Source organism: Micromonospora sp. CA-248212 (assembly GCF_050948405.1).
In the GTDB taxonomy this organism is placed as follows: Bacteria; Actinomycetota; Actinomycetes; order Mycobacteriales; family Micromonosporaceae; genus Micromonospora.
Window position 1 is genome coordinate 5,049,924 of sequence record NZ_CP192023.1, and the last position, 57,671, is coordinate 5,107,594.

Here is a 57,671-nt window from a genome sequence, read left to right on the forward strand (position 1 = left end):
CCTGTTCGTTCCGGTCCCGATCGGAGATGACCGGTACGTGATCAAGGCGTACGGCACCGCCGACGGTCATCCCGCCAACGACGACCCGTCGTGTTGGCAGGTGAACGGCCTGGACATCGAGCCGGAGCTGACCATCCAGGCCTCCACCTGCGACGCTGACGACCCCATCCAGCGGTTCACCATCATTGCCCAGGGCGACGGGACGTACGTGATCGGCAGCGAGTCCCGGACGCTGCAACACGCGCCCGGCAACGGTCTGGTCCTCAAGGAGCGCGGCGACGCCCCGCCACCCACCACGTTCCGGTTCGTCGACAAGGGCCCGTTCAAGCGCGAGCCCCTCAACTGAGACGGCGCGGCGGGCGATCAGGGCCATCTCAGCAGGCCTTCCGCGATCATCGCTTCCCGCTCCTCCTGCGCCTCGGGGCGCAGGCGACCCCCACGGGTGAGCATGACGACGCCGTGCAGCAGGCTCCAGCCCAGCTCGGCGAGGGTGTCCGGGTCACGGCCCTGGGCCAGCGGGAGCAGGGCCGCCCGCAGCGCGGCAAAGACGGCCCGTGGCGCCGCCGGCACCCCGGCCGCGCCGAGGGCGAGGTCCGGCGTCAGGGCGAGCATGGCGTCGTAGACAGCAGGATTGGCGTACGCGAAGTCGAGGTACGCGCCCGCCATCACCGCCCACGCCCGTTCGGGGTACGGGTTGTCCGCGTGCGCCGCGGTCAGCGCGGCGGCCAGGTCAGCGAAGCCGTGCACCGCGACGGCGGCCAGCACCGCCTCCTGGTCCGCGAAGTGCCGGTAGAGGTCGCCGACGTCCGTGTTGGCCCGTTCGGCTACCCGACGGGCGCTCAGGCCCAGCCAGCCCTCGGCCTCGGCCAACTCGCGGGCAGCGGTGACGATGAGGAGTCGCCGGTCCTGCTCGGTGGCCTCCTCGGCGGGTACGGACACCGGCCGAGCGTAACGACCAGCACTGTTCGCATCTGTCTCGTGACGGATTGGTGACTGATCGCCTGCTCCGGGGCCGTTCGCTGCCCCACCCGGTGGTGCGTCGTTAGGTGATCAGGTCACCGCGACGGGAGGGCACGTGGTCGTTCGACGGCGTCCGCCCGCCGAGGCGGTCGGCGGATGAGCAAGATGCCCGGCGGGGGGTTGGTGCGGGGCGCGGGCGCCCGCGAGCGGGCCACCTTCCTGGAGCTGTTCCTCGACCTCGTCTTCGTCTTCGCCCTCACCCGGATCTCCCTGCGGCTGATCGACGACTTCACCGGGGGTGGGCGCGGCACTCTCGCGGGCCTCGGTCAGGCACTGCTGCTGTTCCTGGCGCTGTGGAGCGTCTGGACACTGACGGTCTGGTCGACCAGTTGGCTCGACCCGGAGGCGATGATCGTCCAGACCGTCATCGTCATCACGATGGCGGGCGCGATGACGATGGCCGTCGCCGTACCCGACGGATTCGGCGCGCGGGCCTCGCTCTTCGCCATCACGCTCGTGGCACTCCAGGTCGCACGGGTGGGGTACTTCCACATCGCCGGCCACGGTGGCCCCGACCCACACCAGTCCGTCCGGATCGTGTTCTGGCTCAGCCTGCACGCGCCGTTCTGGATCGTCGGTGGGCTCGTGAACGACGGCGACGTTCGCGGTTGGCTCTGGGCTGTCGCCGTCCTGGTGGACTACACCGGGTCGTACCTCGGGTGGCCGACCCCGGGACTCGGCGCGCAGCGACTCGGCATGCAGGGACTCGCCGCCGAGCACCTGGCCGAGCGCTACCAGCAGTTCCTGCTCATCGCGCTCGGCGAGGCCATCTTCGTCATCGGACTGGCGTTCAGCGGCAGCAGCTTCCATGCCGCGCAGACCGCCGCCTTCGTGCTGGCGCTGGCGACGACGGTCCTGCTGTGGCGGATCTACTTCCACCTGGCCGGCGGGACGCTGGACGCCGCCATCGGCAGCTCCCGTGACGCCGCCCGGCTCGCCACGCAGATGGCGTTCGCGCACCTGGCGATGATCGCCGGGATCGTGCTGACCGGCGTGGGGATGGAGCTGTACATCACCAAGCCGCTCGGCCACCTCCCGCCGACCTGGCTGATCGCCATCCTCGGCGGCCCGGCGCTCTTCCTCGCCGGACGGGCGGCCCTGGAATACCAGGTGTTCGACCGGATCTCCCGGTCCCGGACAGCCGGCCTGCTGGCCCTCGCCCTGCTGGTTCCGGTGGCACTCCCCCTGCGTCCGCTCGCCGTCGGCGCGGCCGCCGCACTGGCGCTGCTCGGCGTCGCCGCCGTGGACACCCGACGATCCCGTGACCGGCCCCGCGAAGCCGCCAGGCCACCGTTCTGACCCGCGTGGTCGTTCACCGGCGCAGCGCCGTGGCCTGGCGCATGTGCGACAGCTTCTCGGGATTGCGGACGGCGTACAGCCCGGTGACGATTCCGTCGTCGAGACGCACCGTCAGGACGGTGTCGAGTTCGCCGTCGAACCGGACGATCAGCGCCGGACAGCCGTTGACCTCGGCCGGGTGCAGCGACAGCCCGGCGACCTCCACCTGCCGGGAGGCCAGCAGACGGGCCACCTTGTCCGCGCCGACGACAGGCCGCAGTACCGCCTGCTTGATGCCGCCGCCGTCGCCCAGCAGGACGACGTCGGGCGCCAGGATGTCGAGCAGACCCTGCACGTCGCCCAGATCGACGGCCCGCTGGAACGCCTCCAACGCGCGCCGCGCCTCGGTCGCGGAGACCACACCGCGCGGTCGACGCGCGGCGACGTGCGCCCGTGCCCGGTGGGCGATCTGGCGAACGGCGGCGGGGCTCTTCCGCACGGTCGCGGCGATCTCGTCGTAGTCCACCTCGAACACCTCCCGCAGGACGAACACCGCCCGTTCGGTCGGGCCGAGCGTCTCCAGCACGAGCAGCATCGCCGTCGAGACGTGCTCCGCCAGCTCGACGTCGTCGGCGACGTCGGGTGTGGTCAGCAGCGGCTCGGGCAGCCAGGAGCCGACATAGGACTCCCTGCGCCGACCGATCGTCCGCAGCCGGTTGAGGGACTGGCGGGTGGTGATCCGGACCAGGTAGGCGCGCTCGTCCCGGACCGCCGCGTGGTCGGCGTCCGCCCACCGCAGCCAGGTCTCCTGGAGTACGTCCTCAGCGTCGGCCGCCGAGCCGAGCATCTCATAGGCCACCGTGAAGAGCAGGTTCCGGTGCGTGACGAACGCGTCCACGGCGGAATCCACCCGCGCCTCCTGTCCTCGACGTCGCTTCACCACCATCCGACACCGGTCGACGGTCTCCTGTGACACCACGGGCCTGTGCGGCACATCACCCACCGGGATGAGTCACAGCCACCGGGCCGGCGGTGTCTCCTGGTCGACCCCGACCGAAGGGAACGTCCATGAACATCGTGCTGTGGATCGCGGCCGGACTGCTGGCCACGGTGGCGCTGGCCGGCGGCATCACCAAGATCTTCGTACCCCGCAAGAAGCTGGCCTCGCACCGCGGCGGCGGGTGGACCGGGAACGCCAGCGACGGCTTCGTCAAGACCCTGGGGGTGCTCGAACTCCTGGCCGCCGTCGGCCTGATCCTGCCGGCCGTGCTCGACATCGCACCGGTCCTGGTGCCGGTCACCGCCATCTGCTGGATCGTGCTGATGATCGGCGCGATGATCACCCACCTGCGCTACGACGAGGCGAGGTTCGTCGCGGTGAACGCGGTGTACCTCGCCCTGGCCGCCTTCGTGGCCTGGGGTCGGCTCGGCCTCGAACCCTTCACCGGCTGACGTTCACTGGATCTCCACACCGCCTCGCTAGCCTGGCGCGATGACATCACCTCGACGCCTTCTCCTGGCCGGGCTCGGCGTCGTGGGCCTGCTGGCCTGCGGTTGGGGCCTGTGGTTCGCGTCGCTGTGGGCGTTCGGCGACGAGGGCTCGCTGCCGCCGAAGTGGCGGATCCCGGACGTGCCCGCCGGGGCGACGGTCGTCGACGAGAGCGAGACGTGCGCCTCCGGCGGGTGCTCGTGGCAGGTCACGGTCGCGCCCCCGGCCGGCCAGTCAGCGGAGGAGCTGGCCGAGCGGATGGGCCTGTCCGAGCAGCAGGACCTGCCGCCGAAGCTGCTCGACCCCGGGTCCGTCTACGTGGTGGCGGAACCCCGGAACGGGCAGTTGATCATTCACGTCGGCTACGAGTAGTCCGACGGGTCGACGCCTGCTCGGCACAGTGCCCCGCACCCGCATGATCGTGCTTGATCCAGGATGTAGTGGCCTCCCGCGCCGAGGACACCACTACAACAAGGATCGGGCACGATCATGCCGCGCCCGTCCCGAGACCCGCACAGATTCGGCGATGTTGCTGGCTCAGGCCGTCGTGATACAGCACCATCACCGTGGTTGCACGGATCTTGCGGCGCAGCGGCGCTCACGGCGCAGCGGCGCTCACGGCGCAGCGGCGCTCACGGCGCGGCGCGGCAAGGGTCGGTGTCAGCGGCGACGGCCTACCAGGGCTGACAATCAGCCCAGGCCGCGCTGCCGGGCGAGCAACTCGACGGCGTCCTTGGCCTCTCGCAAACCGACACCGGTCGCCTCCCGGTATGCCTTGATGGCCTGGATCTTGCGGCCGGCGAGCAGCTCTTGCAGGACCGCCCCGGGGGCCTCAAGCTCCGGCTCGTGGATGTCGAGGTGCGCCATGATCAGATCCAGCTTGCGCTCGACCACGGCGAGCCGGCGAGCCAGCTGATCCGCGTCGGAACGACGGCCACCCCCGGCGACCAGGAACACGAGCACGAGCGACAACACGACGGCGATGGGCACTGTCCACTCCATAACGCGCCATTGAACACCGGCGCGGGTACTGACCGCACACCCGCACGCGTGATCCGCACACTTTCGGTGAAGTTGCTGCTTCCGGCCGCCGTGATGCAGCAGCATCACCGAAGTTGCGCGGATCTTGCGGGCACGGGCATGGGCACGGGCGTGGGCGTGGGCACGGGCGTGGGCGTGGGCACGGGCGCGGGCGCGGGCACGGGCGCGGGCACGGGCGTCGGCGTGAGCACGGGCGTGGGCGTGGGCACGGGCATGGCGGGCACGGGCTGGATCAACGGCGCAGGGTGAGGATCAGGTCGGCGACCAGAGCCGTCCAGCCGGTCTGGTGCCAAGCGCCCAGTCCGGCGCCGTTGTCGCCGTGGAAATACTCGGGGAAGGCGACCAGGTCCCGCCAGTCGGGGTGGGTCTGGAACAGCCGCGCCGCGCCGTAGATCGGTCGGCGACCCCAGTCGTCCTGGGTGAAGAGCGAGATCAGTCTCCTCGACAGGTCGTCGGCGATCTCGTCCAGCGAGAGCTTCACCCCCGAGCGCGTCGGATACTCCACCTGGAGGTAGTCCCCGAAGAACGCGGCGTAGTCGCGCAGCGCGCTGATCAGCAGGAAATTCGTCGGCATCCAGATCGGCCCGCGCCAGTTCGAGTTGCCGCCGAACAGGCCGCTCGTCGACTCGGCCGGCTCGTAGCCCACGGAGAACTCCTGCCCGCCGAGATTGACTGAGAACGGCTTGTCCAGGTGTGCGCGGGACAACGTACGGAGGCCGAAGTCGGAGAGGAACTCGTCGGTGTCGAGCATCCGGGCGAGCAGCCGGACCACCTGCTCCTGACCGACCATGGACAGCAGCCGCTGCTGGCGGCCGTCCGGGCCGATCCGTCGGGTGCCGATGACCTCGGCGTACTCCGGGCGGTTGGTGAGGAACCAGCGCAGCCGCGCGCCCAGCTCCGGCAGGTGGTGCAGGGTCTTGGCGGTGAGGCGGGTGGTGGCGGCCAGCGGCAGCAGCCCGACCACCGAGCGGACCTTCAGCGGCACCTTCGTGCCGTCGGCGAGCCGCAGCACGTCGTAGAAGAACGCGTCCTCGTCGTCCCACAGCCCCTGCTCGTACGCGGCGGCGGCGATGTAGAGGAAGTGCTCGAAGAACTTGGTGGCCGTGTCCACCCAGGTCCGGTCGTGTTCGGCCAGCACGATGGCCATGTCGAGCAGGTTGAGCGCGTACATGGCCATCCAGCCGGTGCCGTCGGACTGCTCCAGCACGCCGGCCACCGGCAGCGCCGCCGAGCGGTCGAACGGTCCGACGTTGTCCAGCCCGAGGAAGCCGCCCTCGAAGACGTTGTTGCCGCCGGTGTCCTTGCGGTTGACCCACCAGGTGAAGTTGAGCAGCAGCTTGTGCATCACCCGGCCCAGGAACTCGAAGTCCTTACCGCCGTCGATCTCGAACACCTTGAGCGCCGCCCAGGCGTGCACCGGCGGGTTCACGTCGCCGAACGCCCACTCGTACGCCGGGATCTGCCCGTTGGGGTGCAGGTACCACTCGCGTAGCAGGAGCAGGATCTGCTCCTTGGCGAAGCCGGGGTCGACCCGGGCGATGCTCACGCAGTGGAAGGCCAGGTCCCAGGCCGCGTACCAGGGGTACTCCCAGGGGTCGGGCATGGAGATCACGTCGAAGCTGGTCATGTGCCACCAGGCGCTGTTGCGCCCGTGCCGACGCCCGGCCGGCGGTGTCGACCCGGGGTCGCCGTCCAGCCAGCGTTTGACGTCGAAGTGGTAGAACTGCTTGCCCCACATCAGTCCCGCGATGGCCTGCCGGGCGACGAGCGCCTCGTCGGCGGTGGCGGCCTCCGGGATCACGTTGGCGAAGAAGCGGTTCGCCTCGGCCCGTCGGGCCCACACCACCGACTCGAAGCCGTCGCGCAGGTCGGCCGGGGGCGGCGGGGCGGCGGCCGGAGGCGACGCGGTACGGGTCAGCCGCAGCCGGATCTGGCGCTGACCGCCGGCCGGCACGTCGAGCACGTAGTGCAGCGCGCCCTTGGTGCCCTCGCGGGCCGGGTTGACGGTGGGCGCGCCGTTGACGACGTGGTCGTTGATGCCGTCCTTCGGGTACGGCGAGCGACCCGCCAGGCCCCAGAGCCGCTCGGCGTTGGTGTCGTTGTCGCAGAGCAGCGGCACCGGGCCGCCGTCGCCTTCGAGCAGCAGTTGCCCGAGCACCCGGTGCTCGCCGACCAGCCGGGTGCCCTCCCCGGTCAGCCGGGGAATCCGGTCGCCGCCGGGCAGCCCCCAGGCCCAGGTGTTGCGGAACCACAGGGTGGGCAGCACGTGCAGGGTCGCCGCCGCGTCGCCCCGGTTGGCGACGGTGATCACCATGCACAGGTCGGTCGGGGACGCCTTGGCGTAGTCGACGGTCACCGCCCAGTACCGGTCGTCGTCGAAGATCCCGGTGTCCACCAGCTCGTACTCGGTGTCGTCCCGGCCGCGCAGCGCGTTCACCGCGACGAGTTCGTCGTACGGGAAGGCGGCCTGCGGGTAGTGGTAGCGCCAGCGCATCCAGGAGTGCGTCGGGGTGCTGTCGAGGTACCACCAGTACTCCTTGGCGTCCTCCCCATGGTTGCCGCTGTCACCACCGAGGCCGAACATCCGCTCCTTGAGGATCGGGTCCTTGCCGTTCCAGAGCGCCAGGGCGAACGCGAACGTCTGTCGGTCGTCGCAGACGCCGGCCATGCCGTCTTCATTCCACCGGTAGGCTCTGGACCGCGCATGGTCGTGTGGGAAGTAGTCCCACGCCGTACCGTGCTCGCTGTAGTCCTCCCGTACCGTCCCCCACGCCCGTTCGGACAGATAGGGACCCCATGCACGCCAGTCCTGCTCCCCCGAGTCGGCCTGGGCGAGCCGAAGCCGCTCAGCGTCGGGTGGCGAGGCGTCGGAGGACGATCCGTCAGTGATCACGTGCACATCTTTGACGTCGCCGCGGTACTTCACCACAGCGGCCATTCTCGCCGTGGCGTGTTACACCTCGACGGCGGTGGAGGAAAGTTGATCGACATTATTTTCGGACCGCAGGTCTGCGGCGACCTGACCAGCGCGTCCAGCCGGGAGTGGCTGGTGCCCGACGGCCTCGGCGGGTACGCGATGGGCACCGTCGGCGGGTTGCGGACCCGTCGCTACCACGGCCTTCTGGTGGTGCCGGGCGATACGCCGGCGTCCCGCCAGGTGGGACTGGTCAGCCTCGACCCGGCCGTCACCCTGCCGTCCGGGGCGCGGGTACGCCTCGGCGCGCACGAGTGGTCCTCCGGCGACGTCGACCCGCGCGGATTCGAGCTGCTGGAGCGCTTCGAGCTGGTCGACGGGCTGCCCCGCTGGCGGTGGCGGATCGGCGCGGTCGTCATCGAACGCGAGCTGGCCATGCTGCCCGGCCGCTCCTGCGTGGCCGTGGTGCACCGGCTGGTCGCCGGCGGTCCGGTACGGCTGGAGCTGTCCGCCGCCTGCACCTGGCGCGACGCGCACGGCGAGCGGCGGGCTGACGGGCCGACGCCGCAGGTCGAGGCGGTGGCCGACGGCGCGGTGGTCGAGGGCGCATATCGGCTGGCCGGCCCCGGCTGGACGCCGGAGGGGCAGTGGTGGCTGGGCGTGCACCACCGCGAGGAGGCCAACCGGGGCCTGCACCCGGACGAGGACGTCTGGTACGCGGGCCGCTTCGCCGGCGATCTGGAACGCCCCGGTGACACGGTGTCGGTGCGGGCCTGGGCCGCTCCGCTGGACGAGGAGCCGCCGCCGGCCGTCGAGATCGTGGCGACGGCCCGGCGACGCAACCGGCAGGTGGTGGCGACGGCGAAGCCGGCCGACGACGTGGACGCGACGCTGGCGCTGGCCGCCGACGCGTTCGTGGTCCGTACCCGGCAGGCGGCGGTCGACGTGGTGGCCGGCTATCCCTGGTTCGGGGCCTGGTCGCGGGACACGATGATCTCGTACGAGGGGCTGTTCCTCTGCACGGGTCGGGCCGCCGAGGGGCGGGAGCTGCTGCGGGCGTACGCGGCGACCCTCTCCGAGGGGATGCTCGCCAACACGGCCGACACCGGCCGGGTGGAGTACAACACCGTCGACGGCACCCTCTGGTTCCTGCACGCGGTGAGCCGGCACGTGACGGTCACCGGCGACACCGATCTCGGCGACGAGCTGCTGCCCGCGCTGCGCGGGGTCATCGACGCGCACGTCGCCGGCACCCGGTACGGGATCGCCGTCGACCCGGCCGACGGGCTGCTCACCCAGGGCGCCCCGGGCACCGCCCTGACCTGGATGGACGCCCGGGTCTACGGCGTGCCGGTCACCCCGCGCACGGGCAAGCCCGTCGAGGTCAACGCGTTGTGGATCAACGGGCTGGCCGGGCTCGCCGAGTTGACCGAGCTGGCCGGGCAGGACGCGGGCGAGCTGTGGCGACTACACGGGCGGGCCACCACCTCGTTCCGGGAGCGGTTCCCCGCCCCGACCGGGTGGCTGCACGACGTGCTGGACGCGCCCGCGCCGGCGTACCCGCTGGGTGGGGCCGCCCTGCACGACGACGACGCGCTGCGGCCCAACCAGTTGCTGGCCTGGTCGTTGCCGTTCGCGCCGCTGGAGCCGGACGAGGCGACGCTGCGCCGGGTCGCGAACGGGCTGCTCACCCCGCTCGGGCCGCGCAGCCTCGCGGAGGATGCGGCCGAGTTCGTGGGTCGCCACCGGGGCGGCCCGGCCGAGCGGGACGGCGGCTACCACCAGGGCACGGTGTGGCCGTGGCTGCTCGGCCCGTACGTGGACGCCACTCGTCGGGGCAAGATGCCAGTCGATGACGCATTGATTGGCATTGAGTCCCATCTGACCGAATATGGGCTAGGATCGGTAAGTGAGACGGCCGACGGTGTCGCGCCGCACTCCGCGACCGGCTGCCCGTTCCAGGCGTGGTCGGTGGCCGAGTTGCTGCGGGTGCGCCGAAAAGGCCAGTAGCGCTTTACATGACCGCAACGGCGGTGTCTCCGCTGGTTATCTCGGCGCCGGCAGGATTGGCCCCGATCCAGACGCGACGGCGACATCGACTCCGGTGTCGGTCGGCGCGCGCCCGGGGACAACTCAAAGGGGGCCGCATGTCACCCGATGCCCACGTGATCGACATCAACCCCGCCCGCCAGCTACGGGTGCTGATGCTGTCGTGGGAGTACCCGCCGGTGCTCGTCGGCGGCCTCGGCCGCCACGTCCACGCCCTGTCCGTGGCCCTGGCCGCCGCCGGGCACGAGGTCACCGTCGTCACCCGCCACGCCGAGGGCGCACCCCTTGAGGAGTACGCCGACGGCGTCCGCATCCTGCGCGCCCCCGAAGACCCCGTCGCCTTCCCCCTGGCCACCGGCTCGCTGCTGGCGTGGACCATGGCCTTCAACCACACCCTCACCCGCACCGCCCTGCGCGCCACCCAGGCCGGCGCCTACGACGTCATCCACGCCCACGACTGGCTCGTCGCCCACACCGCCGTGACGCTGTCCGAACATCTCGACCTGCCGCTGGTCACGACCATGCACGCCACCGAGGCCGGGCGACACCAGGGCTGGCTGCCCGAGGAGATGAACCGCACCATCCACGGCGTCGAACACTGGCTCAGCGGGGCCTCCACCCGCGTGATCACCTGTTCGGGTTACATGCGCGACCAGGTCAGCTCGCTGTTCGACGTACCGGGCGGGCTGGTCGACGTGGTCCCCAACGGGGTCGACGACCGGGCGTGGCGGGCCCGACCACGCGCGGTCGCGTCGGCCCGCGCCCGGTTCGCCGCGGACGGTCCGCTGGTCGGGTACGCCGGCCGGCTGGTCTACGAGAAGGGCGTCCAGCACCTCGTGCACGCGGTACCCCGACTGCGCGAGCGGCACCCCGGGCTGCGCGTGGTGATCGCCGGCGACGGCCCGTACCGCCCCGAGTTGGAGGCCGAAGCCCGTCGCCTGGCGCTCGGCTCGACCGTCCGCTTCACCGGCTTCCTCGACGCCACCCAACTGCCGGCGGTGCTCGGCGCCACCGACGCGACGGTGGTCCCCAGCCTCTACGAGCCGTTCGGCATGGTGGCCCTGGAGGCCGCGGCGGCCGGAGCACCCCTCGCGGTGGCCCGTACCGGCGGCCTCGCCGAGATCGTCGAGCCCGGCGTCACCGGCGTGACGTTCCCGCACAGCGACCCGGTCGCCCTCGCGGGCGCGGTCGACCGACTGCTCGGCGACGAGGTCTTCGCCCGGCGGGTCGCCCGACGGGCCCGGACCATGGTCGGCGAACGCTACGGATGGGCCACCATCGCGGCCCGCACCGCCGCCAGCTACGCCACCGCCCGCCGCGAACACGGCCCGCTACAGGCTCGCCGGGCCGCCGCCCGACTGGCCGGCGGACGGAACCGGATCGCCATTCCGGAGGGCAATCTGCTCGCCGCCGCCGACCACGCCGCCTGCTGAGATTCGTCGGACGACCTATAGGTACCTTCCGATCCGCTGGTTAGGGTGTACACCGGACAGCGGCCGAGGAGGAGCGTGCGCAGGTGCTGATCGCCGGTCGGTACCGGCTGCTCGACCTGGTGGGCCGCGGCGGCATGGGTCGGGTCTGGCGAGCCCGCGACGAGATGCTGCACCGCGAGGTCGCGGTCAAGGAGGTCGTACCGCCGAACTGGCTGGCCGACCACGAGCGGGCCGAGCTGCGCTCGCGCACCCTGCGCGAGGCGCGCACCGCGGCCCGGCTCAACCACCCCGCCGTGGTCCGGCTCTACGACGTCGTCCAGGTCGAGGGCAGTCCGTGGATCGTGATGGAGTACGTCCCGTCGCGCACCCTGCAGGACGTCCTCGACGCCGAAGGACCCCTGGAGCCGGCCCGCGCCGCCCGGATCGGCCTGGCCCTGCTCGACGCCCTGGAGGCCGCGCACACGGCCGGGGTGCTGCACCGCGACATCAAGCCGCAGAACGTGCTGGTCGCCCACGACGGCCGGGTGATGCTCACCGACTTCGGACTGGCCACCTTCGACGGCGGGGACGGCGCGATGACCCGCCCCGGGATGGTGCTCGGCTCCCCGCAGTACGTCGCGCCGGAGCGGGCCGCGGAGGGAGTGTCCACGGTGGCCGCCGACCTGTGGTCGCTGGGCGCCACCCTGCACGCCGCCGTGGAGGGCCGCTCCCCGTACGCCCGCAGCAACGCGATGGCCACCCTCAGCGCGCTGGCGGCCGGTCCACCGGACCCGGCCCCGCACGCCGGTCCGCTCGCGCCGGTACTCGACGGGCTGCTACGCCGCGACCCCCACGACCGTCTCGACCACGACGAGGCCCGCCGGCTGCTCAGCGCCGCCGCGGGCCCGACCGGCATCTCGTCCACTTCCGGGGAGGTCGCCCACTCCACCGCCCCGCAGCCCGTGCCCGACCCGATCGGCTCCGGCGTCGACCCACCCGGAGACGCTCCTCTCGATGATCGCCCGAGCGACGAGCCGGACGTCCGGTACCCGCCGGACGCCGCCACCGGCACGACGGGGCGAGCGGCCCGCCGGCCAGCGGCCCGGCGGGCCGCGCTGGTCGTCACGGCACTGCTCGTGGCGGCCGCCGCCGGGGTGGGCACCGCGCTGGCCGTGGCCGGCGACGCCCCGACCGGCACCGCCGGGCCGACCACCACCCCGACCACGGGACAGGTGGACGACGGTCGAGGGCCGGACGGGGAGTACGGCGACGACCGGGGCGGCCCGCACCGCGGCGGTCCGGGTCGGCCGCCGCCCGGTGGCCGCGACGTGCCCCCGCCGCCGTTCCCGTGCGTCCGCCCGGACGTCGTCGGCGCGCCGGTCACGGTCGGATCACCCGCCGCGGGCGAGCGGTTCCGGCCGCCACCGGGATGGGTGTGGCATGCCGACACCACCGGCTTCCGGGTCTCCGTCCCGGCGACCTGGTACTACTCCCAGGAGGGCACGGTGGCCTGCTTCCAGGACCCGGCAACCGGCCGGGCGTTGAGCGTCGCCGAGGGCGGCGCGGCCGACCCGATGACCCGATTACGGGCGGCCCGCGACGAGGCCGCTCGGGCCGGCGCGCTGCCCGGCTACGACGAGATCCGGCTCGCCCCCGGCGACACCGGCGCGGAGTGGGAGTGTCGGTGGGACGCCCCGGACGGTCCGCGGATCCACGCCCGGCAACAGATTGTGGGTGAGTCGCGCTGGACGTTGGGTTGGATCACCGACGACCGCGACTGGAACACCGCGGACGGGGACTGGGCCATTCTGCGAAACAGTTTCCGACCACCCCGCTGACCTGCGCCGTATGGCCGTGCCCGGCCCCCCGTCCGGCGTGGATCGAGGCCGCTCAGCGGATGAGAAAATCGGCGACGGTGGCTATCGTGTAACGCAGGGTGACCGAGGGGGAGCGACCGTGCAGCAGTTGCTGATCGCGGGTCGGTACCGGCTGCTCGACCTGGTCGGCACCGGCGGGATGGGCCGGGTGTGGCTGGCCCGCGACGAGATGCTGCACCGGGACGTGGCGGTGAAGGAGGTCGTGCCGCCGGCCTGGCTGGCCGAGGCCGAGCGGGCGGAGCTACGGCTGCGCACGCTCCGCGAGGCGCGCACCGCCGCACGGCTCAACCACCCCAACGTCGTCCGGCTGTACGACGTGGTGCACGACGGCGAGAACCCGTGGATCGTGATGGAGTACGTGGCATCCCGGTCGGTGCAGCAGATCATCAACGCCGAGGGTCCGCTCAACCCCACCCGCACCGCCCAGATCGGGCTTGCGGTGCTCGCCGCGCTGCGGGCCGCGCACACCGCAGGTGTCCTGCACCGCGACGTGAAGCCGCACAACGTGCTGGTCGCCGACGACGGGCGGGTGGTGCTCACCGACTTCGGCCTCGCCACCTTCGACGGTGGTGACGGGGCGATGACCGGACCGGGCCTGGTCCTCGGCTCCCCGCAGTTCGTCGCACCCGAGCGGGCGCGCGACGGTGTGTCGGACCCGCGTACCGACCTGTGGTCGCTGGGCGCGACGCTCTACGCGACGGTCGAGGGGCAGTCCCCGTACGCCCGGTCCAGCGCGATGGCGACGCTCAGCGCGCTGGCCACCGAGCCGCCGGATCCGATGCGCCGGGCCGGCCCCCTGCGCCCGGTGATCAGCGGCCTGTTGCAGCGCGATCCCTGGCGGCGCTTGACCGCCGCCGAGGCCGAGCCGCTGCTGCGCGCGGCGGCAGCGGCGGCCGACCACGACCAGCCCCCGCCGGCACGGTCCACCGCGGTGGCGGCGGTCCGCGGCGCGGCCCGGGCCGCCGCGTCCGCCCCGGTCCGCGCTCCGGATCCCGCGCCGGACCCGGCGACGTCGATCCGTCGCCCGAGGGACCGCGCCGCGGGCCGACGCGGACGGGTCATCGCCTGGGGCGGGGCGGCGACCGCGGTGGCCCTGCTCGTCACCGGTGGCGTCACGGCGGCGCTGCTGCACCGTTCGGACGACCGCACGCCACCGTCCGGCTCCGGCGGCGGCGCGACCGCCACCCGACCGGCCGCGTTCGCCTGCGCCACGCCCCCGCCACCGACGGCCACGCCGGTGCCCTCGACCCCACCACCGAAGGACGCGCGGTACGGGCTACGGGACGGCTGGACCTGGCACACCGACCCGACCGGCTTCCGCATCGCCGCCCCGGTGGGCTGGGCACGCTGGACCGAAGGGGCGGTGACCTGCTTCCGGGAGCCCAGCGGTGCGCGCGTGCTCAGCGTCGAGGCGGGACCGGCACGGACCGATCCGCTGGCGCACCTGAGGGCCCAGGAGGAGCGGCTCGTCGCCGCCGACGCGCTCCCCGGCTACCGCAAGCTGGACATCTCCGCGCTGGACGTGTTCGACGGCGGGGCCCTCTGGGAGTGCAGTTGGGAGAACGCCGCCGGCGAACGGGTGCACAGCATCCGGCTGCTCGCCAACACCTCGGCCGGACACGCCTACACCGTCTCGTGGTTGACAAAGGAGTTCGACTGGCAGGTCAACGCGGCATACTTCGTGATGATCCGGCAGAGCTTCACGCCCACCCTCTGACACTGTCCGCTGTGGACGGGTCAACTGACGCCCCTGCGACACCGGTGCTGGCTACAGTGGCGTAGTTTTGGCGCTCAAGATCCCTGGGGAGGGTGAGCCGAAGATGATGGGACCGTCGCACGCGCTGTCCGGCGCGGCGGTATGGCTGGCCGGGTCCTGGGCGCTGGACCAGTTCGCCGACTACCACCAGTCGCCGCTGGCGCTGGCGGTGGGTACGGCGGTGTGCGCGGGTGGGGCGCTCTTTCCCGACCTCGACCTGTCCGGCAAGGTGACCCGCAACCAGGGTGGCGCTACCGTCGCCCGCACGTTCGGGGTCTTCTCGCTCTTCGTGGCCGAGGTGATGGAGAAGATCTCACTCGGCGTCTACTACGCGACGAAGCTCAGCAAGGACCCGCGTCGCAACAACGGGCACCGCACGCTCACCCACACGCTCCCGTTCACGCTGCTGGTCGGCTGGGGCACCACCGCGCTCTGCGCCGCGTACGGCAAGTGGGCGGTGATCACGATCCTGTTCTTCATGTTCGGCCTGGCCCTGCGCGGGCTCTTCGACGAGTGGGCCGAACGGGCCGGCTGGGTGATCGTGACGCTCGCGTCGGCCGGGGCCGCCTGGTTCACCTTCGCCAACCTGCCGGGCGGACGCGGTTATCCGCTGATCGGCACGGCCGTCGGGGTGGGCTGCCTCGTGCACATCCTCGGCGACATGATCACCAGGGCCGGGGTGCCGATCCTCTGGCCGATTCCGATCCGCCGCCGCATGTGGACGATGATCGGCCTCCCGAACAGCATCGCGCTGCGCACCGGCAGCAAGACCGAGGTCGTCGTCCTGCGCGCCGTGTTGACCGTGATCGTGGTGCTCTCCACCGCCGGCCTGATCGCGCCCTCAGTCCTACAACGCCTCAACATAGACGTATAAAAACCCACCCCGCACCCCACCGCGCTCACCGCGCTCACCGCGCTCACCGCGCTCACCGCGCTCACCGCGCTCACCGCGCTCACCGCGCTCACCGCGCTCACCGCGCTCACCGCGCTCACCGCGCTCACCGCGCTCACCGCGCTCACCGCGCCGATCTTGCACTTGCGGATGCCGATCCGTCCTGCTTCGCGCCCTATGTCGCCGCAGAAAGTGCAAGATCGACGCGATGCGGGGTGCCGCCGACGTCAAGATCGCACTCGATCCAGGATGTAGTGGCCTAACGTCGCGCTGACACCACCAGATCCTGGATCGAGTGCGATCTTGCCGCGCTGTCCGGGCGAGGGCCAGGCAGGACTTAACCGCTCGCGCCGATCTTGCAGTTACGGTCGACGGAGTGTTGAGGTTTGCGCGTTTTGTCGGCGCAGAAAACGCAAGATCGACGCGCCTCGCGCCTCGCGCCCCGCGCCCCGCGCCCCGCGCCCAAGATCCTCACAACATCACCGAAGTTGCTGCCTCAGCCTCGCCGGAGACAGCAACATCAGTGAAGTTGCTGCCCCGGCACGCCGAGGCACGCCCAGACACGTGCTCCACACAGCGCAGCCGTGCCCTGGCGGGCATCTGCGGATCGCCGGTGCCAGCTCGCCGACTCCTTTTCGACATCGGCTATTGACGGTGCCGTAACACGTGACCTAGCGTCTGTCGAAACGTTTCGTCGAAACGCTTCGACGATCATCCCGAAGCGGTTCCACTCCGGGCCGGAGGAGGTGGGCGGTGGCCACGATGCACGACGTCGCCCGCCTTGCGCAGGTCTCGGTCAGCACCGTGTCGTACGTGCTCACCGGCGCTCGGCCGATCTCCCAGGCCACTCGCGCCAAGGTGCTCGCGGCGATGGCTGAGCTGGACTACCAGCCCAACGCCATGGCTCGGGGGTTGGCCAGCCGGCGCAGCCGCATCCTGGGTCTGCTGATGCCGATGGACGAGCGTGGTCTGGGCGCCACCGAGACCGCGTTCGTCACCGGTGCCGCCGCCGCGGCCAGCGCGGTCGGCTACCACCTCGTGCTCTCGCCGGTCGGCGGTGGCGACCTCGACGACCTGCGACGGCTGGCCAGTCAGCGGATGCTCGACGGCGTTGTGCTGATGGAGGTGCAGCTCGCCGACGAGCGGGTCACGGTGCTCCAGGAGGCGGGCGTGCCGCTGGTGCTGATCGGGCGTACCGGCGACGCCACCGGGTTGTCCTTCGTCGACATCGACTTCGACCAGACCGTGCGGGAGGCCGTCGCGCACCTGGTCGGCCTGGGGCACCGCCGAATCGTCTACGTCAACCACTCGGCGGCGACACTGGCCAGCGGTTACGGCCCGGCGTTGCGTACCCGGGACGCGTTTGTCACGGCCATGACCGGCCACGGCCTGGAACCGATCATGATCCCGGCCGAGGACAACGCCGCCGGCGGGCGGGCCGCCCTGGCCGCCGCGCTCACCCGGGCCCCGGAGCTGACCGCCCTGCTGGCGATGAACGAGACGGCGCTCTTCGGCATCCTCGGTGAGCTGACCGGGCGCGGACTGTCGGTGCCGGACGACGTGTCGGTGGTCTCCATGGTCACCTCGCCGCAGGTCGCCGAGTTGGCCACCCCGGCGTTGACCGCGATGACCTCGCCCGGATCGACCCTGGGCCGGATCGCGATCGAGGCGCTGGTACGCCACCTGGACGGGCCCGGTGACGAGCGCCACCAGCAACTGCTGCCGTGCTCGCTGGAGGTGCGGGGATCGACCGCGGCACCACGACCGGAGCGACCCCATGGGGGCTGACCAGTAAAAACGGCCCGCCGCCGCGCGGCAACGCGACGACGGGCCCAGTGAGATACCGGGCTCGATACTCAACGAGGAGGATAGCAATGCAGCGATTTCGCCGGATCGTCGCGGCGATCGCCCTGGCGGCGACCGCGACGACCACCGTGGCCGCCTGCGGCGGCGGCGAGAGCGAGGACGACAGCGGGGCCAAGACCCTCAAGCTCTGGCACTACGAGAGCGAGAACAGCGCGATGGGGGTCGGCTGGAACAAGGCGATCGAGATCTTCAAGGCCGAGCACCCGGGCGTCGAGGTGCGTTTCGAGCGCAAGGCGTTCGAGCAGATCCAGCAGAACGCCGGCATGATCATCAACTCGTCCGAGGGCCCGGACATCATGGAATACAACAAGGGCAACGCGACGGCCGGCCTGCTGTCGTCGCAGGGTCTGCTCACCGATCTGAGCGCCGAGGCCGACAAGCGTGGCTGGGCCGGCAAGCTCAGCCCCAGTCTGCAGACCACCGCGCGGTACAGCGACAAGGGCGTGATGGGGTCGGGCAACTGGTTCGGCGTGCCGAACTACGGCGAGTACGTCACGGTCTACTACAACAAGGACCTGTTCGACCGCAACGGCGTCAAGGTGCCGACCACGCTGGCCGAGATGACCGCCGCGATGGACACCTTCGTCAGCAAGAAGATCACCCCGCTGGGCATGGCCGGCGCGGAGTACCCGGCCGGGCAGCTCTTCTACCAGTTGGCGCTCTCCAAGGCCGACCGGCAGTTCGTCGACAACTACCAGCTCTACAAGAATCCGGTCGACTTCAAGGCCGACCCGCTCAAGTACGGCGCGGACACGTTCGCCGAGTGGGTGCGCAAGGGCTACGTCGCCAAGAACTCGGCGAGCCTCAAGGCCGAGGACATGGGCACCGCGTTCATCGCCGGCAAGACCCCCATGATCGTCTCCGGTAGCTGGTGGTACGGCCGGTTCAAGACCGAGATGAAGGCCAACTGGGACACGTTCCTCTTCCCCGGCAACACCCTCAACGCCGGGTCGTCGGGCAACATCTGGGTGGTTCCGTCGAACAGCAAGGCCAAGAGCTTGGCGTACGACTTCATCGACATCACCCTGCGCCCGGAGATCCAGGATCTGATCGGCAACAACGGTGGCGTTCCGATCGCCGCCGACGCCTCGAAGATCAGCGACCCGAAGGACCGCAAGCTGATCGAGGACTTCAACACGGTCAGCAAGCAGGACGGTCTGGCCTTCTACCCGGACTGGCCGGTGCCCGGCTACTACGACGTGCTGGTCGGCGGCTTTCAGGGCCTGATCAACGGGTCGAAGTCCCCGGACCAGGTGCTCGACACGATCGCCAAGCCGTACGCCGATGGCGTCAAGGAGATCACCGGCAAGTGACACGGCGAGCGGCGGGCGTGACCGGCACAACCGGAGCGCCCGCCCGCCCCGCCGGGAAGGATCTTCCATGGCAGTCTCCGAGACCGTCGCCGCCACCACACCGACGGCGACACCCACCCCGCCGACGCCCCGCCGCCGACCTCGCGGCCGTGACGCCGCGTACTGGCTCTATCTGATCCCCGGGGCGGCGCTGTTCCTCCTGGTGATCGGCGCGCCGCTGGTCGGCACCGGTTACCTGTCGCTCACCAAGTGGTCGGGCATCGGCGACCCCACCTTCGTGGGGTTCGACAACTACCAGCGGCTGCTGGACGACGAGGTGTTCTGGGCCTCGTTCCGCAACACCGTGGCGATGATCGTCGCGATGGTGGTGGTGCCGACCCTACTCGGGCTGCTGCTCGCCTCGGTGCTCTTCGACGTCATCGGCCGCCGGTTCCAGCCGCGTACGGCCGCCGGCCTGCGGGCCGCCTTCTACCTCCCGCAGGTGCTGCCGGTGGTGGTCGCCGGCATCGTGTGGGGCTGGATCCTGCGCCCCGACGGCGCGTTCAACAGCCTGCTCGACGCGGTCGGCCTCGGCGCGCTGCGCCACGACTGGCTCGGCGACCCGGACACGGCGCTGCCGGCCGTGATGGCGGTGATGATCTGGGTGCAGATCGGCTACCCGGTGGTCGTGTTCATGGCCGCGTTGCAGCGGGTGGACCCGGAGCTGTACGAGGCGGCCGAGGTCGACGGCGCGAACTGGCTGCACCGGTTCCGGGCGATCACCCTGCCGCAGATCCGGCCGGAGACCTTCGTGGTGGCCCTGACCTGCACCATCGCGGCGTTGAAGGTGTTCGGGCCGATCTTCGCGCTCACCCGGAGTGGCCCGGAGAACGCCACGAACGTGCCGTCCTACTTCGCCTACTACACCTTCTTCAAGAAGCTCCAGGTCGGCTACGGCTCGGCGATCTCCACGGTGCTCACACTGATCATCGTCGTGGTGGCCGGGGTTTTCATCTGGTGGCAGGCGCGCACCGAGCGCCGGGACCGGGGGTTCTGACATGGCCGTGACGCTCACCCCGGCCCCGGCCCCGACGCCGGTCCACCGGCACGCCCGCGACCGGCACCACCGTGGCGTCGGCCGCTGGGTCGTGCTCGCCCTGGTCACCGTCGGCGCGCTCGTCATGCTGGTGCCGTTCGCGTTCATGCTGCTCAACGCGTTCAAGTCGCCCGGTGACTATTCGTCGGCCGGGCCGCTGAGCTGGCCCAGCGAGTTCTACACGAAGGGCCTGCGGACGTACTGGAACGAGGTCGACTTCCCGCTCAAGCTGTGGAACTCGGCGCTCATCGCCGGTTCCGTGGCGGTGCTCGGCGTCCTCGTGTCCCTGCTGAACGCGTACGCCCTCGGCATCGGTCGGGTCCGTGGCCGACTGTGGATCGTCGGGCTGTTCCTGTTGGCCAACATGCTGCCGCAGGAGGCGCTGATCTACCCGCTGTACTACGTGGCGAAGGAGGTCGGCCTCTACAACACCCGGCTCGCGGTGATCATCATCTTCACCGTGATCCAGAGCGCCTTCGGCACGTACCTGCTGGCCTCGGTCCTGGGCACCTTCCCGCGCTCGCTGCTGGAGGCCGCCGCGCTGGACGGCGCGGGCAAGTGGACGGTGCTGTGGCGGGTGGTCTTCCCCAACCTGCGACCCACCCTGGCCGTACTCCTCATCTTCTTCTTCATCTGGACCTGGAACGAGTTCCTCATCCCGCTGGTCATGCTGATCGACAACCAGACACAGACCATTCCGGTCGCGCTCGCCTCGTTGCAGGGCGACCGTCTGATGGACGCCCCGACGACGAACGCCGGCGCGCTGATCAGCCTCGTGCCGGCCATCCTCTTCTTCCTCATCTTCCAGCGCACTCTGGCGCGCGGCATCACGGCAGGAGCCGAGAAGTGAAGTTCACCGACGGGTACTGGCAACTGCGCCCGGGGGTCAGCGTGCTGCGCCCCGGCGCGGTGGAATCGGTCGAGCCGGACCAGAGCGGCTTCACCGTCTTCGCGCCGGCCGGTCAGATCACCGGTCGGGGCGACACCCTGAACCGGCCCGTCGTCACCGTCCGGTTCTTCTCTCCCGCGCCGGGCGTCATCGGGGTGACCATCGGTCACCACAGCGGCGGGCTCCCCCGCGAGCCGCACTTCGAGTTGACCGCCGACAGCGGCCAGCCGGTCACCGTCGACATCACCGGCATCACCGCGTCGCTGACCACCGGCGAACTGACCGCGCGGGTCGCGCTGGTCGACGGCTGGCGGGTCCAGTTCCGGCACGGCGACCGGTTGCTCACCGCGTCCACCGCGCGCAGCGTCGGGATCGTCACCGACGGCCAGGGCCGGCGGCACGTGCACGAGCGGCTCGCCCTCGGCGTCGGCGAAACGGTGTACGGGCTGGGCGAGCGCTTCGGCCCGTTCGTGAAGAACGGCCAGACCGTCGACATCTGGAACGCCGACGGTGGCACCGCCAGCGAGCAGGCGTACAAGAACGTGCCGTTCTATCTGAGCAGCGCCGGCTACGGGGTCTTCGTGGACCACCCGGAGCACGTGTCGTTCGAGGTCGGCTCCGAGGTCGTGGCGCAGAACCAGTTCAGCGTCGAGGGCCAGTCGCTCACCTACTACGTCATCGACGGACCCACCCCGAAGGACGTGCTGCGCCGGTACACGGCGCTGACCGGCCGACCGGCCCGGGTGCCCGCCTGGTCGTACGGGCTGTGGCTGTCCACGTCGTTCACCACGTCGTACGACGAGAAGACCGTGACCGAGTTCGTCGACGGGATGGTCGAGCGGGACCTGCCGCTGTCGGTGTTCCACTTCGACTGCTTCTGGATGCGCCAGTTCCACTGGGTCGACTTCGTCTGGGACCCGGCGACCTTCCCCGATCCGGAGGGGATGCTGCGCCGCCTGCACGAACGCGACCTGAAGGTGTGCGTCTGGATCAACCCGTACATCGCGCAGCGCTCGTACCTCTTCGAGGAGGGCCGCCGGGCCGGCTACCTGGTCCGCAACCCGGACGGCTCGGTCTGGCAGTGGGACAAGTGGCAGGCCGGGATGGCGCTCGTCGACTTCACCAACCCGGACGCGGTCGCCTGGTTCACCGGCAAGCTCAAGGTCCTGCTGGACATGGGCGTCGACTGCTTCAAGACCGACTTCGGTGAGCGCATCCCCACCGACGTGGTGTGGCACGACGGCTCCGACCCGCAGCGGATGCACAACTACTACTCCTACCTCTACAACAAGGCCGTCTTCGAGCTGCTGGAGACCGAGCGCGGCGAGGGCGAGGCGGTGGTGTTCGCCCGCTCGGCCACGACGGGCGGGCAGCAGTTCCCGGTGCACTGGGGTGGGGACTGCGAGGCGACGTTCGTCGCGATGGCGGAGTCGCTGCGCGGCGGGCTGTCCCTGGCGGCGTCCGGCTTCGGCTACTGGAGCCACGACATCGGCGGCTTCGAGGGCACCCCCGACCCGGCCGTGTTCAAGCGGTGGATCGCCTTCGGTCTGCTCTCGTCGCACTCCCGGCTGCACGGCTCCGGCTCGTACCGCGTCCCGTGGGCGTACGACGAGGAGGCCGTCGACGTGCTGCGGCACTTCACCCGGCTCAAGCTCAGCCTGATGCCGTACCTGGCGGCGGCGGCCGAGGAGGCGCACCGCGACGGAATCCCCATGATGCGCCCGATGATCGTGGAGTTCCCGGACGATCCGGCCGCCGCGTACCTGGACCGGCAGTACATGCTCGGCTCCGACCTGCTGGTCGCGCCGGTGCTCAGCGCCGACGGTCAGGTCACCTTCTACGTCCCGGCCGGGACCTGGACGCACCTGCTGACCGGCGCCCAGCTCACCGGTCCGGCCTGGGTGACCGAGAAGCACGAGTTCGACAGCCTGCCGGTGCTCGCCCGGCCGGGCGCGGTCATCGCGTTCGGCGCGCGCTCCGACCGGCCCGACTACGACTGGGCGGACGGTGTCCGCCTGTGCCTCTACGCTCCGGCCGAGGGGCAGCGGCGGCGGGTACGGATTCCGTCGCCCGGTCAGGGGGCCGGCGCGGAGTTCGAGGTAAGTTTCCGCGACGGCGTGGCCAGGGCGGACCTGGTGGCGGGTGAATCGTCGGCGTACCACTCGGAGGTGGCAGGACAGTGACGGCACATGCCTTTCCGGAGAGTTTCCTGTGGGGTTCGGCCACGGCGGCCTACCAGATCGAGGGCGCGGCCAGCGAGGACGGCCGGGGCCCGTCCATCTGGGACACCTACAGCCGCACCCCGGGGCGGACGCTGAACGGCGACACCGGTGACGTGGCCGCCGACCACTACCACCGCTGGCCGCAGGACCTCGACCACATCGCCGAGCTGGGCCTGGGGGCGTACCGCTTCTCGATCTCCTGGCCCCGGGTGCAGCCGGGCGGCTCCGGCCGGTTCAACCAGGCCGGCGTGGACTTCTACTCCCGGCTCGTCGACGGCCTGTTGGAGCGCGGCATACGCCCGGTGGCGACCATGTACCACTGGGACCTGCCGCAGGAGCTGGAGGACGCCGGCGGGTGGCCGGTACGGGACACGGCGCTGCGCTTCGAGGAGTACGCGGCGGGGATCGTCGCCGCGCTCGGCGACCGGGTGCACACCTGGACGACGCTCAACGAGCCGTGGTGCTCGGCGTACCTGGGTTACGGCTCCGGCGTGCACGCGCCGGGTCGGACCGAGCCGGCGGCGGCGCTGGCGGCCGTGCACCACCTGAACCTCGCGCACGGCCTGGCGGGTCGCGTGGTCCGGGAGACGGCGCCGGCCGCCGAGTTGTCGGTGACGCTGAACCTGCACGTCATCCGCCCGGCTTCGGACGCGGCGGCGGACGTCGACGCGGCCCGCCGCATCGACGCGCTGGCCAACCGGGCGTTCCTCGGGCCGATGCTGAACGGGGCGTACCCGGCCGACCTGCTGGCCGACACGGCCGGCGTCACGGACTGGTCGTTCGTGCGCCACGGCGACGAGAAGGTGGCCGCCGTGCCGCTGGATGTGCTGGGCGTCAACTACTACTCCAGCACCCTGGTCCGCGCCTGGGACGGGCACTCGGCCCGCTCGGACGCCGACGGTCACGGCGCGTCGGCGCACTCGCCGTGGGTGGGCGCCGACGACGTCGACTTCCTGCCGCAGCCCGGCCCGTACACGGCGATGGGGTGGAACATCGACCCGCCGGCGCTGACCGAGCTGCTGCTGCGGCTCCAGCGCGAACATCCCGGCCAGCCCTTGATGATCACCGAGAACGGGGCGGCGTTCGACGACGAGGTGGCTGCCGACGGACGGATCCACGACGACCTGCGGATCGACTACCTGCGTCGGCACATCGGCGCGATGGCCGAGGCCCGCGCGCAGGGCGCCGACGTGCGCGGCTACTTCGTCTGGTCGTTGCTGGACAACTTCGAGTGGGGTTACGGCTACGACCGCCGCTTCGGGATCATCCGGGTCGACTACGACACCCAGGAGCGCACCTGGAAGGACAGCGCGCACTGGTACCGACGCCTCGCCGCGACCGGCAATCTGGACCAGCCCTAGCGCCCGCTACACGCCGACGCGCTGCGGCGGGACGGTGAGGCCGTAGAGCTCCATCAACTCCGGGCTGTCGACCCGGCTGCCGTCGGCCACCGAGTCGCAGGCGATGTCGACGATCTGGTCCTTGTGCGCCAGCAGGTACGGCCGCGCGCCCACGTCGGCGCTGGCCAGGGTGGCGATGCCGGACCAGTGTCGGCGGCCGAACAGCATCGGGTAGCCGCGCAGCCCGTCGTAGGTGGCGCAGACCAGCACGTCCGGGTACGGCAGCGCGGCCACCCGGCGTACGGCCGCCGCGGTCAGGCCCGGCATGTCGACCGGCACCACCACCACCGCCTCGATGCCCGCGTCGTCCATCGCGGCCAGGCCGGCGCGGATGGACGAGCCGACCCCGGTGCCCCACGCCTTGTTGACCACCACGGTGGCCCTGCCCAGGTCGGCGGTCTCCCGGACCTGGTCGGCTGCGGCGCCCAGCACGATCACGATCTGCTCGCAGCCCGCCTCGGTCATCGTGTCGATCATCTGGTTGACCAGTGGCTTCTCGCCCTGGTGCAGCAGCGCCTCGGGACCGCCGATACGGCGTCCACCACCTGCGGCGATGATCATTCCTGCGATCCGGTTCAGCTGGGCCCCCTCAAGCACGGGACCGACCGTGACCGGCCGGCCCCTCCTACGGACACTGCAACGAGGAGAGCCGCGCACGGGTGGCGGGGCGAAAAGGGAAAATAGTGCAACCGTTACGCAACGGACGGGTGATCCACTCCCGATCGCCGAGGTGGCGGCATCCCGACGCCGGGAAACCCCCAGGTCGCCGATCTGGAGTCGATCATCAGCGCCAGGGGCCGCGTCAGGCGGCGTCCGCGTAGCAGTCGACGATGGACAGGTCGAGCGGGAAACGCACCGGAGTCTCGCCGAACAGCAGCGCGGTGGCCCGCTCGCCCGCCCGGCTCACCGCCGCCGCCACCGCCTCGGCCTGCTCGGCGGGGCAGTGCGCCACCACCTCGTCGTGCTGAAAGAAGACCAGCTCGGCGTCGGTGCCGGCCAACTCGGCGCGCAGGGTGGCCAGCAGCGTGGAGGCCCACTCCGCGGCGGTGGCCTGGATGACGAAGTTGCGGGTGAACCGACCCCGGGACCGCGCGGCACGCGCACGCGGGCTCTGCCGGTCAGCGGCGGCGTCCGGGTCGATCGGCCCCTCGTCCGGGTCGGCGGGCCCCACGCCACCCGGTGGGCACGTCCGACCCAACCAGGACCGCACCAGGCCGCCCGCCTCGCCGGTACGCGCCGCCGCCTCCACGTAGCCGAACGCGGTCGGATAGCTGTTTCTCAGCACCGCCAACGCGGGCACCGCCGCCCCGCCGGTCTGCCCGTACATGGCCCCCAGCAACGCCACCTTGGCCCGGGGACGGTCACCGCCGAACGACTCCCGCGCCAGCGCGGCATAGAGGTCACCGGCCCCACCCGCCGCCGCCAACCGCCCGTCCCCGGAGACCGCGGCCAGGACGCGGGGCTCCAACTGACCGGCGTCGGCCACCACCAGCCGCCAGCCCGGGTCGGCCACCACCGCCCGACGAATCACCTTGGGGATCTGCAACGCGCCACCGCCACGGGTCGCCCAGCGGCCGGAGACGACCCCGCCCGGCACGTACTCCGGCTGGAACCGCCCGTCGCGAACCCACTGCTCACGCCAGGACCAGCCGTGCGCCGTCCAGATCCGGTACAGCTCCTTGTATTCCAGGACCAACGGCACCGCCGGATGGTCCACGCCGCGCAGCACCCAGGCCCGGGTGTTGGGCAGCTCCACGCCGGCCCGGGCGAACGCCCGGAGCAACTCGGCCGGAGAGTCGGCGTGCAGCCGCCGGACGCCGAACGCGTCGGCGATCCGGGCCGCCAACTCGGCCAACCGGCGCGGCGGCCCGCCGACCGGGGACGGCTCACCCAGCAACTCGGCGAGGATCTCGTCGTGCACGTCCGCACGCCAGGGCAGCCCGGCGGCACCCATCTCGGCAGCGATCAGGGCGCCAGCCGACTCGGCGGCCACCAGCAACCGGAACCGGCCGGGGTGCTCGGTCCGCAAGACCCGGGCGAGCTGATCGGCGTACACCTGGGTCAGTGCCTCAAGGCCCGGGCCCGGCGGGCCCGGCAGCGTGTCGAAGAGCGCGCCCTGGCCGTGCCCGGGCGGCGCGGCGGCACGCGGCGGTGGGTCGGCCGGCACCGGCCCGCCGGTCAGGCGGGCCCAGGCGGCGGCCAGTGCGCGGGGCTCGCCCCACCGACCGGCGTGCCCGAGCAGCAACGCCTCGGTCAACTCCACGTCGTGGCACCGCTCGACCCGCACCCCGGCCCGCAGCAGCGCCGGGTAGATCGTGCCCGCGCTCGCCCAGACCCAGCGCGGGCGCGCGACCGCCTCCCGGGCGGCCACCGCGGACGCGAGGTCGGTGACGGTCTCGGTCGGGCCGGCGGGGCGGCCGGCGGCGTCGAGCGGGCACAGCTCTCCCCCGCCCTGCTCATCTGCCACCACCGCCACCAGCACGAATGTGATTCTGCCTGCACCCTCCGACAGGAAAACGGGTCGGTGGGTCGGCCCGCCGCTCGGTAGCGTTACCGAGTGCCCGTCCAGATCCCGCACCCCGACCCTGGCACCCCCGACACCCGTGGTCCGATGCGGTACCTGTGGTGGCTGGTGCGTCGCCAGCCCGGCCGGGTGCTGCGCGGCAGCCTGCTCGGCACGGCCTGGATGGTCGGGCTGTCGGTCCGGCCCTACCTGATCGCCCGGGCCGTCGACGACGGGCTGCGCGACCGCGACACCCGTGCCCTGGTCCTGTGGGTCGCGGCGATCGTCGTGGCGGGTGTGGGGTTGTCGTACCTGGGGATCATGCGGCACCGCACGATGACCTTCATCCGGGAGGACGCCAAGGCCCGCTCCGCCGAGGTGCTGCTGCGGCACCTGTCCCGGGTCGGCGCGGCGCTGCCGCGCCGCTCCGCCGCCGGTGAGGTGGCCACCGTCGGCGGGTCCGACATCGAGTGGTCGGCGCAGGTGCTGACGCTGACCGGCCCCGGGGTCGGGGCGGTCGTCGCGTACGGGGTCATCGCCGTGGTGCTCTGGTCGATCTCCCCGCTGCTGGCGCTCTGCGTGCTGGTGGGCGTGCCGGCGGTCGCGCTCGTCGTCGGGCCGCTGCTGCGCCGGCTCGAACGGGCCGAATCGGTCTACCGCGGGCAGCAGGGCGCGCTGACCGCCCGGTCCGGCGACATCGTGGCCGGGCTCCGGGTGCTCGCCGGGGTGGGTGGCCGGGACCTCTTCGCCCGCCGGTACGCGGCCCGATCGCAGGCCCTGCGGGCCGAGGGCTACCGCGTCGGAGCGGTGATCAGTTGGATCGACGCGGCGACGGTCGCCATCCCCGGCCTCTTCCTGGCGGCGGTGGTGTGGCTGACCGCGCGGATGGCCGTCACCGGCGACGTCACGGTCGGCGAGCTGGTCGCCGTCTACGGCTACGTGGCGACGCTGATCGTGCCGGTCTGGTTCCTGCTGGAGGGCAGTCACCAGCTCATCCGGGGTCGGGTCGCCGCCCGACGGATCGCCGGCCTGCTCCGGCTCGCCCCGGACGACGTCGGTGGGCCGGGCCGCCGGTGGCCGGCCGGGGTCCCCGGCGCCCGCGACCCGCACGCCGTCCCCGCGCCGACCGGTCCCGCCAACCTGCACGACCCGTCGACCGGGCTCAGGGTACGCGCCGGCCAGCTGACCGCGGTGGCCGCCGACGACCCGGCCGACGCCGTGGCGCTGGCCGACCGGCTCGGCCGGTACGTGACCAGCGACGTCACCTGGGGCGGCGTACCGCTGACCGCAGTCGCCCTGGACGAGGTCCGGGCCCGGATCCTGGTCGCCGACCACGACTCGTACCTCTTCGCCGGCAGGCTGCGCGACGTGCTGAGTTCGGGGGCCGACGACGCCGAGATCCGCGCCGCCCTGCGGACCGCGTCGGCCGACGACATCGTCGACGCCCTGCCGGCCGGGCTGGACACCCCGCTGGACCCCCGCGCCCGGACGCTGTCCGGCGGTCAACGTCAACGGGTACGGCTGGCCCGGGCGCTGCTCGCCGAGCCGGAGGTGCTGATCCTCGTGGACCCCACCTCGGCCGTGGACGCGCACACCGAGGCCCGGATCGCCGAGCGGCTCCGGACCGCGCGGGCCGGGCTGACCACCGTTGTGCTCGCCACGTCACCCCTGCTGCTCGGCCGCGCCGACGAGGTCGCGTACCTGACCGGGGGCGGGATCACCGCCACCGGCACCCACGACGGCCTGCTCGAATACGTCCCCGGTTACCGGCACCTGGTGGCCCGGGGCAGCGATGACGAGCAGCACTCCGACGCCGAGAAGGCGTACCAGTGAGCCGCCTGCCGGTCGCCGACCGCGGCACCGTACGCCACGCCCTGCGGGACATGATCAGCAGACATCGCCGGGCGGTCGGCGTCGTGCTGGCGCTGCACAGCGCCGCCGCGCTCGCCGGGCTGGCCCCGCCGTGGCTGCTGGGCACCATCGTCGACCGGGTCACGGCCGGCGCGGGCGTGGCGACGGTGGACCGGCTGGCCCTGGCGATCGCCGGCTGCGTCGTGGTGAGCGCGCTGCTCGCCCGGTACGCCCAGTACGCCGGTCACCGCTTCGGTGAACGCGCCGTCGCTGAGCTGCGCGAACAGTTCGTCGACCGGACGCTCGCGCTGCCCGTGTCGGTCGTGGAGCGGGCCGGCGCCGGGGACCTGGCGACCCGCAGTTCGGTGGACGTGGCGACCGTCGGCACCACGGTCCGGGACGTGGCGCCCACCATCGTCATCGCCTCGGTGCAGTTGACGTTGCTGTTCGGCGCGGTGTTCCTGCTGCACCCCCTGCTCGGGCTCGCGGCGCTGGCCGGGCTGCCGTCGATCGTGGCGGCGACCCGGTGGTACCTGCGGCGGGCCAGCTCCGCGTACCTCACCGAGGGCGCGGAGGCGGCCGAGCTGACCGAGGCGTTGACCACGACCGCCGAGGGCGCCCGCACGGTCGAGGCGCTGCGGCTGGCCGACGACCGCGTCCGGTACGGCACCGCCCGCGTCGCCCGCGTGTGGCAGGCCCGCCGGGCGACGCTCGCCCTGCGTACGGTGTTCTTCTCGGTGGTCGAGGCCAGCTATCCCCTGCCGATCGCCCTGGTGCTCCTGGTCGGCGGCTATCTGCTCTCCGCCGACCTGGTGTCCCTCGGGTCGGTGGTCGCCGCCGCGCTCTACCTGCAACAGGCCATCGACCCGATGGACCGCTTGTTGCAGTGGACCGAGCAGGCGCAACGTGGGTTCGCGTCGTACGCCCGGGTGCTCGGGGTCGGGCTGGTCCCGCCCGAGCCGCCCGGCGGCACGGCCACGTCGCGGGGCGAGCGGCTCGTCGTGACCGAGGCGCGGTTCTCGTACGCCGACGGCCACGACGTGCTGCACGGCATCGACCTGGAGGTGCGGCCCGGCGAACGGCTGGCGATCGTCGGCCCGTCGGGCGCGGGCAAGTCGACGCTGGCCCGGCTGCTCGCCGGGATCGACGCTCCCCGGCAGGGCGTCGTCAGCATCGGCGGTTGCCCGGTCACCGACCTGGACCCGGCCGAACGACGACGGCGGATCGCCCTGGTCACCCAGGAGCACCACGTCTTCATCGGCTCGGTCCGCGACAACCTCGCGTTCGCCGCCCCGGACGCCACCGACGACCAGATGCGCGCCGCGCTCGCCACGGTGGGCGCCGACTGGTTCGACGCGCTGCCCGACGGTCTGGACACGGCGCTCGGCGACGGCGCCCGGCAGCTCGGCGCGGCCGAGGCCCAGCAGGTGGCGCTGGCCCGGTTGGTGCTCGCCGACCCGCACACGCTGATCCTGGACGAGGCGACCGCGGCCCTCGACCCGAGCACCGCCCGGCGGACCGAGCGGGCCCTCGCGGCGGTGCTCGTCGGGCGGACGGTCATCGCCATCGCGCACCGGCTGAACACCGCGCACGACGCCGACCGGGTGGCCGTCCTGGCGGACGGCCGGATCACCGAGATCGGTAGCCACGACGACCTGGTGGCGGCCGGCGGGGCGTACGCGGCGCTCTGGCGCTCGTGGCACGCCCGCGCCGACGCGCGGTGACCGGAGTTACTTGACCGCGCCGGAGGTGAGCCCCGCCTGGATCTGCCGCTGGAACACCGCGTACACGATGATCATCGGGAGGATGGCGATGGTCAGCGCGGCGAACAGCCCGGACCAGTCGGCCTCGTAGCCGGCGTTGACCGAGATGTCGGCGATGCCCTGGGTGAGCACCCACTTGTCCTTGGCGTTGGAGAGCAGCACCAACGGAAGCTGGTACTGCGCCCACTGGCCGATGATGTTGAAGATCGCCACGCTGATCAGGCCCGGCTTCGCCATCGGCATCATGACCTGGAAGAACAGCCGGGTGTGCCCCGCGCCGTCGATCATCCCCGCCTCGGCGACCGAAGTCGGCAGCGTCTTGAAGAACGCGGCCAGGAAGAAGATCGTGAACGGCAGCGAGTAGGCGATGTAGACCAGGATGACGCCCTGGTAGGTGTCCAGCATGCCGAGCTGCTTGACCACGAAGAAGAGCGGCACCAGGGCCAGGAACACCGGGAACGCCAGCCCCGAGACGAACAGGTAGTAGATCGCCCGGTTGCCCCAGAACTTGTAACGGGCCAGCACGTACGCGGCCATCGAGCCGAGCAGCATGGTGCCGAAGGTGCTGCACGCGACCACGAAGACGCTGTTGAGGAAGTACCGGCCGACGTTCGCCTTGGTCCACGCCCGGCCGAAGTTCTCCCAGCGCAGCTCGGCCGGCAGGGTCCACGGGCTGCTGAAGATCTCGCTGGTGTTCTTGAACGCGGCGAGGAACGTCCACAGGATCGGGACGATCACGATCACCGCCCACACGGCGAGCGCGATGTGCCCGAGGCTGGCGAAGAGCCGTACCTCCGAACGGGGGCCCCTGCCCCGCCGGCCGCCGGTCGCGGACGGATCGCCGGTCTTCGGCGGTAGCGCCGCCGGCGTCGGCGGCAGCGTCGACTGCGGGTTCATCAGTACTCCACGCTTTCCCGCTTGGTGAGCCGCAGCGTCAGCGCCGCGAACGTGAGGGTGAGGAAGAACAGCGCCACGCCCATCGCGGAGGCGTAGCCGTACTTCGAGTAGACGAACGCGTTGCGGTAGATCTCCATGGCCAGGACGGTGGTGGCGCCGTCCGGGCCACCGCCGTCCACCGAGAGCACGGCCACGATGGCGAACGCGTCGAACGCCGCGATGCCCAGGTAGACCCACGCGACCTGGAGCGTGTCCCAGAGCAGCGGCAGGGTGACCCGGAAGAACAGCGTCACCTTCGTCGCCCCGTCCATCTCCGCGGCCTCGTAGATCTCGCCCGGGATGGAGGCCATCCCGGCCGAGAAGAGCACCACGTAGAAGCCGACGGCCTGCCAGACCAGCACCGCGATGATCGACCAGAGCGCCAGGTTCGGCTTGATGAGGAAGAGGATCGGCTCCAGGCCGAACTTCATCAGCACACCGTTGATCAGACCGGACTCGTTCGGCCGGTAGACCATCTGGAACAGCACCGCGATGATCGCCACCGCCAGGACCTGGGGGAAGAAGAACACCACCCGGTAGAACTTCGCCCCCCAGACCCCCTGGCGTTGACCGCCGCTGCTCTTGCCACCCACGTTGAGCAGGAAGGCGAAGAACAGCGCGATGGCGATCGTGATCAGCGGCAGGGCAAGCAGCAGTACGCCGTGGTGCTGGACCGCCTTCCAGAAGGCGCCGTCGTCGAGCAGCCTCCGGTAGTTGTCGAAGCCCACCCACTGCGGGGCGGAGAGCCCTCGCCAGTTGGTCATCGAGATCTGGAACGCCTGCGCGTACGGCCAGATCACGAATGTCACGTACAGCGTGACCGGGAGGAACAGGAACCCGACCACGAAGGGATACTTGCCGTGCCGCATGACCCTAGCTCCGATCGATCAGCGCTTGAACTTGGCGACCGAGCTGTCCTTCTTGATCGCGTCGGCGCGCTTCTGGATCCGCTCCACGAAGGCGTCCGCGTTGATCCGGCCGAACATCAGCTCGTTGGTGGCGCTGCGCGCCTCCGTGTCGAGCTCCTTGTACCAGCCGTCGAAGTACAGGTTGAACACGTCCTGACCGGCCGCCTTGAGAGCGGCCTGCGAGCTGGCCACACCGGGCGGGAAGGCGAAGCCCTCCGAACCGGCGGTGACCACGGTCGGGGCCTTGACCACCTCGGTGAAGCCCTTCGCGCCCTCCTTGGACAGCATCTGGCGCATGTACTCCAGACCGCCCTTGGGGTTCTTGCTCTTGGCCGAGACGAAGTAGCCCTCGCCCGCGGTCGCCCGCAGCGCGGTGGCCGGCAGCTTGTCCGACGCGGTGAGGCTCGGCACCGGCATGAGCTGGTAGTCGAAGCCGGCTGGGGTGTCCTTCTTCTGCTCGCCCTCCAGCCAGTCACCGCTGGGGTACAGGGCCACCTTGTACTGGTTCTGCCGCAGCTGCACGTCGGTGTGCTTGAGCCCTTCGAAGCTCTTGTCACTGAACTTCGCCCCGACCTCGGCCCACGCCGTGGCCGCCTGCTTGACCGCGTCCTGCTTCCAGGCGCCGTCCTCCAGGTTGTCGATGTTCTTCAGCACGTCGGTGCCGCCAATCTTGGCGGCCTGGGTGAGGATCACGTTCCACTGGTAGTAGGCCGCGTTCGCGCCCGCGTACCCGTACGGCGTGATGCCCTTGGCCTTGATGGCGGTGAGCAGCTTGATGAAGTCGTCCCAGGTCTTCGCCGGGGCCCAGCCGTTGTCCTTGAACAGCTTGGCCGAGTACCAGATGCCGAAGACGGTGGAGACGTAGTAGAGCACGTACGGCTTGCCGTTGAACGAGCCCGCCTCGACGGTGCCCGGCACCACGGTGTCGCGGACCTTCTTGGCCGGGTCGTCGACCGACGGGGCGTCCCACAGCTCGGTGAGGTCCTGGAGCTGACCGTCGGCGACCAGCGAGCCGAAGTCGATCAGCTTCTCGCCCGAGTTGTTGACGAACTCCGGCGGGTTGCCGGACGCGAACCGCGGCTGGAGCACCGTGGAGACGGCCTGCGTGGACTGGTGCTTGATCTCCGCCTTGGGGAACGCCTTCTTGTACAGCGGCTCGTGCACGTCGGTCGCGTACTTCTCGCCGTAACCGCCGTTGAAGATGATCACCTCGATGGGAGCGTCTTCCTTGACGCCCAGCGGGTTCTTCTCGCTCTTGGTGCCCTCGGCGGCCTTCTCACTGTCCTTGTCACCGCCGCTGCTCGTCGCGCAGGCGCTGAGCAGGCCGATGGCCGGGGTGGCGAGCATGCCCACGGCGGCGGCGCGACGCAGCACCGTGCGGCGGTCGAGCGCGGCCGGGTGCTCGGGGGTAATCGACATCGTCGTCTCTCCTTGTGGAATTCGGGTCAGGCGGTACGCCGGAGACGTCCGGCGTACCGCGACTCGAGGGCGATGTTGTGCTCGTCCCCACCGGGGACGTTGGCGGAGAGGTAGATAGGGGGCACCTCTCCGGCCTGGTGGAACCGTCGTACGACCTCAGCGGTCAGCAACTGCGCCAGCAGCGCGGTGGTGACCGAGGAGACCGCACAGACCGCGCCGCCGCCCTCGAGCGGCAGCAGTGCGTCACCGTACGGCGCGCCGTTGTCCAGCACGACGTCGGCGAGGTCGGCGAGCCGTTGACCGGACGGGTGCCGTGGCGCCACCCGCGCGGTGTGCTCGACCGAGGTGACCGCGATCAACGGGTGACCGCGCTCGGTGACCAGCGCCGCCAGCTCGACCACCGAGCCGTTGATGCCGGACTGGGACGCCACCACGAACACGTCGCGCGGCTGGGGCGCCGCGAGCGCGTAGATCTGGTGGGCGATGGAGGGATCACGTTCCAGCTTCGGGTCGGCGAGCACGTCGCGTGGGGCGTCGCCGTGCACCACCAGGTCCCGTACCGAGAGCCGGTTCGTGGGGACCAGCCCGCCGGCACGCGCGACCAGCTCGGCGGCGAACGCCTCGGAGTGCCCGGCCCCGAACGCCTGGAGCACGCCGCCGGCACGCAGGCTGTCGGTGATCAGGTCGGCGGCCCGGGTGATCCCGTCGGCCTCCGAGTCGAGCAGGCGGTCGAGCACCGGCCGGACCGCGTCCGCGTACCCCTGTGCACTGATCATGAGAGGACCCCCTTGGCGGCCTTGTGTCCGTCGACGGCCTGCGCGGTACGCCGGAAGGCCGCGTGGGCGCGGTCGTGGGTGCGCTGTGCGACGGCGATGTAGAGCAGGTCGAGCACCACCAGTTGCGGGTGGCGGGCGGAGAGCGCGTCCGGCCGGAAGGTGGTCGCCTGGCTGGCCGTGAGCAGCACGATGTCGGCTAGCTCGGCCAACGGCGAGCGGGGGAAGCCGGTCAGGGCGAGGGTCGTGGCGCCCCGGCTGCCCGCCTCGGCGAGCATCTCGATGGTCTCCCGGGTCTGGCCGGTGTGCGAGATGCCGAGCGCGACGTCGCCGACGCCGAGCAGCGCGGCGCTGGCCAGCCCCTCGTGCACGTCGCTCCACGCCCAGGCGGCCACCCCGATGCGGTGCAGGCTGAACTGCATCTCCTCGCCCACCAGGGCGCTGCCGCTGGCCCCGAAGATGTTCACCCGGGTGGCGCCGGCGATCGCCACGGCGGCGCGTTCCACCTCGCCGAGGTCGAGCAGCGCGGCGGTGTCGTGCATGGCCCGGGTGTCGGCGGCCATGATCTGGTCGAGGACCCGACCGAGGGGGTCGTTCGGCTGGATCTCGCGGCCGATGTCGACGGTCCAGCCGGCCGAGCGGGCCCGCCCGGTCTCGGCGGCGATCCCGAGGCGCAGGTCGGCGTACCCCTCGAAGCCCATGGCCCGGCAGAAACGGGTGATGGTGGCCGGTGAGGTGCCGCTGCGCTCGGCCAGCTCCACGATGGTCGAGCGCGCCGCGGCCTCGGGGTCGCTGAGCACGTGCTCGGCGACCCGGCGTAGCGCGCCGGTCAGCTCGCCGAGCCCGTTGCGCACCCGGGCCAGCACCCCGTCGGAGGCCGCGCTCCTTCGGTCGATCGCGTGGGCGTCGACCACCGCGGTCCCCGCGGCGGTGTCCACCTCGTGATCAACCATGGGACGCCTCACCTTTCCGAAAAGACTGTTAACTGTTAGTGGTAAAAGTTCTTACTGAACGGCCCTCCGTGTCAAGACTGTGGGCGAAGTTTTCAAACTGTTACCTGGCGCACAGCCGTCCGGGCCCTCCCGGAGTTGCCCTCCACGGCCGTGCCGACCAGCATGAACAGGCCCGTGACCGCGCAGCGCAAGGAGGCCCGTGCCGATGTCCGACACCGTCGTGGTCGGTCTCGACGTCGGGGGTACGTCCACCCGGGCGACCGCCCTGACCCTCGCCGGCGAACGCCTCGGCACCGGCAAGGCCGGGGGTGGCAACCCCACCAGCCACGGCGCCGAACGGGCCGCCGCCGAGGTGCTGACCGCGCTGCGCGCCGCGCTCGCCGACGTCGACCCGACCCGGGTGGCCGCCGGCACCATCGGGCTGGCCGGCGCACCCCGTCTGCTCGCCGACCCCGCCGGACGCGCCGCCTTCGACTCCGCCTGGCACGACGCCGGCCTGCGCTGCCCGTACGCCGTGCACGGCGACGCCCTCGTCGCCTACGCCTCCGGCACCGCCGAGCCCAACGGGACGATCCTCATCGCCGGCACCGGCGCGATCACCGCGCAGGTCGTTGACCTGCGGCTCGACCGGGTCGCCGACGGGCACGGCTGGCTGCTCGGCGACGCCGGATCGGGCTTCTGGCTCGGCCGCGAAGCGGTCCGCCGACTCCTCGCCGACCTGGACGCCGGTCACACCCCGGGCAGGCTGGGCGCGGCCGTGCTCACCGAACTGCTGGGCAGCGCCGACGTGGCCCCCCGCCCCCGCGACACGGTGGACGCCACGATCCAGGCGGTCACCCAACGACCGCCGATCGACCTCGCCCGGCTGGCGCCGCTCGTCGTCACCGCGGCGACCGACGGCGAGCCGGTCGCCACCGCCCTGATCGCCGAGGCCGCCGCCCACCTGGCCGAGAGCGTCACCCGCATCCGCTCGGCGGAGTCGACGACGCCGGTCGTGCTCGGCGGTGGACTGCTCATCGCGGACACCCCGCTCGCCAGCGCCGTCCGCGCCGAGATCGGTCGACGCTGGCCGACGGCGCCCCTGCGTACCGCCGGCGACGGCGCGGCCGCAGCCGCCTGGCTCGCCGCCCGCGACCTACCCGAGGTCACCGACCCGGCAGCCCTACACACCCTCCTCTTCCCCACCCCTGACCACCCGCGCCGCCACGCCGCCGTGCCCGCACGCGCGGCCCCGCCGCCACACCGTCCCGCCGCTACGCGACCGTGCCCGCACACGCCGTCCCGCCGCCACGCCGCCACACCGCTGTGCGACCGTGCCCGCACGCGCGGCCCCACCCCCTTGATCGCGCTCGAACCAGGATGTAGTGGCCTCACACCGCGAGGAGGGGACTACATCCAGGATCGAGCACGATCACCGACCCTCCAGATGCGCCTCGACGCGCTCACCCCTACGCCCGCCCCCTCCGCCCGCCCCCTCCGCCCGCGCCGCACAAGATCCGCGCACTTTCGGGGAAACTGCTGCCTCAAGACGCGCTGAGGCAGCAGTTTCCCTGTAGTTGCGCGGATCTTGACAGAGGCTGGCCGGCCCCTGGCCTCCAACCTGGTGATCAAGAGATTTGCGTCAGCAGGAGCGCGTTCCATGACGCAAACCTCTTGATCACCGAGATCGGGCGGTGGGTGGGGGTGGGGGTGGGGGTGGGGGTGGGGGTGGGGGTGGGGGTGGGGGTGGGGGGGAAGGGCAGGGGGGTGGGTGATCGGGATCGGTCAGGTTTGGGTGGGGAAGCCGAGGTTCACGCCACCGTGGCGCGGGTCCAGCCACCGGCTGGTGACCACCTTGCTCCGGGTGAAGAAGCGCACCCCGTCCTCGCCGTGGGCGTGCAGGTCGCCGAAGAGGGACGACTTCCAGCCGCCGAACGAGTGGTACGCCATGGGCACCGGGATGGGCACGTTGATGCCGACCATGCCGACCTCCACCTCGTGCTGGTAGCGGCGGGCCGCCCCGCCGTCGTTGGTGAAGATCGCCGTGCCGTTGCCGTACGGGCTGGCGTTGACCAGTGCCACGGCCTCGTCGTACGAGCCCACCCGTACGACGCTGAGCACCGGCCCGAAGATCTCGTCGGTGTAGATCGACATGTCCGGGGTCACCCGATCAAAAAGGGTCGGGCCGAGCCAGAAGCCGTCCGGGTCGCCGTCGGGCGTCACCTCCCGCCCGTCGACGACCGGTACCGCCCCGGCGGTCACACCCGCGTCCACATAGGACCGCACCCGCTCGGCGTGCGCGGCGCTGACCAGCGGCCCCATGTCGCAGCCCCGCCGGCCGTCACCGGTGCGCAGCCCGGCCATCCGGGCGGCGATCCGCTCCACGAGGGCGTCCGCGACCGGCTCCACCGCCACCAGCACGGAGATGGCCATGCACCGCTCCCCCGCCGAGCCGAACCCGGCGTTGACCGCCGCGTCGGCCGCCAGGTCCAGGTCGGCGTCGGGGAGCACCACCAGGTGGTTCTTGGCCCCACCGAGCGCCTGCACCCGCTTACCGGCGGCGGTGCCGCGTTGGTAGACGTGCCGGGCGATCGGGGTGGAGCCGACGAACGACACCGCGCGCACCTCGGGATGGTCCAGCAGCGCGTCGACCGCCTCGGCGTCACCGTTGACCACGTTGAACACCCCGTCCGGCAGGCCGGCCTCGGCGAACCACTCGGCCAGCAGCAGCGCCGCGCTCGGGTCCTTCTCGCTCGGCTTGAGCACCACCGCGTTCCCGCAGGCCACCGCCACCGGCACGAACCACAGCGGCACCATCACCGGGAAGTTGAACGGCGAGATCACCGCCACCACGCCGACCGACTGCCGGATCGTGTACGAGTCGACCTCGGTGGACACGTTCTCGCTGAACGCACCGCGCAGCGCCGCGGGCATTCCGCACGCGTACTCGATGACCTCCAGGCCGCGCTGCACCTCGCCGGCGGCGTCGGCGAGCACCTTGCCGTGCTCGGCGGTGATCACCTCGGCGAGCCGGTCCCGGCGGGCGTGCACCAACTCCCGGAAGGCGAACAGCACGGCGGACCGCCGGGCCAGCGACGCGTCGCGCCAGGTGCGGGCCGCCTGGGCGGCGGCCCGCACCGCGACGTCCACGTCCGCGGTCGAGGCCAGCTCGACCTCGGCGGTACGACGACCCGTGGCCGGATCGAAGACGTCACCCCGTCGCTCGGACGTGCCGCCGACCCGCTTGCCGTCGACGAAGTGGCCGATGCTCACGCCGCCCAGACCGCCCGTGCTCACCCCGCCCAGACCGCCCGTGCTCACGCCACCCAGACCGCCGGTGCTCACGCCACCCAGACCGCCGGTGCTCACGCCGCCCAGACCGCCGGTGCTCATGCCGTCACCTCCGCCGACGAGCGGATCGCGTCGACCAGGATCGCCAGGCCCTCGCGGGCCTCGTCCTCGGTGAGCGTCAACGGTGGACCCATCCGCAGTACGTTGCCGTAGAGCCCGCCCTTTCCGGTGAGCAGACCACGGTCGCGGCACGCCTCGAAGACCCGGTTGGTCAACGCCGGATCCGGCTCGCCGCTGCCCGGCCGGACGAACTCGACGCCCAGCATGAGCCCCTTTCCGCGTACCTCGGCGACGCAGTCGAGGCCGCCCACGGCGGACCGCAGGCCGTCGGCGAGGATCGCGCCGACGCGGGCCGCGTTCGCCTGGAGGTCGTGCGCCACCAGGTAGTCGAGCACCGCGTTGCCGGCCGCCGTCGAGATCGGGTTGCCGCCGAAGGTGGAGAAGCTGATCCCCGGCACCGCCTCGAGCACCTCGGCCCGGCCGACCACCCCGGCCAGGGCGAAACCGTTGCCGATGCCCTTGGCGAAGGTGAGCAGGTCCGGGGTCACACCGTGGGCCTGGTAGCCCCAGAAGTGCTCCCCGGTACGCCCCCAGCCGGTCTGCACCTCGTCGGCGATGAACAGGATGCCGTGCTCGTCGAGGACCTTCTTCCAGGCGGCGAAGAGCCCGTCCGGTGGGTGCACGAACCCGCCCACGCCCTGGATCGGCTCGGCGATCAACGCGGCCACGTCGCCGGACGTCTGGGTGGCCAGCACCTCGCGCAGATCCTCCACGGCCGCGTCGAGGCGCTCGTCGGCGCTCAACCGGGCCAGCAGGCCGCGTACCCGGTCACCGGAGTGCAGCCAGGCCACCTGCAACGGGTTGAGCGCGCTGGCCGACCAGGTGCGGTTGCCGGTGACGCCCATCGCCGCGTACGACCGGCCGTGGTAGCTGTTGCGCACCGCCAGGACCTGGTGCGAGCGGCGGTAATTGGTGGCGACCAGCAACGCCGCCTCGTTCGCCTCGGTGCCCGAGTTGGTGAAGAACACCCGGGCGTCCGGGATACCGGAGCGCTGGGCGATCTTCTCGGCCAGCTCGACCTGCTGACGGATCAGGTAGAGCGTCGAGGTGTGCACGATGCCGGTGGCGAGCTGCCGCTCGACGGCCTCCCGGATCTCCGGGATGTCGTACCCGAGCATGTTGGTCAGCACGCCGCCGAAGAAGTCCAGGTAGCTGCGGCCCTGCGCGTCGGTGACCCGGCGGCCGGAGCCGGAGACCAGCTCGATCGGCTCGGCGTAGTACAGCGGCATCCAGGGTGGGAGAACGGCCCGGTGCCGGGCCAGCAGGTCGTCGGTCATCGTGGCACCCTTCAGCGGCGTTCGTGGATACCGCACGCTCCCACCGGCGGCGAGCGCGGACAACTGGCAGGGTGTAGCGCAGAGCGGGTACGACCTGACAGGTACGTCCGCCGTCGCGCGGCCGACTGTCCGGGCTGGCCCGTGCCCGGCTCAGGACCCGCGCGGACGCGGCGGCAGGTGCAGGGCGGTGGCGACCACCGCGAAGGCCAACCAGCCCGCCCCCAGCGCGCCGGCCGACGAGACGTCCTGGACGTAGTGGTAAGCGGTGAGGAAGCCGACGAGCGCGAGGCTGTTGCGGGCGAAGTGCCCGCTGAACTCGGACAACTGGTGTCGGGCCTCGACGGCGACCAACACCCCCGAGTACGGGAACGTCACCACCATGCCCCGCAGCACCGCGCCGAGCAACGCGGTGAGGATCGCCCCGACGAGGATGACCACCAGCTTGAGCAGCGCCGGCAGTCCGGCGGCACGCCCTCCTGCGGCTGCCTCGTCGGCGGCGGCGACGGTGGGCGGGCGGGCGCGACGGCGACGCAGCAGCATGGCCGCCAGCCAGAGCGCGACCGTGCCGGCGAGGGCCGCCTCGAACGGGATGTGGACGGCCACCAGGCCGGCGCTCAACGCCACGTACGCGGCGATCCCCGCGCCGTCGGCGAGCAGGATGGGCCAGCGCAGCCGCTGGTAGGTGACCGCCACGATGCCGAAGAAGAGGTTCAGCCCCAGCACACCGAGCACCTGCGCGCCGTCCACGCCGTAGGGGGTGCTGACCAGGGCGAGCGTCATCGGCAACGGGAGGCTGTAGACCAACGCGCGGAGCCGCACCGAGCGGATCACGCTGACCGCCCAGACGACGGCCGTCACCAGCAGGACCGCGCTCCACGTCATGGGGTCGCCGTCGTGTCCTCGAAGGTCGCCGCGCCCACGCAGGCGTCGAACACGCGGGTGAGACGCTCGACGTCCGTGCGGTTGACCGAGAACTGGTTCTCACCGATCTCACCGTGGGCGGTCATCCGGGCCTCCCAGCAGCTCACGGAGTCCCAGAGCGTCAGGTTGACAAGGAGGTGCGGACCCACCGCGCCGAAGGGCAGCAGGCCCACCCGGGCCCCGGCCGCGCGTTGCCGGCCGACCAGGTCGGACAGCTCGTCGGTCAACGTGGCGTACACGAAGACCCGGGTGATCCGGACGCCGCGTCGCAGGGCATCGACGTTCGCCTCCCAGTAGCGGCGGCCGATCTCGCCACGCCACCAGCTCAGCTCCCCGCTCGCCCGGGGCATCACGTTCGTCAACGCGTCCAGCCGGTGCGCGCAGGTGCGGGTAGCGCCGACCAGATCCTCGTCCTCGTCGCCGCGCCGGATGATCCGCCCCTGCGCGAGATGCTCGGCCTCCAGCCGGAACTGCTCGTAGCGTCGCTGCGCCTCCACCGCCACCCGGGTGCCCGCGTGCTGTTCGGCCGCCGCGCGCATCGCGGCGGCCACCTCCGTGGTGGTATGGACGAGCCACGGCGGGCCGTCCAGCAACGTCCGTAGGTGAAACCGGCGCTCCGCGCGGGCCAGCGAGTCCACCAGCAGCGAGATGGTGATGCCCATCAGGCCGGCCAGCAGCGACTCCACCCCGGAGGCCGCGTTGGTGAGGTCGAGCAGGACGCTGAGGCTGATCGACAGTGTGATGCCGACCAACGCCACCGGGTCGGTGTGCGCCACCAGCCGGAGGAAACCGCCCGCGGAGGTGCCGCCCCATCCCCGCCGACGCGCACCGTCACGGGTCATCGGAGTCCCCCCTCAGCCGCTGCCGCCAGCGTAAACAGCGGCTACAACCGCGGACGCCGCCGCGGCGGCCGGTAGCATCCGGCAGGTGCAGGAAGCGGAGACGGTCCCCTCGGCAGGTTCGGCCGCCGAGCGGATCATGCCCGACGTCGAGGCCTGGGTCTGCTCCACCGCGCTGCGCGGCCTGGTACGGAACTTCGGCGGCGACTGGCCCACCGGCGACCTCGCCGAGGTACTGCGGTTCCTGGACGACTTCTCCGCCCGCCACTGGGACTTCCGGGGCGGGCGGGAACGACCCGACGCGCGCGAGCCGGACCTCGATCCGGCCACCGCGACGCTGGTCCTCGACGCGGCCGCCGCGCTCGGGCTCGTCCACCCGGTACCGCCGGCCCGGTCGGCGTACGCCCATCTGGTCGTGCTCGGCGGCCTGGCGCACGCCTGCGTGCGGCGCGTCGGGTACGCGGCGCACCTGCTGCGCGCCGGCCTGACGGTACGGGGCGAGGTCGCCGTGCTGGGCAGCTTCCGCCCACTGTCCGAGTGGGAACGGGCCACCCTCGCCGACGCGGGTCTGCCGGCCGACGAGACCGAGGTCGACGTGCTGGACACCGCCGTCCGGCGGGTGTTCGGGGTGGCCGCACCGGCGGAGCAGGCCGGTGTCGACGCCGGCCACCCCCACCACTCCTGGTCGTCGCGGACCTACCGGCTGGCAGGCCTGCCACCGGTACGGGTGCTGGCCGCGCCGTCCAGCGAACCGGACCGGCGGCGGGCGCACACCGCCGACACCCAGCGGTTCTGGGCCGGGCACGTCCGGCTCGCGCCGGGCGACGAGGTGCTGACGGTCACCGCGCCCATCTACGTGCCGTTCCAGCACTGCGACGCGCTGCGCACCCTGGCCCTGCCCTACGGCTGCGACATCGACACGGTCGGGGTGGATCCGGCGGTGGCCGACGTGGCGGTGCTACCCGAGCAGACCCTCACACCGGGCCGCTACCTCCAGGAGATCCGCTCGGCGATCCGCTCGATGCGCGCCCTGCACGAGAGCCTGGTCGCCCAGCGGTGACCCGACCGACCTGCCTCATCATCCTGTTGCCCGCCGGGTCATCCCGTCGCGGATTCGGCGGGTGCGGCACGCCCGGTGGTCGTGGCCGGCGCGAGGCGGCGGTGCCGCGGTAGCACGACGCCGGCGGCGGTGGCCGCGAAGGCGAGCGCGGCGGAGACGCCCATCGCCGGGACGTAGCCGTCGCTGAACACGCCAGCGGTGGCGTAGCCGCCGGCCGTGGCGAAGACGGCACCGGTGAGGGCGACCCCGAACGCGCCGCCGAACTGCCGGAGGGTGCTGAAGGTGCCCGATGCCCGGCCGATGTCCTGCGGCGCGACACGGCTGACGACCGATTTGGTGACGGCGGGAAGGGCCAGCGAGAACCCGAGGCCACCGACGGTCATCGCCACGGCGGTCGTGGCGTAGCCGATGCCGGGCTCGGAGATCAGCGCGATCCAACCCATGCCGACGCCGAGCAGGAGAGTGCCGGCGATGACCAGCGCCCGTTCGCCGATTCGATCGGTGAGCGCGCCCGCCCGTGGCGCGATCAGGAACGGTGCGATGCCCCACGGCAACAGCCGCAAGCCGGCCTGTACCGCACCGTGGCCGAGGGCGACCTGCTGGAACTGAGCGGTGAAGAAGATCGCGCTGGTCAGCGACGCGTTGATGAAGAACACTGCGGCGTTGCCGGCGGAGAAGGCCGGTGAGCGGAACAACCCCATCGGCAGCATCGGGGCGGGGGTCTTCAACTCCCTGACGACGAACAGGCCACCGAGCACGATCCCGCCGACCAGCGTCGACCGGGTCTCGGCGCTGCTCCATCCGGCCGCGTTGCCGCGTACCAGCGCCCAGGTGACGCCCAGCGCCGACGCGGCGGCCAGGGCCAGACCCGGGAGATCGAGTGTGCCGCCGGGCCCGCGGGCCTCGACGATCCGGCCGAGCACCAGCGGTATCGCGATGAGTGTGAGCGGAACGTTCAGCCAGAAGATCCACTGCCAGGCGAGGTTCTGGGAGATGACGCCGCCCAGAACCGGTCCGGCGATCGCGGCGAGCCCGGTGACGCTGCCGTAGACGCCCGTCGCCCAGCCACGCCGCTCGGGCGGGAAGGCGCCGTTGAGCACGCCCAGCGCGACCGGCATGATCATCGCCGCTCCGGCCCCCTGCACCACCCGCGCCGTGATCAGCGGGCCCGCCTGGGTGGACAGCGCGCACGCGGCCGAGGCCACGGCGAACAGGCCCAGCCCGATCGCGAACATTCGACGCCGCCCGTAGCGGTCGCCCAGCGCCGAGCCGGTCATCAGCAGGACCGCGAAGCTGAGCGTGTAGGCGTTGACGGTCCACTCGAGCTCTTCGAGCGAAGCGCCGAGGTCTCGCTGAACGGCGGGCAGCGCGGTCGCCACCACCAGCATGTCCAGCACCACGACGAACGATGCCAGTGAGCTGAGGGCCAGAGCCCACCGCTGTGCCGGCGTGGAGCGCGTTCTTGTTCCTGCCTTGTCCACGTTCTTCTCCAGAGTTGTTCGGGGTGTTCCGCCTCGCTGTCAGGGGCGGACGAGGCGCAGCGGTCAGGCCGCGGGGCAGTCGTGGTACGCCTCGACGAGCCATCGCCCGGAACGACCGGACAGGACCCACGTGGCGATCGACCAGCGCTCGTCGCCTGGCTCGTTCTCGCCGACGGCGATGGTCACGCTGCGGCTGACCACGATCGCGGTGACGTCGTCGAGGAACCGCACGCCCCGCACACGATGGACGCGCCGGGTGCCCTTGAGCTGGTCGGCGAACGCCGCCGCCATCGCGGTTCGGAGCACCGCCTTGCTCAGCAGGGCCACCCCGGGCAGTACCGCGGTCGCGTCGTCGGCATAGTGGGCGACGAAAGCGGCCACGTCGTTGTCGACCCACGCGGCCGAGACGGCGTCGATCACCGCTCGCACCGGTTGCTCCGCGGTGTCCGGGCTCGTCGTGGAAGTCATCGGTCGTCCTCTCCTCGGTGTGGGAGGTGCCTCGGGTGACCTGGGGACCAGGCGGATTCGGCAGCTCACCGGTCAGGAATGGAGACTCGGTGGAGGGATCGGACTGGTCGGCCGCCGACGGCGACGTGGGCTTGGCCACACCGCAGCCGCAGCCGATCAGTTCCCGACGGATCGCGGGTCCTTACCAAGACAGGTCAGACCGCAGACGGGTGGAGTGACACATGACCCAGGCAGCGCAGGCTCCGGCGCAGGGGACGGGCGACGAGGAGTTCTCCCGACTCACCGAGCCGTTCCGCCGCGAACTTCTGGCGCACTGCTACCGCATGCTGGGCTCGACGCACGACGCCCAGGACGTCGTCCAGGAGACCTACCTGCGGGCCTGGCGCGGCTTCGCCGGTTTCGAGGGTCGATCGTCGCTGCGGGTCTGGCTGTACCGCATCGCCACCAGCGCCTGCCTCACCACACTGAAGCACCGCAGTCGACGGGTCCTGCCCTCCGGGCTGGGCCCGTCGGGCGACCCGGACCAGCCGTTGACGGTGGCCGGCCCCGACGTCGCCTGGGTCCATCCGCTGCCGGAGGCGGAACTGCCCGGCGCGGATCCCGCCACGATCGTCACCACCCGCAGCAGCGTCCGGCTCGCCCTGGTGGCGGCTCTGCAATATCTTCCGGCCCGACAGCGGGCCGTACTGATCCTGCGCGACGTGCTCGCCTGGCACGCCTCCGAGGTCGCCGACCTGCTCGACACCACTACCGACGCGGTCAACAGCGCGCTCGCGCGGGCCCGCGCGCACCTGGCTCGCACCGGCCTTACCGAGGACATGTTCACCGAACCGGTCGATCCGGCCGACCGGCTGCTGCTCGACCGGTACGCACGGGCCTTCCAGAACGCGGACACGGCGGCACTGCTACAGGTGTTACGCGAGGACGTCACGATGGAGATGCCGCCACACCTCACCTGGTTCGCCGGACGCGACGCTGTCACTCGCTTCCTCGCCACGACCGTGTTCGGCCGCGCCGGCACGGTCCGCACAATTCCGGCGAGGGCCAACGGTCAGCCGGCGCTCGCCACGTACACCCGGAGCACCGCAGGGCTCTACCACCCGCACAGCCTCCAGGTGCTCACCCCCACCCGAACAGGCGTCTCCCGGATCGTCTCCTTCCACGACCCGAGCCTCTTCGCACCCTGCGGTCTCCCGCCGTGTGTCGACGAGACCGGCCGACCCGTCGCAGGACGGTAGTCCCGCCGGGCCGAGCATCCGTGGGAGGAGAAGCCGCCGGACCCTACGCCCCGGCGGTGTCGGCGACGGCCTGGGCGAAGACCTCGGAGCGGTGCTCGAAGTTGCGGAACCGGCCGTAGCTCGGGGCGGCCGGCGACAGCAGCACCACCCCGCCGGTCGGGGTGACCTCCCGGGACAGTCGCACCGCTTCCACCAGGTCGTCGACCAGTTCCGTGCGCACCTTCGGCAGGTTGGCCAGCGCCTCGACGATCCGCGCGCCGCTGTCCGGGATGCCGATGACGGTCAGCTCGCGCTCGGCCAGGTGCTCGGCCAACGGGGTGTAGTCCAGCCCTCGGTCGTTGCCGCCGACGATCACCGTCAAGGGCCGCCCGTCGTACGCGTCGATGGCGTGCATGGCCGCGTACGGGCTGGTGGCCAGCGTGTCGTCGACGAAGGTCAACCCGGACGGGTCGGTGATCTCGGTGAGCCGGTGGGCCAGCCCCTGGAACTCGGCGACGGCGACGGCGAGGTGGTCCTTGGCGGCCACCACGTCGACACCGAGCGCGTCGAGCACGGCGAGCGCGACGCAGAGGTTGCCCTCGTTGTGCCGGCCCACCAGGGGCAGCACGGCACGCGGGAAGAGTGGGTGGTCACCGAGGTGGAACCAGGGCGTGCCGTCCGCGCCGGTGGCGACGTGGGTGGTGTCGGGCCGGCCGGCCCGGGTCGCGGGCAGGTCACCCAGCTCGGCGGCGAGCCGCGGGTCGCCGCCGTTGACCACGATCGTCTGCGGGTCGTGGGCGAGCAGGTTGAGCTTGTCGCGGTAGTACTCCCGCTCGCCGCCGTGCGCGTCCAGGTGCTCGGGGAAGAGCGCGGTGACCACGGCGACCCGGGGCGAGTCGGTGAGGTCGCTGCACTGGTAGCTGGACAGTTCCAACACGTACAGCTCGGCGTCGGGCAGGTCGAGCGTGGGCACCCCGATGTTGCCGCCGAAGACGTTGGGTCGGCCCATCGCGGTGAGCAGATGGCTGATCAGGCTGGAGGTGGTGCTCTTGCCCTTGCTGCCGGTGACCCCGACGGTGCGGGCGGCGTGGTCGGCCATCCACAGGGCGGTGCCCTGGGTCACCGGGACGCCACGTCGCCGCAGCTCGACCAGCCACGGGTGGGTCTGCGGCACCCCCGGCGAGCGGACCACCACGTCGGCTGCGGTCAGCCGGGCGAACCCCGCCTCGCCGGTCACCAGGGGGGCCGCCTCGGCCAGCGGACCTTCCCACGGCAGCGACAGGAAGTTGGCGCTGTCGTCGACGGCGACCAGATCGGCGGGGCCGTGCGCCGCGATGGCGGTCACAGCAGCCCGGCCCTCCCGACCGGCGCCCCAGACGGCGACGGTACGTCCGCGCAGGTCAGACAGGCGCACGGGGCTCTCCTCGGGGGTCACGGCGGCGGCTGGCGGGGCCCGGTCCGGACACGGCCGGACGAACCAGGGCCTAGTATGGCGTGTGCCCAACGAGCAGCTCCGGCGGATGGACGCCTTCACCTTCCCGTCCTACTCGATCGACTTCGCCACCGGCGAGGTGTTGTTCGACTACGCGCTGACCGGCCCGGCCGGTGAGCAGCGGTTCACTGAGGTGATCACACTTCCGCTGCCGGCGGAGCCGCCGTCGGACGAGACGGTGGCGACCCTCGACCGGGTGCTGGAGGTGCTGCACCTCGTCGCCGGGGTCAGCTACTACAAGGCCGCCGCGCCTCCCCGGCTGGTGCTGCCGGCGCCGCTGGGCGCGGCCACCGTCGACTACGTCACGGCCGTCTACACCAAGGGCCTCGCCGAGTACGCGTACCGCAACGAGCTGCCGTACGTGCTGGAACTGCGTCCGGAGGTGCCGGCCGGCTCACCGGAGTCGCCGCGCGTCTACGACAACTCCGACCGTCGCCCGCTCTCGGCCGTCGGCGGCGGCAAGGACTCGATTGTGAGCTTGGAGGCGCTGCGCCGCGCCGAACTGGACCCGGTGCCGTTCTCGGTGAACCCGAACCACGTGATCGTCGCGGTGAACGAGGCGTCCGGGCTGACCGCGCTCGCCGCCCGTCGACGGATCGACCCGGTGCTGTTCGACCTCAATGCCAGCGGGGCGTTGAACGGCCACATCCCGGTCACCGCCATCAACTCCCTGATCGCGGTGGCGACCGCTGTGCTGCACGGGCTGGGCCCGGTGGTGATGTCCAACGAGCGCTCGGCGTCCGACCCGAACCTGATCTGGAACGGTCACGAGATCAACCACCAGTGGTCCAAGGGCGTGGAGGCCGAGGGGTTGCTGCGGGGGGCGCTGGCGGAGCACGCCGGGCTCACCGAGCCGTACTTCTCCCTACTGCGGTCGCTGTCGGAGCTGCACATCGCCCGGCTGTTCGCCGAGTTCACCCGGTACGACGACGTGGTGACCAGCTGCAACGCCGCCTTCAAGCTGCGTGACGCGTCCGAGCGCTGGTGCCGCAACTGCCCGAAGTGCCGGTTCGTCTTCCTGGCCATGGCGCCGTTCATGCCCCGGGAGCGGGTCACCCACATCTTCGGCGGGGACCTGCTCGCCGACCCGGACCAGATTCCCGGCTACCGGGAGCTGCTGGGCGTGGACGGGCACAAGCCGTTCGAGTGCGTGGGCGAGGTCGAGGAGTCGGTGGTGGCCCTCGGCCTGCTCGCCGAGCAGGACCAGTGGCGCGACGCCCCGGTGATCAAGGCCCTGGTGGAGGCGGTCCCCGCCACAGCCTGGTCCGCAGTGGCGCACACGGACGTCTTCACCCCCGGCGGCCCCAACCACATCCCCCCAACCTACGCAAAAGCCCTAACCGCCCTCTCCTAACCCACCCACCCCCACCCCACCCCCACCCCCACCCTCCCCCACCCGGCCTCCGCGCGGGCGCTCCGCCCCACTCCGCCTACTCCCGTTGATCAAGAGGTTTGCGTCAGGAAAGACGTCTTTCCTGACGCGAACCTCTTGATCAACAGGGCTGAGAGGGGGTGGGGTGGGGTGGGGGGGTGGGGTGGGGGGTCTGGGTTAGGGGGCGCGGACTGCTTCTAGGGCTAGGAGGGCCACGTGGAGGGAGAGGCTGGCCTCTACCGAGTCGAGGTCCACGTCGAGGATGCGGGCTATCCGGGCGAGGCGTTCGTAGAAGGCCGGTCGGGACAGGTGCGCGGCCGCCGCGCCGGCGGATTTGTTGCGCCCCTGCTCCAGGTACGCGCGCAGGGTGTCGAGGAGCCGCTCCCGGGGGTGCTGGGCGTCGTACTCCAGGAGCGGGCCGAGTTCCCGCTCGACGAAGGTCTGGAGTCGGGGCTCGTCACGCAGCAGGTGCAGCAGGCCGGCCAGACCCACGTGCGGCAGCCGGAAGACGGGCAGGTCACGCCGGTCCCGGCGGGCGGCCTCGGCGATCTGCCGCGCCTCCACCAGCGACCGCCGGGCCTCGCGCAGGCTGCTCACCCCGGACCCGGCGGCCACGAAGACCCCGACGGGGGCGTTGGACACGGCCCGGCCTGTGGCGCCGTCGAGGCGTACCCGACGAAGGGCCTCGGCGAACGCGGACAGCGCGCGGTCCTCGGCGGCCGGGTCGGTCAGGGCCAGCAGCGCGCCCACCGAGTTGTCGTCGACGGCGCTGGTCAGTGCCGTCAATTTGGCCTCCCGCAGCGCCTGGCCGACGGCCTCGGAGAGGTCGCGTAGCCGGGCCTGGCCGGCTTCGGGGCCGCCGTCCGCGGCAGAATCGTCGGTTCGGTGGCGGACCAGCACGCCGACGAGGTGCCGACGGTCCAGCGTCACACCGAGCGCCTTGGCGCGCAGCGCCACCTCGTCGACCGGCCGGGAGTGGTCGAGCAGGGCGGTGAGCAGGGTGCGGTGCAGCTGTCGTTCCAGCCCTTCGGCGTCGCGGCGGATCAACCGGCCCAGCGCGAGGGTGGACGCGGCCCGCTCGACGAGGATGCTCAGCCGATTGGGGGGAGCGTCGGTGGGCGCGTCGCCGCTCGCCGGCCAGCGCAGCAGCAGCCGTCCCCAATCCTGGCCCCGCGCGCCGACGACGGTCACCAGCCAGCCACTGTCCGGGTCGTACGCGGTCCGGCCGGCGGGCCGGATGCGCCGGGAGTGCTGCTCCCAGCCGTCCAGCAGCAGCTCCGCGCTCTCCCCCGCCGGGTCGTATCCGAGGACCTGCCGGGACAGGTTCTCCAGCACGACCGGGCAGCCGGACAACTCGGCGGCCTGCCGGATCACCTCGGCGGCCTCGGCGCCCTCGACGGAGAGGTCGGTGAACCGCTGGTGGATCTCCTCGGCGGCCCGCAGCTCGGTGAGCTGCGCGTCGACGATCAGCGCGTGCACGGCCTCGGTGATCCGCACGAACGGGGTGGCCCGGCGTAGCTCGACCAGCGGTAGACCGCGCCGTTCGGCGGCGGCGGTCATCACCCGGGGTACGCCGCTGACGTAGCGGCGGCCCAGTTCGACGACGAGTCCGGAGACGCCCACGTCGGCGAGGTCGCCGATGAACGCGCGCAGTCCCGCGTCGTCGGCCGGCAGGCCGATGCCGGTGGTGAGCACCAGTTCGCCGCCGCCGAGGAGGGTGGCGATGTCGGGGACCTCGGCGACGTGCACCCAGCGGACCGGCCGGTCCAGCCCGGCGTCCCCGGCGACCACCCGCGGGGCGCCGTGGCGGACCGGGTCCAGGGCCAGGACCTCACGCACGGTAGGGAACACGGCCGACACGCTACCGTGCGTGACCCCGGACCTCGGCCTGCCGGTACCGGTCAGTCGACGCCGAACTCCATGGCGGCGCGGTCGAGCGCCTCGTCCGCGGCGGTGGCGACGCCTCGGGAGGCGATGGCTTCCGCGCCGCCCTCCGGCATCGCGCCGATCAGTCCGGTGGAGGCTGCCTGTGCGGCCCCGATCATCCGCTCGCTTCCCGCGCCACCGACCATGCCGAGGGAGGCGTACTGCTCCAGCTTCGCCCGCGAGTCGGCGATGTCGAGGTTGCGCATGGTGAGCTGGCCGATCCGGTCCGACGGGCCGAACGCCGAGTCCTCGGTGCGCTCCATCGACAGCTTGTCCGGGTGGTAGCTGAACGCGGGGCCGGTGGTGTCGAGGATCGAGTAGTCCTCGCCCCGGCGCAGCCGCAGGGTCACCTCACCGGTGACGGCCGTGCCGACCCAGCGCTGCAACGACTCGCGCAGCATCAGCGCCTGCGGGTCCAGCCAGCGACCCTCGTACATGAGGCGGCCGAGGCGGCGACCCTCGCTGTGGTAGTTGGCCAGGGTGTCCTCGTTGTGGATGGCGTTGACCAGCCGCTCGTACGCGGTGTGCAGCAGCGCCATCCCGGGCGCCTCGTAGATGCCCCGGCTCTTGGCCTCGATGATCCGGTTCTCGATCTGGTCGGACATGCCCAGGCCGTGCCGGCCGCCGATGGCGTTGGCCTCCAGCACCAGGTCGACGGCGCTGCCGAACTCCTTGCCGTTGATCGTCACCGGGCGGCCCTGGTCGAAGCCGATCGTGACGTCCTCGGTGGGGATCTCCACCGACGGGTCCCAGAACCGGACGCCCATGATCGGGCTGACCGTCTCGATGCCGGTGTCGAGGTGCTCCAGGGTCTTCGCCTCGTGCGTGGCGCCCCAGATGTTGGCGTCGGTGGAGTACGCCTTCTCGGTGCTGTCCCGGTACGGCAGGCCGCGCTCGATCAGCCACTCGGACATCTCCTTGCGCCCACCCAGCTCGGTGACGAAGTCGGTGTCGAGCCACGGCTTGTAGATGCGCAGCATCGGGTTGGCCAGCAGGCCGTAGCGGTAGAACCGCTCGATGTCGTTGCCCTTGAAGGTCGAGCCGTCACCCCAGATCTGGACGTCGTCGGCGATCATCGCGCGGACCAGCAGGGTGCCGGTCACCGCCCGACCCAGCGGGGTGGTGTTGAAGTAGGAGCGTCCGCCCGAGCGGATGTGGAAGGCGCCGCAGGTCAGCGCGGCGAGGCCCTCCTCGACCAGGGCGGCGCGGCAGTCGACGAGTCGGGCGACCTCGGCGCCGTAGCTGAGCGCACGGCCGGGGACCGAGCCGATGTCGGGCTCGTCGTACTGGCCGATGTCGGCGGTGTACGCGCAGGGGACGGCGCCCTTGTCGCGCATCCACGCGACCGCGACCGAGGTGTCGAGGCCGCCAGAGAAGGCGATGCCGACACGTTCGCCGATGGGCAGGGAGGTGAGAACCTTAGACACGGGGAAGATTATTCAACAAGACGCATGATCATGCAAGCGGATCGTCGCGTCCCAGTTCCCAGAACGCCACGGCCGCCGCCGCGGCGACGTTCAACGAGTCCACTCCACGCCGCATCGGCAGGACCACCCGCACGTCGCTGGCCGCCTGCGCCGCCGCCGTCAGGCCGGGCCCCTCGGCGCCCAGCAGCAGCGCCGCCCGCTCGCGCTGCGCCGGGGTCAACCGCTGCATGGGTACGGCGTCCGGCGCGGGCGTCATGGCGAGAACGGTGAACCCCGCCTCCCGTACCTCGTCGAGACCGGCCGGCCAGCGGTCGAGCTTGGCGTACGGCAGCGCGAAGACCTCCCCCATGCTCACCCGCACGCTGCGCCGGTAGAGCGGGTCGGCGCAGGACGGCGACAGCAGCACCGCGTCGATACCCAACGCGGCGGCCCCCCGGAAGATCGCGCCCAGGTTCGTGTGGTTGTTGACGTCCTCGAGGATCACCACCCGGCGCGCGCCGGCGAGCACCTCGGCCGCCGTCGGCAGCGAGCGGCGGTGGAACGACGCCAGCACCCCCCGGTGTACGTGGAAGCCGGTGGCCCGTTGCAGCACGTCCTGGGTGGCGGCGTAGACGGGCGCGTCGCCGGTGTCCAGGTCGGCGAGCTGGTCGACGCGCTTGGCGTCGACCAGGTACGACCGGGCCGGATAGCCGGCCCGCAGCGCCCGGCGCAGCACCAGCTCGCCTTCGGCGATGAACAGGCCGTGCGGAGGCTCCCAGCGGGTGCGCAGCTCGACGTCGGTGAGCGCGCGGTAGTCGGCGATCCGGTCGTCGTCAGGGTCGGTGATCTGGTGGACGGGCACCCGACGATTCTGCCGGACGGCCGGCGGCCGTCCCGACGTCCGCCCGGCGGGGGTGTTTTGTCCGGTCGAGAAGGGGAACGACCGGTGGGGTACCGGACGCCACGGGAAGGACCAGCCAGGTGAGCGCAGAGCACACGGCAGCGGCCGAAGGGGGCACCCTGCCCCGCCGTCCGACCGTCGCGGACCACATCGTCTCCCGCCTGTTCAGCTGGGGCGTACGCCGGTACTTCGGCTATCCGGGAGACGGCATCAACGGCATCACCTCCGCCCTGCAACGCACCAACGAACGCGCCCAGTTCGTCCAGGTGCGGCACGAGGAGACCGCCGGGTTCGCCGCGTCCGCGCACGTCAAATACGGCGGCGGCCCACTCGGCTGCGCGCTGGTGACCAGCGGCCCCGGCGCCATCCACCTGCTCAACGGCCTGTACGACGCCAAGCTCGACCACCAACCCGTGGTCGCCCTGCTCGGGCACACGGCGGTCACCGCCGAGGGCGGCGGCTACTACCAGGAGGTCGACCTGCTGGCCCTCTACAAGGACGTGGCGGCGGCCTTCCTGGCCCAGCTCGACCACCCCGCGCAGGTCCGCCACCTCGTCGACCGGGCGTGCCGCACGGCGCTGTCCCGTCGGACGGTGACCGCGCTGGTGCTCCCCTCCGACATCCAGGACGAGCCGGCCGTCGTGGATCCCCCGCACGCGCACGGTTACTACCACACCAGCAACGTGCCGAGCAGTACGCCGACCGTCCCGCCGACGGCCGACCTGCGCCGCGCCGCCGAGGTGCTGCGCGGCGGCGAACGGGTGGCCATGCTGGTCGGTCAGGGCGCGCTCGGGGCCGAGGCCGAGGTACGCGAGATCGCCCACCGGCTCGGCGCCGGGGTCGCCACCGCGCTGCTCGGCTTCACCGTCGTCGACCATCGCGAGCCGTGGGTGACCGGCGCGATCGGGCTGCTCGGGACCCGGCCGAGTTGGCAGCTCATGACCGGCTGCGACCGGCTGCTGATCGTGGGCAGCAACATGCCGTACTCGGAGTTCTACCCGCCGCCCGGCCAGGCCCGCGCGGTGCAGATCGACCTGGACGGCACGCAGCTCGGCCTGCGGTACCCGACCGAGGTGAACCTGACCGGCGACGCCCGCCCCACCCTGCGGGCGCTGCTGGACGAGCTGGGCCCCGGCCCCGGGCCGACCGCCTGGCGGGCGGAGATCGCCGAGGCCACCTCGGCGTGGCGACGCGCCCAGCGCGACCTGGCCGGGCAGCGCGCCGACCCGGTCAACCCGCAACTGCTGTTCAGCACCCTCAGCGATCGGCTCCCCGACGACGCGATGCTCGCCGTGGACTGCGGCACGGCGACCGCCTGGTACGCCCGGCACGTGCAGGTCCGGCCCGGGATGCTGGCCAGTCTCTCCGGCACGCTGCTGTCCATGGGCGGCGCGATGCCGTACGCGCTGAGCGCGAAGTTCGCCCACCCGGACCGGCCGCTGATCGCGATGATCGGCGACGGGGCCATGCAGATGAACGGCGTCAACGAGCTGATCACGGTGGCGAAGTACTGGCGCGGCTGGGCCGACCCACGGTTCGTGGTGCTGGTGCTCAACAACCGGGACCTGGCGTTCGTCAGCTGGGAGCAGCGCTCCTCGGAGGGGACGCCGATGTTCCCGGACAGCCAACAGCTCCCGGACATCGGCTACCACCAGTGGGCCGAGGTGCTCGGGTTGCATGGTGAGCTGGTCGACTCGCCGGATCAGATCCCGGGCGTCTGGGACCGGGCGCTCGCCGCCGACCGTCCGGTGGTCATCAACGCGCTGGTCGACCCGGCCGAGCTGATGCTGCCGCCACACTTCACCGCCGAGCAGGCCCGCAAGACCGCCGCGGCGGTGCTACGCGGCGACACCGACTGGGCCGGCATCATCCGCCGCGGCCTGCCCGCGACGATCGCCAGCTACCGCCCCCGCCGCCGGGAACGCTGACCCACCCCCTCCCCCTCCCCCTTCCCCTAGCCCTCCCCCCGCGATCTTGCACTTTCGGTGGGGACAAAGCGCCATAGGGGCGGCGAATCGGCAACCGAAAGTGCAAGATCGCCGGGGATGGTGGGTGGGACGGGGTGCGGGCGAGGCGTCGCTAGTCGCGGTCCCCGTCGCGGCTAGCGCTGACCGGGCCGGACAGGGCTTCCCGCGCGGCTTGGAGGATCTCCGCCGACAGGGGCGTCTGGCCCGTCGCACGGGCCAGCGTGAGCGCACCGACCATCGTCGCGAGATCGACAAGCGCCACCCGACGGGCGTCGGGCCCGTCTCGGCCGGGCGCATCCTCGATGTCAGTCAATCGCCTGATGGTCTCCTGGACACCCTCCGCGTACGACGTCCGGAGCGGGCTGTCGGCGGGTGACCGGGCGGCGTCGGCGGCCAGCGCGGTATTGGCACATCCCGTGCCGGGTGTGTCGCGATGCTCGGGTGACAGGTAGTGCCGCAGCAGCGCGTTCCGCGCTTCCGACCGGTCGGGGAAATCGTCGGAGAGTTGGTCCAGCAGGGCCAGGAGTTCGCCGAAGGCCGTCGCGGCGGCGATGCCCAACAACTCGTCCTTCGAGCTGAAGTGCTTGTAGAACCCGCCGTGGGTCAGCCCGGCGGCACCCATGAGGTCCTGCACGCTCATGCCCGCCGCGCCGCGTTCACGGAGCAGCCTCGACGTGGCGGCCACCACTTCCTCGCGGTGCCTCGCCGCTTCCGCACGGGACGTCCTGCCCATCGCGCCCCCCCTCTCACCAGTCGACCCCCCAACTATAGAGGACGACCCTAATCCAAAACTTGCCGCAGCTGCGCGCCTCGGTTAGATTATGGGCGTCATCCAAAATTCGAGGACTGGAGGTCCCCATGAGCACCTACCTGATCAACCACCTGCGCATCCCTGGCGGCATCCCGAACGAGGCGGGGCTGTCGTACCTGGAGCAGGTCGAGGCCACCGTGCACCCGTACGGCGGCAAGTGGCTCGCCCAGGGCGACGTGGACGTGGTCGAGGGAGCCTGGCCCGGCTCCGTCGTCCTGATGGAGTTCCCCAGCCGCGCCGACGCCGAGAAGTGGTACAACTCGCCCGAGTACCAGGCGATCCTGCCGCTTCGGATGAACAACGCGATCTCGGACATCATCCTGGTCGACAGCCTGGCCTCGGACTTCACCGTCGCCGGTTTCGCCCAGCAGGTGCGCGCAGCGATCTCGGCAGCCTCGACCAACAACTGAGGCTGCGTCCGGTCACGTCGCCTCCGAGGTCACCGCCAAGCTCGGCAGTGACCTCTCAAGTGACCGACGCCAGCCAGCGGACGTGTGGAGAAAGCACGACGGCCCGGCTCGAAGCGAGCCGGGCCGCCGCTGGATCCGGGGTCAGCCCCGACGGTCGAGCCAGCGTTGCAGGGCCGAGAGCGGGTCCTGGTCCGGGGTGGGCTGCTGGCGTTCGGGGACGGCCGGGCGCTCCACCGGGCGGCGGGGCTCGCCGGCCAACTCCTTGCTGGGGGCGGTGAACGCCTTCTCCGGCTGGCCCTTCACGGCGGTGGCGATGACCCGCGCGACCGCGTCGATCACCTTGCTCTGCACCGCCGAACCCACCGAGTCGGTCGGGTCGTCAGGGTTGGCCGCGATGCCCGCGACGGCCACCTGCGGGGTGAAGCCGACGAACGTCTCGGTGGCGTTCTCCTCCGAGCTGCCCGTCTTACCGGCCACCGGACGGCCGTCGAGAATGTCGTTCACACCGGTGGCGGTGCCGCCGTTGCACTGCCCGTACGGCGACTGCTGGCCCACGGGGCAGCGGGCCGCGTCGGTCGCGGCGCGCGCCACGTCGGCGTCGAGGACCTTTTTGCAGGACGGCTCACCGACCGGCACCTTCGTGCCCTTCGCGTCGGTCACCGAGACCACCGGCACTGGCGTGCAGTAGGTGCCCTCGGCGGCCACCGTGGCGTACGCGTTGGCCAGGTCGAGGGGGGTGGTGGCAGCCACGCCGAGGGTGAACGATCCCCAGTTCGCCGCGTTGTTCTTGGCGAAGGCGGCGTCGGTGTCGGCGCGGAACGTGATGCCGAGCCGCTGCGCCATCTCGACCACCTTGTCCTGGCCCACCTGCTCGGCCAGCCACACGAAGTACGTGTTCACCGAACGGCCGAAGCCGTCCCACATCATCCGGTACCCGTCCATCCACGCCGGGTTGGCGTTCGCCGGGCACCACTTGCCGTCACAACTGCCCGGCCCCTCGGCCGGGTACCGGGTGGGCAGCTTGGCGGGGGCGTCGAACCCGGTGGAGAGGGTACGGCCCGACTCCAGCGCCGCGAGCATGGTGAACAGCTTGAACGTCGAGCCCGCCTGGTACCCGTCGACGCTGGCCCCACC

General features: G+C 71.8%; 46 protein-coding genes and 1 pseudogene (2 of these 47 cut by a window edge). 24 read left to right on the forward strand and 23 right to left on the reverse strand.

Going from position 1 to position 57,671, the window contains the following annotated elements; genetic code table 11:
• Positions 1–346, forward strand: the 3' portion of a protein-coding gene (locus tag ACQP03_RS23680) for a hypothetical protein (RefSeq protein ID WP_396832295.1). Its footprint begins 296 nt before the window's first position; only the last 346 of its 642 coding nucleotides appear in the window; its start codon lies beyond the left edge, outside the window; its stop codon occupies positions 344–346.
• Between the two features lie 17 nt (positions 347–363).
• On the opposite strand, the gene ACQP03_RS23685 is transcribed toward ACQP03_RS23680, so the two are convergent.
• Positions 364–939, reverse strand: a complete 576-nt coding sequence (locus tag ACQP03_RS23685; protein WP_357170951.1) for a TetR/AcrR family transcriptional regulator — start codon at positions 937–939, stop codon at positions 364–366.
• Between the two features lie 177 nt (positions 940–1,116).
• Between ACQP03_RS23685 and ACQP03_RS23690 the strand changes: the two genes are divergently transcribed.
• On the forward strand, positions 1,117–2,319 hold the full coding sequence (locus ACQP03_RS23690; RefSeq protein WP_357170949.1) for a low temperature requirement protein A: 1,203 nt from the start codon (positions 1,117–1,119) through the stop codon (positions 2,317–2,319).
• A gap of 13 nt (positions 2,320–2,332) precedes the next feature.
• Here ACQP03_RS23690 and ACQP03_RS23695 read toward each other — a convergent pair whose 3' ends face one another.
• Positions 2,333–3,145 carry an RNA polymerase sigma-70 factor gene (locus ACQP03_RS23695; protein WP_433461206.1) on the reverse strand — a complete coding sequence of 271 codons (813 nt, stop codon included), beginning with the start codon at positions 3,143–3,145 and terminating at the stop codon, positions 2,333–2,335.
• Between the two features lie 221 nt (positions 3,146–3,366).
• Between ACQP03_RS23695 and ACQP03_RS23700 the strand changes: the two genes are divergently transcribed.
• Both ACQP03_RS23700 and ACQP03_RS23705 read left to right on the forward strand, forming a co-directional pair.
• Positions 3,367–3,750 (forward strand): DoxX family protein, encoded by a 384-nt coding sequence (locus ACQP03_RS23700; protein WP_357128234.1) that lies wholly within the window; start codon positions 3,367–3,369, stop codon positions 3,748–3,750.
• Between the two features lie 40 nt (positions 3,751–3,790).
• Entirely contained in the window at positions 3,791–4,159 is a 369-nt protein-coding gene (locus tag ACQP03_RS23705) for a hypothetical protein (protein ID WP_357128231.1), read from the forward strand.
• 318 nt (positions 4,160–4,477) lie between these two features.
• Here ACQP03_RS23705 and ACQP03_RS23710 read toward each other — a convergent pair whose 3' ends face one another.
• The gene (locus tag ACQP03_RS23710; RefSeq protein ID WP_355052769.1) at positions 4,478–4,777 is read right to left on the reverse strand and encodes a ribosomal protein L7/L12; all 300 of its coding nucleotides are present in this window, start codon (positions 4,775–4,777) and stop codon (positions 4,478–4,480) included.
• A gap of 60 nt (positions 4,778–4,837) precedes the next feature.
• Between ACQP03_RS23710 and ACQP03_RS23715 the strand changes: the two genes are divergently transcribed.
• Positions 4,838–5,077, forward strand: coding sequence for a hypothetical protein (locus tag ACQP03_RS23715; RefSeq protein ID WP_357396709.1), 240 nt, complete (start codon positions 4,838–4,840; stop codon positions 5,075–5,077).
• On the opposite strand, the gene ACQP03_RS23720 is transcribed toward ACQP03_RS23715, so the two are convergent.
• Positions 5,061–7,766 carry an MGH1-like glycoside hydrolase domain-containing protein gene (locus ACQP03_RS23720; protein ID WP_357128225.1) on the reverse strand — a complete coding sequence of 902 codons (2,706 nt, stop codon included), beginning with the start codon at positions 7,764–7,766 and terminating at the stop codon, positions 5,061–5,063. The two genes, ACQP03_RS23715 and ACQP03_RS23720, sit on opposite strands and share 17 nt — an antisense overlap.
• A 42-nt stretch (positions 7,767–7,808) precedes the next feature.
• Here ACQP03_RS23720 and ACQP03_RS23725 point away from each other — a divergent pair, with 42 nt between their 5' ends.
• The 11 genes from ACQP03_RS23725 to ACQP03_RS23775 all read left to right on the forward strand — a co-directional run bounded on the left by ACQP03_RS23725 (position 7,809) and on the right by ACQP03_RS23775 (position 24,454).
• Positions 7,809–9,752 (forward strand): amylo-alpha-1,6-glucosidase, encoded by a 1,944-nt coding sequence (locus ACQP03_RS23725; RefSeq protein ID WP_357128222.1) that lies wholly within the window; start codon positions 7,809–7,811, stop codon positions 9,750–9,752.
• Positions 9,753–9,889: 137 nt separating this feature from the next.
• On the forward strand, positions 9,890–11,224 hold the full coding sequence (locus ACQP03_RS23730) for a glycosyltransferase family 4 protein (protein ID WP_357170943.1): 1,335 nt from the start codon (positions 9,890–9,892) through the stop codon (positions 11,222–11,224).
• A gap of 83 nt (positions 11,225–11,307) precedes the next feature.
• Entirely contained in the window at positions 11,308–13,041 is a 1,734-nt protein-coding gene (locus ACQP03_RS23735; RefSeq protein WP_357128216.1) for a serine/threonine-protein kinase, read from the forward strand.
• Positions 13,042–13,159: 118 nt separating this feature from the next.
• Positions 13,160–14,797: a serine/threonine-protein kinase gene (locus tag ACQP03_RS23740; RefSeq protein WP_357128213.1), complete on the forward strand. Its 1,638-nt coding sequence runs from the start codon at positions 13,160–13,162 to the stop codon at positions 14,795–14,797.
• Positions 14,798–14,900: 103 nt separating this feature from the next.
• On the forward strand, positions 14,901–15,710 hold the full coding sequence (locus ACQP03_RS23745) for a metal-dependent hydrolase (protein ID WP_357128210.1): 810 nt from the start codon (positions 14,901–14,903) through the stop codon (positions 15,708–15,710).
• 780 nt (positions 15,711–16,490) lie between these two features.
• Entirely contained in the window at positions 16,491–17,516 is a 1,026-nt protein-coding gene (locus ACQP03_RS23750; RefSeq protein ID WP_433461207.1) for a LacI family DNA-binding transcriptional regulator, read from the forward strand.
• An 86-nt stretch (positions 17,517–17,602) separates the two neighbouring features.
• Entirely contained in the window at positions 17,603–18,907 is a 1,305-nt protein-coding gene (locus tag ACQP03_RS23755; RefSeq protein ID WP_357128207.1) for an ABC transporter substrate-binding protein, read from the forward strand.
• A 67-nt stretch (positions 18,908–18,974) separates the two neighbouring features.
• Positions 18,975–19,943: a carbohydrate ABC transporter permease gene (locus ACQP03_RS23760; protein WP_433458561.1), complete on the forward strand. Its 969-nt coding sequence runs from the start codon at positions 18,975–18,977 to the stop codon at positions 19,941–19,943.
• Between the two features lies 1 nt (position 19,944).
• Positions 19,945–20,832: a carbohydrate ABC transporter permease gene (locus ACQP03_RS23765; protein WP_396832290.1), complete on the forward strand. Its 888-nt coding sequence runs from the start codon at positions 19,945–19,947 to the stop codon at positions 20,830–20,832.
• Positions 20,829–23,054 carry an alpha-xylosidase gene (gene yicI, locus ACQP03_RS23770; RefSeq protein WP_357128198.1) on the forward strand — a complete coding sequence of 742 codons (2,226 nt, stop codon included), beginning with the start codon at positions 20,829–20,831 and terminating at the stop codon, positions 23,052–23,054. The genes ACQP03_RS23765 and yicI overlap by 4 nt, the downstream gene beginning before the upstream one ends.
• Positions 23,051–24,454: a GH1 family beta-glucosidase gene (locus ACQP03_RS23775; RefSeq protein ID WP_396832289.1), complete on the forward strand. Its 1,404-nt coding sequence runs from the start codon at positions 23,051–23,053 to the stop codon at positions 24,452–24,454. The genes yicI and ACQP03_RS23775 overlap by 4 nt, the downstream gene beginning before the upstream one ends.
• 6 nt (positions 24,455–24,460) lie before the next feature.
• Here the strand turns inward: ACQP03_RS23775 and ACQP03_RS23780 are convergent, their stop codons facing one another.
• Together ACQP03_RS23780 and ACQP03_RS23785 are read right to left on the reverse strand one after the other, a co-directional pair.
• The gene (locus ACQP03_RS23780; protein WP_357128592.1) at positions 24,461–25,054 is read right to left on the reverse strand and encodes a nucleotidyltransferase family protein; all 594 of its coding nucleotides are present in this window, start codon (positions 25,052–25,054) and stop codon (positions 24,461–24,463) included.
• 241 nt (positions 25,055–25,295) lie between these two features.
• Positions 25,296–27,005, reverse strand: a complete 1,710-nt coding sequence (locus ACQP03_RS23785) for a bifunctional 3'-5' exonuclease/DNA polymerase (protein WP_357128589.1) — start codon at positions 27,003–27,005, stop codon at positions 25,296–25,298.
• Positions 27,006–27,104: 99 nt separating this feature from the next.
• Here ACQP03_RS23785 and ACQP03_RS23790 point away from each other — a divergent pair, with 99 nt between their 5' ends.
• Both ACQP03_RS23790 and ACQP03_RS23795 read left to right on the forward strand, forming a co-directional pair.
• On the forward strand, positions 27,105–28,829 hold the full coding sequence (locus ACQP03_RS23790) for an ABC transporter ATP-binding protein (protein ID WP_433461209.1): 1,725 nt from the start codon (positions 27,105–27,107) through the stop codon (positions 28,827–28,829).
• A 50-nt stretch (positions 28,830–28,879) separates the two neighbouring features.
• Positions 28,880–30,571: an ABC transporter ATP-binding protein gene (locus ACQP03_RS23795; RefSeq protein ID WP_357128583.1), complete on the forward strand. Its 1,692-nt coding sequence runs from the start codon at positions 28,880–28,882 to the stop codon at positions 30,569–30,571.
• A 6-nt stretch (positions 30,572–30,577) separates the two neighbouring features.
• On the opposite strand, the gene ACQP03_RS23800 is transcribed toward ACQP03_RS23795, so the two are convergent.
• From ACQP03_RS23800 to ACQP03_RS23820, 5 genes are read right to left on the reverse strand one after another with little or no spacing between them, the layout of a single operon-like run.
• Positions 30,578–31,507 (reverse strand): carbohydrate ABC transporter permease, encoded by a 930-nt coding sequence (locus ACQP03_RS23800; protein WP_357128193.1) that lies wholly within the window; start codon positions 31,505–31,507, stop codon positions 30,578–30,580.
• On the reverse strand, positions 31,507–32,415 hold the full coding sequence (locus tag ACQP03_RS23805; RefSeq protein ID WP_357128190.1) for a carbohydrate ABC transporter permease: 909 nt from the start codon (positions 32,413–32,415) through the stop codon (positions 31,507–31,509). The genes ACQP03_RS23800 and ACQP03_RS23805 overlap by 1 nt, the downstream gene beginning before the upstream one ends.
• Positions 32,416–32,433: 18 nt before the next feature.
• Positions 32,434–33,873 carry an N-acetylglucosamine/diacetylchitobiose ABC transporter substrate-binding protein gene (ngcE, locus tag ACQP03_RS23810; RefSeq protein WP_357128186.1) on the reverse strand — a complete coding sequence of 480 codons (1,440 nt, stop codon included), beginning with the start codon at positions 33,871–33,873 and terminating at the stop codon, positions 32,434–32,436.
• Positions 33,874–33,899: 26 nt separating this feature from the next.
• The gene (locus ACQP03_RS23815; protein WP_355052754.1) at positions 33,900–34,649 is read right to left on the reverse strand and encodes an SIS domain-containing protein; all 750 of its coding nucleotides are present in this window, start codon (positions 34,647–34,649) and stop codon (positions 33,900–33,902) included.
• Complete coding sequence (locus tag ACQP03_RS23820; RefSeq protein WP_357128182.1) at positions 34,646–35,599, reverse strand: MurR/RpiR family transcriptional regulator; 954 nt, start codon at positions 35,597–35,599, stop codon at positions 34,646–34,648. Before ACQP03_RS23820 ends, ACQP03_RS23815 begins: the two co-directional genes overlap by 4 nt.
• A gap of 205 nt (positions 35,600–35,804) precedes the next feature.
• Here ACQP03_RS23820 and ACQP03_RS23825 point away from each other — a divergent pair.
• A pseudogene (locus tag ACQP03_RS23825) lies at positions 35,805–36,797 on the forward strand (N-acetylglucosamine kinase); the annotation flags it as partial.
• A gap of 566 nt (positions 36,798–37,363) precedes the next feature.
• Here the strand turns inward: ACQP03_RS23825 and ACQP03_RS23830 are convergent.
• The 4 genes from ACQP03_RS23830 to ACQP03_RS23845 all read right to left on the reverse strand — a co-directional run bounded on the left by ACQP03_RS23830 (position 37,364) and on the right by ACQP03_RS23845 (position 42,029).
• Positions 37,364–38,971 carry a CoA-acylating methylmalonate-semialdehyde dehydrogenase gene (locus tag ACQP03_RS23830; RefSeq protein WP_396832287.1) on the reverse strand — a complete coding sequence of 536 codons (1,608 nt, stop codon included), beginning with the start codon at positions 38,969–38,971 and terminating at the stop codon, positions 37,364–37,366.
• Positions 38,968–40,266 carry an aspartate aminotransferase family protein gene (locus tag ACQP03_RS23835; protein ID WP_357128176.1) on the reverse strand — a complete coding sequence of 433 codons (1,299 nt, stop codon included), beginning with the start codon at positions 40,264–40,266 and terminating at the stop codon, positions 38,968–38,970. Before ACQP03_RS23835 ends, ACQP03_RS23830 begins: the two co-directional genes overlap by 4 nt.
• Before the next feature lie 150 nt (positions 40,267–40,416).
• Entirely contained in the window at positions 40,417–41,148 is a 732-nt protein-coding gene (locus ACQP03_RS23840; protein WP_357170927.1) for a hypothetical protein, read from the reverse strand.
• On the reverse strand, positions 41,145–42,029 hold the full coding sequence (locus ACQP03_RS23845; RefSeq protein WP_357128171.1) for a hypothetical protein: 885 nt from the start codon (positions 42,027–42,029) through the stop codon (positions 41,145–41,147). The genes ACQP03_RS23840 and ACQP03_RS23845 overlap by 4 nt, the downstream gene beginning before the upstream one ends.
• Positions 42,030–42,114: 85 nt before the next feature.
• On the opposite strand from ACQP03_RS23845, the gene ACQP03_RS23850 reads away from it, so the two are divergent.
• Positions 42,115–43,086: a hypothetical protein gene (locus tag ACQP03_RS23850; RefSeq protein ID WP_396832286.1), complete on the forward strand. Its 972-nt coding sequence runs from the start codon at positions 42,115–42,117 to the stop codon at positions 43,084–43,086.
• A gap of 38 nt (positions 43,087–43,124) precedes the next feature.
• On the opposite strand, the gene ACQP03_RS23855 is transcribed toward ACQP03_RS23850, so the two are convergent.
• Both ACQP03_RS23855 and ACQP03_RS23860 read right to left on the reverse strand, forming a co-directional pair.
• On the reverse strand, positions 43,125–44,567 hold the full coding sequence (locus tag ACQP03_RS23855; protein WP_357128165.1) for an MFS transporter: 1,443 nt from the start codon (positions 44,565–44,567) through the stop codon (positions 43,125–43,127).
• A 63-nt stretch (positions 44,568–44,630) separates the two neighbouring features.
• Complete coding sequence (locus ACQP03_RS23860; protein WP_357128162.1) at positions 44,631–45,035, reverse strand: SgcJ/EcaC family oxidoreductase; 405 nt, start codon at positions 45,033–45,035, stop codon at positions 44,631–44,633.
• Between the two features lie 221 nt (positions 45,036–45,256).
• Between ACQP03_RS23860 and ACQP03_RS23865 the strand changes: the two genes are divergently transcribed.
• Entirely contained in the window at positions 45,257–46,273 is a 1,017-nt protein-coding gene (locus ACQP03_RS23865; RefSeq protein ID WP_357128159.1) for a sigma-70 family RNA polymerase sigma factor, read from the forward strand.
• A gap of 43 nt (positions 46,274–46,316) precedes the next feature.
• Here ACQP03_RS23865 and murD read toward each other — a convergent pair whose 3' ends face one another.
• A complete protein-coding gene (murD, locus tag ACQP03_RS23870) occupies positions 46,317–47,666 on the reverse strand; it encodes a UDP-N-acetylmuramoyl-L-alanine--D-glutamate ligase (RefSeq protein ID WP_357170923.1) in 1,350 nt (449 codons plus the stop codon).
• Between the two features lie 82 nt (positions 47,667–47,748).
• On the opposite strand from murD, the gene ACQP03_RS23875 reads away from it, so the two are divergent.
• Positions 47,749–49,098: a hypothetical protein gene (locus tag ACQP03_RS23875; protein WP_357128153.1), complete on the forward strand. Its 1,350-nt coding sequence runs from the start codon at positions 47,749–47,751 to the stop codon at positions 49,096–49,098.
• 195 nt (positions 49,099–49,293) lie between these two features.
• On the opposite strand, the gene ACQP03_RS23880 is transcribed toward ACQP03_RS23875, so the two are convergent.
• From ACQP03_RS23880 to ACQP03_RS23890, 3 genes are read right to left on the reverse strand one after another with little or no spacing between them, the layout of a single operon-like run.
• Positions 49,294–50,976: a PucR family transcriptional regulator gene (locus ACQP03_RS23880; protein WP_433458569.1), complete on the reverse strand. Its 1,683-nt coding sequence runs from the start codon at positions 50,974–50,976 to the stop codon at positions 49,294–49,296.
• A 41-nt stretch (positions 50,977–51,017) separates the two neighbouring features.
• Positions 51,018–52,469: an argininosuccinate synthase gene (gene argG, locus ACQP03_RS23885; protein WP_357128147.1), complete on the reverse strand. Its 1,452-nt coding sequence runs from the start codon at positions 52,467–52,469 to the stop codon at positions 51,018–51,020.
• Positions 52,470–52,497: 28 nt separating this feature from the next.
• Positions 52,498–53,310, reverse strand: a complete 813-nt coding sequence (locus ACQP03_RS23890) for a TrmH family RNA methyltransferase (RefSeq protein ID WP_357128144.1) — start codon at positions 53,308–53,310, stop codon at positions 52,498–52,500.
• A gap of 119 nt (positions 53,311–53,429) precedes the next feature.
• Here ACQP03_RS23890 and ACQP03_RS23895 point away from each other — a divergent pair, with 119 nt between their 5' ends.
• Positions 53,430–55,277 (forward strand): thiamine pyrophosphate-requiring protein, encoded by a 1,848-nt coding sequence (locus ACQP03_RS23895; protein WP_357128141.1) that lies wholly within the window; start codon positions 53,430–53,432, stop codon positions 55,275–55,277.
• A gap of 151 nt (positions 55,278–55,428) precedes the next feature.
• Here ACQP03_RS23895 and ACQP03_RS23900 read toward each other — a convergent pair whose 3' ends face one another.
• On the reverse strand, positions 55,429–56,001 hold the full coding sequence (locus ACQP03_RS23900) for a TetR/AcrR family transcriptional regulator (RefSeq protein ID WP_357128138.1): 573 nt from the start codon (positions 55,999–56,001) through the stop codon (positions 55,429–55,431).
• 173 nt (positions 56,002–56,174) lie between these two features.
• Here ACQP03_RS23900 and ACQP03_RS23905 point away from each other — a divergent pair, with 173 nt between their 5' ends.
• Entirely contained in the window at positions 56,175–56,537 is a 363-nt protein-coding gene (locus ACQP03_RS23905) for a DUF1330 domain-containing protein (protein ID WP_357170913.1), read from the forward strand.
• Positions 56,538–56,678: 141 nt separating this feature from the next.
• Here the strand turns inward: ACQP03_RS23905 and ACQP03_RS23910 are convergent, their stop codons facing one another.
• Positions 56,679–57,671 carry the final stretch of a transglycosylase domain-containing protein gene (locus ACQP03_RS23910; RefSeq protein ID WP_433458573.1) on the reverse strand. The gene runs 1,209 nt beyond the window's last position, so 993 of the gene's 2,202 nt are visible here — the last part of the coding sequence; its start codon lies off the right edge, out of view; it ends in the stop codon at positions 56,679–56,681.

Coding starts and splice junctions, on each gene's coding strand:
- ACQP03_RS23690 (WP_357170949.1), top strand. CDS start 1,117: ATGAGCAAGATGCCCGGCGGGGGGTTGGTGCGGGGCGCGGGCGCCCGC.
- ACQP03_RS23695 (WP_433461206.1), bottom strand. CDS start 3,145: ATGCTCGGCTCGGCGGCCGACGCTGAGGACGTACTCCAGGAGACCTGG.
- ACQP03_RS23700 (WP_357128234.1), top strand. CDS start 3,367: ATGAACATCGTGCTGTGGATCGCGGCCGGACTGCTGGCCACGGTGGCG.
- ACQP03_RS23705 (WP_357128231.1), top strand. CDS start 3,791: ATGACATCACCTCGACGCCTTCTCCTGGCCGGGCTCGGCGTCGTGGGC.
- ACQP03_RS23720 (WP_357128225.1), bottom strand. CDS start 7,766: ATGGCCGCTGTGGTGAAGTACCGCGGCGACGTCAAAGATGTGCACGTG.
- ACQP03_RS23730 (WP_357170943.1), top strand. CDS start 9,890: ATGTCACCCGATGCCCACGTGATCGACATCAACCCCGCCCGCCAGCTA.
- ACQP03_RS23745 (WP_357128210.1), top strand. CDS start 14,901: ATGATGGGACCGTCGCACGCGCTGTCCGGCGCGGCGGTATGGCTGGCC.
- ACQP03_RS23750 (WP_433461207.1), top strand. CDS start 16,491: ATGCACGACGTCGCCCGCCTTGCGCAGGTCTCGGTCAGCACCGTGTCG.
- ACQP03_RS23755 (WP_357128207.1), top strand. CDS start 17,603: ATGCAGCGATTTCGCCGGATCGTCGCGGCGATCGCCCTGGCGGCGACC.
- ACQP03_RS23760 (WP_433458561.1), top strand. CDS start 18,975: ATGGCAGTCTCCGAGACCGTCGCCGCCACCACACCGACGGCGACACCC.
- ACQP03_RS23765 (WP_396832290.1), top strand. CDS start 19,945: ATGGCCGTGACGCTCACCCCGGCCCCGGCCCCGACGCCGGTCCACCGG.
- ACQP03_RS23780 (WP_357128592.1), bottom strand. CDS start 25,054: ATGATCATCGCCGCAGGTGGTGGACGCCGTATCGGCGGTCCCGAGGCG.
- ACQP03_RS23790 (WP_433461209.1), top strand. CDS start 27,105: ATGCGGTACCTGTGGTGGCTGGTGCGTCGCCAGCCCGGCCGGGTGCTG.
- ACQP03_RS23795 (WP_357128583.1), top strand. CDS start 28,880: ATGATCAGCAGACATCGCCGGGCGGTCGGCGTCGTGCTGGCGCTGCAC.
- ACQP03_RS23800 (WP_357128193.1), bottom strand. CDS start 31,507: ATGAACCCGCAGTCGACGCTGCCGCCGACGCCGGCGGCGCTACCGCCG.
- ACQP03_RS23805 (WP_357128190.1), bottom strand. CDS start 32,415: ATGCGGCACGGCAAGTATCCCTTCGTGGTCGGGTTCCTGTTCCTCCCG.
- ngcE (WP_357128186.1), bottom strand. CDS start 33,873: ATGTCGATTACCCCCGAGCACCCGGCCGCGCTCGACCGCCGCACGGTG.
- ACQP03_RS23815 (WP_355052754.1), bottom strand. CDS start 34,649: ATGATCAGTGCACAGGGGTACGCGGACGCGGTCCGGCCGGTGCTCGAC.
- ACQP03_RS23820 (WP_357128182.1), bottom strand. CDS start 35,599: ATGGTTGATCACGAGGTGGACACCGCCGCGGGGACCGCGGTGGTCGAC.
- ACQP03_RS23830 (WP_396832287.1), bottom strand. CDS start 38,971: ATGAGCACCGGCGGTCTGGGCGGCGTGAGCACCGGCGGTCTGGGTGGC.
- ACQP03_RS23835 (WP_357128176.1), bottom strand. CDS start 40,266: ATGACCGACGACCTGCTGGCCCGGCACCGGGCCGTTCTCCCACCCTGG.
- ACQP03_RS23840 (WP_357170927.1), bottom strand. CDS start 41,148: ATGACGTGGAGCGCGGTCCTGCTGGTGACGGCCGTCGTCTGGGCGGTC.
- ACQP03_RS23845 (WP_357128171.1), bottom strand. CDS start 42,029: ATGACCCGTGACGGTGCGCGTCGGCGGGGATGGGGCGGCACCTCCGCG.
- ACQP03_RS23860 (WP_357128162.1), bottom strand. CDS start 45,035: ATGACTTCCACGACGAGCCCGGACACCGCGGAGCAACCGGTGCGAGCG.
- ACQP03_RS23865 (WP_357128159.1), top strand. CDS start 45,257: ATGACCCAGGCAGCGCAGGCTCCGGCGCAGGGGACGGGCGACGAGGAG.
- ACQP03_RS23905 (WP_357170913.1), top strand. CDS start 56,175: ATGAGCACCTACCTGATCAACCACCTGCGCATCCCTGGCGGCATCCCG.